Source organism: Arthrobacter endolithicus, from assembly GCF_026627425.1.
Classification (GTDB): Bacteria; Actinomycetota; Actinomycetes; order Actinomycetales; family Micrococcaceae; genus Arthrobacter_M.
On record NZ_JAPNLH010000016.1, the window covers coordinates 1 to 57,013 of the forward strand.

The 57,013-nt window shown below is 63.4% G+C and carries 53 protein-coding genes and 3 pseudogenes (1 of these 56 cut by a window edge); 22 read left to right on the top strand and 34 right to left on the bottom strand.

Going from position 1 to position 57,013, the window contains the following annotated elements; translation table 11 throughout:
* Positions 1 to 89 precede the first annotated feature (89 nt).
* The 6 genes from OS914_RS13585 to OS914_RS13610 form a co-directional block, all read right to left on the bottom strand.
* Complete coding sequence (locus OS914_RS13585) at positions 90 to 905, bottom strand: FUSC family protein (protein WP_267546600.1); 816 nt, start codon at positions 903 to 905, stop codon at positions 90 to 92.
* 464 nt (positions 906 to 1,369) lie between these two features.
* The gene (locus OS914_RS13590; RefSeq protein ID WP_267546601.1) at positions 1,370 to 3,250 is read right to left on the bottom strand and encodes a hybrid sensor histidine kinase/response regulator transcription factor; all 1,881 of its coding nucleotides are present in this window, start codon (positions 3,248 to 3,250) and stop codon (positions 1,370 to 1,372) included.
* 234 nt (positions 3,251 to 3,484) lie between these two features.
* Complete coding sequence (dhaK, locus tag OS914_RS13595) at positions 3,485 to 4,480, bottom strand: dihydroxyacetone kinase subunit DhaK (RefSeq protein ID WP_267546602.1); 996 nt, start codon at positions 4,478 to 4,480, stop codon at positions 3,485 to 3,487.
* Between the two features lie 54 nt (positions 4,481 to 4,534).
* Positions 4,535 to 5,173 (bottom strand): dihydroxyacetone kinase subunit DhaL, encoded by a 639-nt coding sequence (gene dhaL / locus OS914_RS13600; protein WP_267546603.1) that lies wholly within the window; start codon positions 5,171 to 5,173, stop codon positions 4,535 to 4,537.
* Entirely contained in the window at positions 5,170 to 6,006 is an 837-nt protein-coding gene (locus OS914_RS13605; protein ID WP_267546604.1) for an HAD-IA family hydrolase, read from the bottom strand. Before OS914_RS13605 ends, dhaL begins: the two co-directional genes overlap by 4 nt.
* A complete protein-coding gene (locus OS914_RS13610) occupies positions 6,006 to 6,869 on the bottom strand; it encodes a class II fructose-bisphosphate aldolase (RefSeq protein ID WP_267546605.1) in 864 nt (287 codons plus the stop codon). The genes OS914_RS13605 and OS914_RS13610 overlap by 1 nt, the downstream gene beginning before the upstream one ends.
* 172 nt (positions 6,870 to 7,041) lie before the next feature.
* On the opposite strand from OS914_RS13610, the gene OS914_RS13615 reads away from it, so the two are divergent.
* Positions 7,042 to 7,461 (top strand): GlcG/HbpS family heme-binding protein, encoded by a 420-nt coding sequence (locus OS914_RS13615; RefSeq protein WP_267546606.1) that lies wholly within the window; start codon positions 7,042 to 7,044, stop codon positions 7,459 to 7,461.
* Positions 7,462 to 7,517: 56 nt separating this feature from the next.
* Positions 7,518 to 8,684: a low temperature requirement protein A gene (locus tag OS914_RS13620; RefSeq protein ID WP_267546607.1), complete on the top strand. Its 1,167-nt coding sequence runs from the start codon at positions 7,518 to 7,520 to the stop codon at positions 8,682 to 8,684.
* Positions 8,685 to 8,719: 35 nt separating this feature from the next.
* Here OS914_RS13620 and OS914_RS13625 read toward each other — a convergent pair whose 3' ends face one another.
* The 10 genes from OS914_RS13625 to OS914_RS13670 form a co-directional block, all read right to left on the bottom strand.
* Positions 8,720 to 9,439, bottom strand: a complete 720-nt coding sequence (locus OS914_RS13625) for a 3-oxoacid CoA-transferase subunit B (RefSeq protein WP_267546608.1) — start codon at positions 9,437 to 9,439, stop codon at positions 8,720 to 8,722.
* Positions 9,436 to 10,134, bottom strand: a complete 699-nt coding sequence (locus OS914_RS13630) for a 3-oxoacid CoA-transferase subunit A (RefSeq protein ID WP_267546609.1) — start codon at positions 10,132 to 10,134, stop codon at positions 9,436 to 9,438. The genes OS914_RS13625 and OS914_RS13630 overlap by 4 nt, the downstream gene beginning before the upstream one ends.
* Before the next feature lie 9 nt (positions 10,135 to 10,143).
* On the bottom strand, positions 10,144 to 11,364 hold the full coding sequence (locus OS914_RS13635) for a thiolase family protein (protein WP_267546610.1): 1,221 nt from the start codon (positions 11,362 to 11,364) through the stop codon (positions 10,144 to 10,146).
* A complete protein-coding gene (gene pcaC, locus OS914_RS13640) occupies positions 11,361 to 11,825 on the bottom strand; it encodes a 4-carboxymuconolactone decarboxylase (protein ID WP_267546611.1) in 465 nt (154 codons plus the stop codon). Before pcaC ends, OS914_RS13635 begins: the two co-directional genes overlap by 4 nt.
* Positions 11,822 to 12,745: an alpha/beta fold hydrolase gene (locus tag OS914_RS13645; protein ID WP_267546612.1), complete on the bottom strand. Its 924-nt coding sequence runs from the start codon at positions 12,743 to 12,745 to the stop codon at positions 11,822 to 11,824. The genes pcaC and OS914_RS13645 overlap by 4 nt, the downstream gene beginning before the upstream one ends.
* The gene (locus OS914_RS13650) at positions 12,738 to 14,186 is read right to left on the bottom strand and encodes a lyase family protein (RefSeq protein WP_267546613.1); all 1,449 of its coding nucleotides are present in this window, start codon (positions 14,184 to 14,186) and stop codon (positions 12,738 to 12,740) included. The genes OS914_RS13645 and OS914_RS13650 overlap by 8 nt, the downstream gene beginning before the upstream one ends.
* Positions 14,187 to 14,191: 5 nt before the next feature.
* Positions 14,192 to 14,776 (bottom strand): protocatechuate 3,4-dioxygenase subunit alpha, encoded by a 585-nt coding sequence (gene pcaG / locus OS914_RS13655; protein WP_267546614.1) that lies wholly within the window; start codon positions 14,774 to 14,776, stop codon positions 14,192 to 14,194.
* Positions 14,769 to 15,611 carry a protocatechuate 3,4-dioxygenase subunit beta gene (pcaH, locus tag OS914_RS13660; RefSeq protein ID WP_267546615.1) on the bottom strand — a complete coding sequence of 281 codons (843 nt, stop codon included), beginning with the start codon at positions 15,609 to 15,611 and terminating at the stop codon, positions 14,769 to 14,771. The genes pcaG and pcaH overlap by 8 nt, the downstream gene beginning before the upstream one ends.
* A gap of 35 nt (positions 15,612 to 15,646) precedes the next feature.
* Positions 15,647 to 16,843 carry a 4-hydroxybenzoate 3-monooxygenase gene (locus OS914_RS13665; protein ID WP_267546616.1) on the bottom strand — a complete coding sequence of 399 codons (1,197 nt, stop codon included), beginning with the start codon at positions 16,841 to 16,843 and terminating at the stop codon, positions 15,647 to 15,649.
* A 113-nt stretch (positions 16,844 to 16,956) separates the two neighbouring features.
* The gene (locus tag OS914_RS13670) at positions 16,957 to 17,712 is read right to left on the bottom strand and encodes an IclR family transcriptional regulator (protein WP_267546617.1); all 756 of its coding nucleotides are present in this window, start codon (positions 17,710 to 17,712) and stop codon (positions 16,957 to 16,959) included.
* 235 nt (positions 17,713 to 17,947) lie between these two features.
* On the opposite strand from OS914_RS13670, the gene OS914_RS13675 reads away from it, so the two are divergent.
* On the top strand, positions 17,948 to 19,393 hold the full coding sequence (locus OS914_RS13675) for an MFS transporter (protein WP_267546618.1): 1,446 nt from the start codon (positions 17,948 to 17,950) through the stop codon (positions 19,391 to 19,393).
* Positions 19,394 to 19,547: 154 nt separating this feature from the next.
* Here OS914_RS13675 and OS914_RS13680 read toward each other — a convergent pair whose 3' ends face one another.
* Positions 19,548 to 20,621 carry a DNA polymerase IV gene (locus OS914_RS13680; protein ID WP_476375314.1) on the bottom strand — a complete coding sequence of 358 codons (1,074 nt, stop codon included), beginning with the start codon at positions 20,619 to 20,621 and terminating at the stop codon, positions 19,548 to 19,550.
* Positions 20,622 to 20,978: 357 nt separating this feature from the next.
* On the opposite strand from OS914_RS13680, the gene OS914_RS13685 reads away from it, so the two are divergent.
* Complete coding sequence (locus OS914_RS13685) at positions 20,979 to 22,412, top strand: flotillin family protein (protein WP_267546619.1); 1,434 nt, start codon at positions 20,979 to 20,981, stop codon at positions 22,410 to 22,412.
* 9 nt (positions 22,413 to 22,421) lie between these two features.
* A complete protein-coding gene (locus tag OS914_RS13690) occupies positions 22,422 to 22,670 on the top strand; it encodes a hypothetical protein (protein ID WP_267546620.1) in 249 nt (82 codons plus the stop codon).
* A 122-nt stretch (positions 22,671 to 22,792) separates the two neighbouring features.
* On the opposite strand, the gene OS914_RS13695 is transcribed toward OS914_RS13690, so the two are convergent.
* The 4 genes from OS914_RS13695 to OS914_RS13710 form a co-directional block, all read right to left on the bottom strand.
* On the bottom strand, positions 22,793 to 23,491 hold the full coding sequence (locus OS914_RS13695; RefSeq protein ID WP_267546621.1) for a response regulator: 699 nt from the start codon (positions 23,489 to 23,491) through the stop codon (positions 22,793 to 22,795).
* A complete protein-coding gene (locus OS914_RS13700; RefSeq protein ID WP_267546622.1) occupies positions 23,479 to 24,732 on the bottom strand; it encodes a sensor histidine kinase in 1,254 nt (417 codons plus the stop codon). The genes OS914_RS13695 and OS914_RS13700 overlap by 13 nt, the downstream gene beginning before the upstream one ends.
* Positions 24,733 to 24,847: 115 nt before the next feature.
* A complete protein-coding gene (locus OS914_RS13705) occupies positions 24,848 to 25,234 on the bottom strand; it encodes a hypothetical protein (protein ID WP_267546623.1) in 387 nt (128 codons plus the stop codon).
* A gap of 158 nt (positions 25,235 to 25,392) precedes the next feature.
* Entirely contained in the window at positions 25,393 to 26,751 is a 1,359-nt protein-coding gene (locus OS914_RS13710) for a DJ-1/PfpI family protein (protein ID WP_267546624.1), read from the bottom strand.
* A 318-nt stretch (positions 26,752 to 27,069) separates the two neighbouring features.
* On the opposite strand from OS914_RS13710, the gene OS914_RS13715 reads away from it, so the two are divergent.
* Complete coding sequence (locus OS914_RS13715; RefSeq protein ID WP_267546625.1) at positions 27,070 to 27,348, top strand: hypothetical protein; 279 nt, start codon at positions 27,070 to 27,072, stop codon at positions 27,346 to 27,348.
* Between the two features lie 223 nt (positions 27,349 to 27,571).
* Here the strand turns inward: OS914_RS13715 and hxlB are convergent, their stop codons facing one another.
* The 5 genes from hxlB to OS914_RS13740 all read right to left on the bottom strand — a co-directional run bounded on the left by hxlB (position 27,572) and on the right by OS914_RS13740 (position 31,884).
* Entirely contained in the window at positions 27,572 to 28,156 is a 585-nt protein-coding gene (hxlB, locus tag OS914_RS13720) for a 6-phospho-3-hexuloisomerase (RefSeq protein ID WP_267546626.1), read from the bottom strand.
* Positions 28,153 to 28,797, bottom strand: coding sequence for an orotidine 5'-phosphate decarboxylase / HUMPS family protein (locus OS914_RS13725; protein WP_267546627.1), 645 nt, complete (start codon positions 28,795 to 28,797; stop codon positions 28,153 to 28,155). The genes hxlB and OS914_RS13725 overlap by 4 nt, the downstream gene beginning before the upstream one ends.
* Before the next feature lie 86 nt (positions 28,798 to 28,883).
* Positions 28,884 to 29,858 carry a sugar kinase gene (locus OS914_RS13730; RefSeq protein ID WP_267546628.1) on the bottom strand — a complete coding sequence of 325 codons (975 nt, stop codon included), beginning with the start codon at positions 29,856 to 29,858 and terminating at the stop codon, positions 28,884 to 28,886.
* Complete coding sequence (locus OS914_RS13735) at positions 29,855 to 30,505, bottom strand: fumarylacetoacetate hydrolase family protein (RefSeq protein ID WP_267546629.1); 651 nt, start codon at positions 30,503 to 30,505, stop codon at positions 29,855 to 29,857. Before OS914_RS13735 ends, OS914_RS13730 begins: the two co-directional genes overlap by 4 nt.
* Positions 30,502 to 31,884 (bottom strand): MFS transporter, encoded by a 1,383-nt coding sequence (locus OS914_RS13740; protein WP_267546630.1) that lies wholly within the window; start codon positions 31,882 to 31,884, stop codon positions 30,502 to 30,504. Before OS914_RS13740 ends, OS914_RS13735 begins: the two co-directional genes overlap by 4 nt.
* 170 nt (positions 31,885 to 32,054) lie before the next feature.
* Between OS914_RS13740 and OS914_RS13745 the strand changes: the two genes are divergently transcribed.
* The 11 genes from OS914_RS13745 to OS914_RS13795 all read left to right on the top strand — a co-directional run bounded on the left by OS914_RS13745 (position 32,055) and on the right by OS914_RS13795 (position 41,128).
* Positions 32,055 to 32,858 (top strand): IclR family transcriptional regulator, encoded by an 804-nt coding sequence (locus OS914_RS13745; RefSeq protein WP_267546631.1) that lies wholly within the window; start codon positions 32,055 to 32,057, stop codon positions 32,856 to 32,858.
* Positions 32,859 to 33,321: 463 nt separating this feature from the next.
* Positions 33,322 to 33,828 carry a hypothetical protein gene (locus tag OS914_RS13750; protein WP_267546632.1) on the top strand — a complete coding sequence of 169 codons (507 nt, stop codon included), beginning with the start codon at positions 33,322 to 33,324 and terminating at the stop codon, positions 33,826 to 33,828.
* Between the two features lie 447 nt (positions 33,829 to 34,275).
* Positions 34,276 to 35,109, top strand: a complete 834-nt coding sequence (locus tag OS914_RS13755; RefSeq protein ID WP_267546633.1) for an alpha/beta fold hydrolase — start codon at positions 34,276 to 34,278, stop codon at positions 35,107 to 35,109.
* Entirely contained in the window at positions 35,106 to 35,837 is a 732-nt protein-coding gene (locus tag OS914_RS13760; protein WP_267546634.1) for a DsbA family protein, read from the top strand. The genes OS914_RS13755 and OS914_RS13760 overlap by 4 nt, the downstream gene beginning before the upstream one ends.
* 145 nt (positions 35,838 to 35,982) lie before the next feature.
* The gene (locus OS914_RS13765; RefSeq protein WP_267546635.1) at positions 35,983 to 36,300 is read left to right on the top strand and encodes an NIPSNAP family protein; all 318 of its coding nucleotides are present in this window, start codon (positions 35,983 to 35,985) and stop codon (positions 36,298 to 36,300) included.
* Between the two features lie 31 nt (positions 36,301 to 36,331).
* Positions 36,332 to 36,844 carry a hemerythrin domain-containing protein gene (locus OS914_RS13770; protein ID WP_267546636.1) on the top strand — a complete coding sequence of 171 codons (513 nt, stop codon included), beginning with the start codon at positions 36,332 to 36,334 and terminating at the stop codon, positions 36,842 to 36,844.
* Positions 36,845 to 37,222: 378 nt separating this feature from the next.
* Positions 37,223 to 38,356, top strand: a complete 1,134-nt coding sequence (fadE16, locus tag OS914_RS13775) for an Rv1679 family acyl-CoA dehydrogenase (protein WP_267546637.1) — start codon at positions 37,223 to 37,225, stop codon at positions 38,354 to 38,356.
* A gap of 7 nt (positions 38,357 to 38,363) precedes the next feature.
* A complete protein-coding gene (locus OS914_RS13780) occupies positions 38,364 to 39,188 on the top strand; it encodes an Rv1680 family SBP-like protein (protein WP_267546638.1) in 825 nt (274 codons plus the stop codon).
* A gap of 2 nt (positions 39,189 to 39,190) precedes the next feature.
* Positions 39,191 to 40,180 (top strand): Rv1681 family radical SAM protein, encoded by a 990-nt coding sequence (locus OS914_RS13785; protein ID WP_267546639.1) that lies wholly within the window; start codon positions 39,191 to 39,193, stop codon positions 40,178 to 40,180.
* Between the two features lie 16 nt (positions 40,181 to 40,196).
* Positions 40,197 to 40,745 carry a DoxX family protein gene (locus OS914_RS13790; protein WP_267546640.1) on the top strand — a complete coding sequence of 183 codons (549 nt, stop codon included), beginning with the start codon at positions 40,197 to 40,199 and terminating at the stop codon, positions 40,743 to 40,745.
* On the top strand, positions 40,742 to 41,128 hold the full coding sequence (locus tag OS914_RS13795) for an Rv1678 family membrane protein (protein ID WP_267546641.1): 387 nt from the start codon (positions 40,742 to 40,744) through the stop codon (positions 41,126 to 41,128). The genes OS914_RS13790 and OS914_RS13795 overlap by 4 nt, the downstream gene beginning before the upstream one ends.
* 376 nt (positions 41,129 to 41,504) lie before the next feature.
* Here the strand turns inward: OS914_RS13795 and OS914_RS13800 are convergent, their stop codons facing one another.
* A complete protein-coding gene (locus OS914_RS13800) occupies positions 41,505 to 42,122 on the bottom strand; it encodes a TetR/AcrR family transcriptional regulator (RefSeq protein WP_267546642.1) in 618 nt (205 codons plus the stop codon).
* 386 nt (positions 42,123 to 42,508) lie between these two features.
* Here OS914_RS13800 and OS914_RS13805 point away from each other — a divergent pair, with 386 nt between their 5' ends.
* Positions 42,509 to 43,072, top strand: a complete 564-nt coding sequence (locus OS914_RS13805; protein WP_267546643.1) for a carboxymuconolactone decarboxylase family protein — start codon at positions 42,509 to 42,511, stop codon at positions 43,070 to 43,072.
* Between the two features lie 53 nt (positions 43,073 to 43,125).
* On the opposite strand, the gene OS914_RS13810 is transcribed toward OS914_RS13805, so the two are convergent.
* From OS914_RS13810 to OS914_RS13825, 4 genes are all read right to left on the bottom strand, one after another.
* Complete coding sequence (locus OS914_RS13810) at positions 43,126 to 43,350, bottom strand: hypothetical protein (RefSeq protein WP_267546644.1); 225 nt, start codon at positions 43,348 to 43,350, stop codon at positions 43,126 to 43,128.
* 445 nt (positions 43,351 to 43,795) lie between these two features.
* On the bottom strand, positions 43,796 to 44,827 hold the full coding sequence (locus tag OS914_RS13815) for an NADPH:quinone reductase (protein ID WP_267546645.1): 1,032 nt from the start codon (positions 44,825 to 44,827) through the stop codon (positions 43,796 to 43,798).
* A 334-nt stretch (positions 44,828 to 45,161) separates the two neighbouring features.
* Entirely contained in the window at positions 45,162 to 46,370 is a 1,209-nt protein-coding gene (locus OS914_RS13820; RefSeq protein ID WP_267546646.1) for an MFS transporter, read from the bottom strand.
* Between the two features lies 1 nt (position 46,371).
* Entirely contained in the window at positions 46,372 to 48,570 is a 2,199-nt protein-coding gene (locus OS914_RS13825; RefSeq protein WP_267546647.1) for a malate synthase G, read from the bottom strand.
* Positions 48,571 to 48,957: 387 nt separating this feature from the next.
* On the opposite strand from OS914_RS13825, the gene OS914_RS13830 reads away from it, so the two are divergent.
* Positions 48,958 to 50,712, top strand: a complete 1,755-nt coding sequence (locus OS914_RS13830; RefSeq protein WP_267546648.1) for an L-lactate permease — start codon at positions 48,958 to 48,960, stop codon at positions 50,710 to 50,712.
* A gap of 53 nt (positions 50,713 to 50,765) precedes the next feature.
* Positions 50,766 to 52,148, top strand: a complete 1,383-nt coding sequence (locus OS914_RS13835) for an FAD-binding oxidoreductase (protein WP_267546649.1) — start codon at positions 50,766 to 50,768, stop codon at positions 52,146 to 52,148.
* 399 nt (positions 52,149 to 52,547) lie between these two features.
* Here the strand turns inward: OS914_RS13835 and OS914_RS13840 are convergent.
* Positions 52,548 to 52,724, bottom strand: a pseudogene (locus OS914_RS13840) (Tn3 family transposase); the annotation flags it as partial.
* A gap of 144 nt (positions 52,725 to 52,868) precedes the next feature.
* Here OS914_RS13840 and OS914_RS13845 point away from each other — a divergent pair.
* Positions 52,869 to 54,056 (top strand): annotated as a pseudogene (locus OS914_RS13845) (IS3 family transposase).
* Positions 54,057 to 54,523: 467 nt separating this feature from the next.
* A pseudogene (locus OS914_RS13850) lies at positions 54,524 to 54,673 on the top strand (helix-turn-helix domain-containing protein); the annotation flags it as partial.
* A gap of 400 nt (positions 54,674 to 55,073) precedes the next feature.
* On the opposite strand, the gene OS914_RS13855 reads toward OS914_RS13850, so the two are convergent.
* Complete coding sequence (locus OS914_RS13855; protein ID WP_267546650.1) at positions 55,074 to 55,949, bottom strand: NAD(P)-dependent oxidoreductase; 876 nt, start codon at positions 55,947 to 55,949, stop codon at positions 55,074 to 55,076.
* A 345-nt stretch (positions 55,950 to 56,294) separates the two neighbouring features.
* On the bottom strand, positions 56,295 to 57,013 hold the 3' portion of the coding sequence (locus OS914_RS13860) for an urease accessory protein UreD (RefSeq protein ID WP_267546651.1). The gene runs 166 nt beyond the window's last position; the window shows 719 of its 885 coding nt (coding positions 167-885); the start codon falls outside the window, past its right edge; it ends in the stop codon at positions 56,295 to 56,297.

Here is a 57,013-nt window from a genome sequence, read left to right on the forward strand (position 1 = left end):
GCCACCACCAAGGACCCCAAAATCCTGGCCCTGCCCGAAACGGTATGGATCAACAAGCCACCAGAAAAACCCGAGACAAAGAAAGCAGCCTAACTCCCACTGGCCTCATCCACCTTGACAAATTCCGGGTGGGCGAGCACCGTCATGATCAAAATCAGCGGAGTGAAGAAGACTAAGGCCAGACCATAGTGTCGGGCCATGAACAACTCCGTCGGGAACTGGAAGACTGCCACCAGGATTGACAGGGCTACCACGCCGGGGCGCCCGGAGAGAACTACAGCTGTTAGACCGAGACCGGCGAAGGTACCCAAGATACGGTGGATCCCCCGTCGGATGCGGCCGGCGAAGTCCGCCCCTGCCAGCGGTACAGCGGCCGCCGCCATGGCCCAATATGCATGTCCGTCCCCTGTAAGTTGACCCACGGACCCCGAAATACCGATCGCCAACGCGTATCGAAGAGCGTGCACCAACGAGGAGCGAAGCCGCGGGCCCCTTATAGATGCGGTCACCCGACGCGCGCCGACCTCCCACTTGCGGGCGCGGGCCCAGCCTGCAAAGCCGAGAAGAACCGAAAATGCTGCTGCCCCGGACACAACGGCAAAGATCAGCGGCAAAGGAGCAATCGAGGGTAGCGAAGCACAGGCTCCGAGGGCGAATATCCCGAAAAAAGGACCGGCGGGTTTCAGGTTGGCACGGTCCGCAACCAAGGACCCAACGGCTGCCAGAGACGCTTCAACTGTGACGAGCACCCAATGCGGGGCGTCCAACGCTGATAGCACAGCCCCTACCATGACACCGGTAAGCAGCAGCGAAGCCGCCACTGTTTGATGGTAGAGCCTGAGCTGATGGCGCTCCTCACGACCATACATCCCCGCAAAGGCGCCGAATACTGCATATATGGACAAGTCCGGGCGCCCTACAGCAAGCAAGACGAACACCGGGACCGCCACACTCAAGCCAACCCTTAGGGAGGACAATTGATCCCCGTAACCCGGTCCAACACTCAAAACACCGGTCAAAAGCCTTCTTACCTGCACCGTTTAATCCTTCCTCTGGGTGTGACCTGGATTGAGCTGCCGGTTTGGGGTCATCTCTCCGGGGAGAGGTCAAGCGGTCCTAAATATTCTCTCCAGCCTGCTAAAGTCCACGACCAGCTCCACGGCGCGGCGCACCACGGCTACGGTAGCCATCCGTTTCGCCGCCGCTCAAAACGCGGGCGCAACTGTCCTTTGTCTGCCTCGGTAAATACCCGTGGACGGACCCTTTCGTCGCTCAGTAGTTTCGCGAATATGGAAGAGATGACGGCTTGAGTTAGTCGCGCTTGACGGATCGATAACCAGGTGGCCGGTCCCCGGACTCAGACTTTCCGCTACCCCCAAGGGTGCGCCGGCGCGGATTCTCCCCCGGACATGGCGGCCAGCATAGTGCGGTTCCGTACGCCGGCCTTACGCAGGATCGAACCGACGTGTTTTTCGATGGTCTTTACGGAGATGCCGAGTTCACGGGCAATCTGCTTGTCCGCCATGCCGAGGACCACACTGTCATGGACCTCCTTTTCGCGGGCAGTGAACGCATTTGTCCCTGACCCGGACTCCGGGGACGGGGAGCCCATCAGTCGGTCGAAGACCTCGCCCTCCACGAGCGCCTGGCCCTGCCCGGCCGCGACGAGGACGCGGGCAATGGTCTCCCCGCTGGCCCGTCTGTTAACGAAGCCGCGCACGCCAGCGTGCCGTGCCGAGCGCACCTGCTCCGCGGTGGGGTTGTCCGTCAGCACCACGATTGCTACCCGGGGGTCCAGTTGGCGGATCCCCGTTAGCACTCCGGTGGCGTTCTGGTAAACCATATCCAGGTCCACCAGGAGAACGTCCGGACGGAGCAGTTCCAACGCGTCAAATAACTTCTCCGCGGACGATACCTCCGCGGTCACTTGAATCGCCGGCTCGGCGATGCTGAGCAGCCGGACCAGGCCGGCGGTGATGAGGGGGTGATCATTGGCGATCAGAATCTTCCAGTGCGTCTGCCCGGACGCCGCCGGCTCCGGTGCCCGGTCCGGCAGACTTGCGCGGACCTTCGTGCCCCAGCCGGGGGTGGTGTCGATGTGCAGATTTCCGCCGAGGTGGATGGCCCGTGAGCTCATTCCGTGCAGTCCCAGGCACCCCGCGGGCAGGGTTGCCTGGGCACCATGGGCGGCCGCGAGGTCAAAGCCCTGTCCGTTGTCCTCGACGACGACGGCGAGCGTTCCGGCGTCGTAGATCAACCCGGCCCGTACCGAGATCGCCCGCGCATGGGTCACCACATTATGGAGCGCTTCCTGGACGATCCTAAACGCATGATGTTCAATCTCCGGGGCGAGCGCTCGGGCCTCACCGATTACGGTCAGCTGCGTCGCGGTGCCGGACATGGACTCTACCCAAGCCAGTTCGCCGGCAATCGCGTCGACCAAGGTCCGGCCGGCGAGCGCCGCCGGTCCCATGCCCAGGACGGTCCGGCGCGTTTCAGTGAGGGCATCATGGGCGATGGTCCGGGCCTTTCCCAGGTGCGGGGTCACCGTCTGCTCGCCGCCGTCGAGCCGGCTGGCTTTTTCTGCCTCGTCGAGGCAGAGCAGCAACGCGGCCAAGGAGCGGCCCACCGTTTCGTGGACATCCCGCACGGCCCGCTCGCGTTCGGCGGCGACAGCCGCCTCGCGCTCCCGGATGGAAGCCTGAGCATGAAGATCGGAGTTGGCCAGCGCGATGGCGGCGTGGCTGGCAAAGAGTTCAGCCAGCCGGGCCTCTTCTGGGTTGAACTTACGGCCTTGGTCCGGGCTAAAGACGATGAAGGCCCCGATGATCTGTTCACCCCAGCGGATAGGCACTCCGATCACGGCGCAGTTCCAGCGCGGATCAGTCGCCGGGATATGTCCGCGTTCGATGCTGCTGTAAGCCTCCAGGATTAGGGTGGAGCGGCTGCGCACGATCTGCCCGGTAAAGCCTTCCTTCAACGAGAACGTCTGACCTTCCTGGCAACCGACGCCGATGTCTACTTTTTTGGTGTAGGTGCCGCTGGTTTCATTGACCAAGGCAATTGAGCCGGACTCGCAGCCCAGCAGACTGGTTGCGTGGCCCAGGATCCGGCCCAACAGCGGCTGCAGCTCGAACCGGCCGGCGAGGTCACGGGCCAGCGCAGGGACACAATCCAACTTGTGCCGGGCGCCTTCGACATCACACAGGCTACGGACCAGCATGTCGAATTCCGGCTCTGTTTGTGTCATTGTTTGTCCTCCTTGACGAAAGGCAGGCCGCAAATCAGGCTGGTCCGCTGAAGAAATCTATACCACCATAACCGGACGTTCGTACACCGTGTGCCGGGTTGTCCCCGGGTTGGCGGACGGCTAATTGCTCACTGGCGGCGGGCGCAGGACAAGAAACCAGTGGGGCCGGCCACCGAAAGGTGACCGGCCCCGCCGTCGTGCTTCGCTTCCGCACTCTGCCCCAGGGCAGAGTGTCTAGAACACCCGGATAGGAATCTCGGCCGGGTCCATGAGCAGCGACTCGATTTCGTCGTCGAGCTTAACCATGGTGATGGACGCACCGGCCATATCCAAAGAGGTGCAGTACTCGCCGACGTAGCTGCGTCCGACGCTGATGCCCTGTTCGGCGAGACGCCGGTGGGCCTTGCCGTAGAGCAGGTACAACTCGCTGATCGGGGTGCCGCCAAGGCCGTTGACCATCAGCGCCACCCGATCCCCGTCACTGAACGGCAGGTCCTGAACGATCGGGGTGAGCATCTCGTCGACGATCTCATTGGCCGTCATCATCTTGGCGCGACGGCGCCCCGGCTCGCCGTGAATGCCAACGCCAATCTCGATCTCATCATCACCGAGTTCAAACAGCGGGCTGCCCTTGGCCGGCGGGGTGCAGGCGGTAAGCGCCACGCCCATGCTGCGGGTCACGGAGTTGACCTTCTCACCGATCCGGATGACTTCCTTTAGGTCCGCTCCGCGCTCGGCTGCGGCACCGACGGCCTTGATGACAAAGAAGTTCCCTGCCACGCCCCGGCGGCCGATCGTGTAGGTGGAGTCTTCCACAGAGACGTCGTCGTTAATGAAGAGCGTCTGAACCTGAATGCCTTCGGCGGAAGACATCTCTTGGGCCATGTCGAAGACCATTTTGTCTCCGGTGTAGTTGTTCACCAGCAGCAGTACGCCCTTGGGCGAGGCCATCATCTTGGTGGTCTCGTAGACGTAGTCAAACGGCGGAGCGGCGAAGACGTCGCCGGGGCAGGCGGCGTCGAGCATGCCCTTGCCCACGATCATGACGTGCGCGGGTTCGTGACCGGATCCGGAGCCCTGCACGATCGAGACCTTGTTCTGGTCCGGGCCGTCGGCACGCATGATGAGGTTGTATTCAGGGACGTACTTGAGCGTGTCGGGGTTGGCGAGCGCCAGGCCTTCGAGCATCTCGGAGACGAACTGTTGAGGGTCATTGAGAAACTTTTTCATGAGATCTCCACGTCGTTGTGCTGGTCGGTTTAGTACGGTAAAGACGGATAGGGGCTATCGCTTGTCCCAGCCCCCGGTGATGTTTTCGATGATGATCGCGATCGCGACGGCGCCCGCGTCCGGGGAGCCGATGCTGCGTTCCCCGCTATAGCTGGCCCGGCCGCGCCTGGCCTGGAGCGTGCTGGTACCGTCCGCACATTCGCGGACGGTTTTGGCGAACGCGGCGCGGCATTCGGCCGGCGGCGCGCCGGCGGCGAGCTGCTTGTCCAGTTCGTCGGTTGCCGGGACCAGCGCGTCGAGCAAAGTCTTGTCCCCCATGCTCGCGCCGCCCCGGGCCATGATGCCCTCGGCGGCGGCACGCAGCATGGCGACGGTGGCGGCGCCGTCTATTGTGTCAACTGTCTTGGCGGCGGCGGATGCGCGCAGAAACGCCGTCCCCCACAGCGGGCCGGAAGTGCCGCCGATCCGGGAGGAGATGGCCAAGGCGATCTGCTGCAGGAACGTGGCGACGTCGTCGCGCTTAAACGTATCCCAGTCGTGCAGGACTTTCTCGAAGCCACGGGCCAAGGAGTAGCCGAGGTCACCGTCGCCCACCACTGCGTCCAGGTCGCCAAACTCCTTTTCCTTGTCGACGGCGGTCTGCGCCAAACTATGGACGACGTATTCAACGTCGGCGAGGTCTGTGGCAGTCATGGGGTCTCCGTCGGATTTGTAGGGGCGGTGGGGCTGCCGGCGGCGGCCCTGAATCCGGCGTCGTTCCGGGGCTGGGCCAGAATCGCTTCAAGCGTCGCCAGGTTCACGGTACCCGGGATTTCTACACCCGCGGGGTTAGCCAGCACTTCGGCCCGCTGGCCTGCGTCGCCCAACGAGCCGACTACGAGGGAGGCGCCGGTAAAGTCCTCCTCACGGGTAAAGCCGCTGACGGTGACGAGAGCGCGAAGTCCCGCGCCGAGCGCCGCGCGCAGGCCGTTAGCGCTGTCCTCGACGACGATCGTCTCATCCGGGTCCAGATCCAGCTCCTTGAGCGCGAACAGGTAGATGTCCGGGGCGGGCTTCTTCTGCGGGACAATGTCCCCGGCAAATACTGCGAAGTGCTGCGCTAATGACTCGCCAACAGCGTGCGTGAGGACGGCGCGGACGGCGGGTTCCGCGGAGGTGGAGGCCACCGCGAGGGTCCAGCCGGCGTCATGCGCTTCCCGGACGATCCTTGCGATTCCCGGCCGTGCGGGCAGCACACCGGATTCCACGAGCTTCTTATAGACGGCGGTCTTGCGCTGGTGCCAGGCCAGAAGGGTCCCGTCGATGGCTGCGTCGTCTTTCAGGTTCAGGCTCCGGGCGAGGTCGGGGGTGAGGATGCTGCGCATCCGTTCCTTGCCTCCGCCGATTTTGACCTTCTGCGCGTACTCCGCCACGCTCCAGCGCACGGGGACGTTGAAGTCGGCAAAGGTCTGGTTGAAGGCCGGCAGGTGGCCGTGCTGTTCAGTATCGGCGAGGACTCCGTCGCAGTCGAAGATGAGCGCCGGCATCAGCGGCCGCCCTTGCCGGCGCTGCCGAACTGTTGTGTGAGTTCGTCGACCATGGTGATGATGTCAGCGCGGGTGTGCTTGAACAGAGACGGCGGGTCCCATTTGTTGTTCTGCTCGGCCTGCTTGAGGAAGTCCAAGGAGGACTGCATGTAGGTTTCCTTGAGCGCCGTGGAGATGTTGACCTTCGCGCAGCCTCGGGCAATCAGGTCCGAGAACTGCTCCGGACTCAGCCCGGAGCCACCGTGCAATGCGATGGGCATATTGCGGGCCTTCACGATTTCGCTGACGCGGCCCACGTCCAGCACCGGTGCGGCCTTGTAGGAACCGTGCGCGTTGCCGATCGAAGGGGCAAAGACGTCAATTCCGGTTGCGTCAATGAAGTTCAGTGCGGTGTCCAGGCTTTGCTGCGGAGCAATGTTGTCGGAGCCGTGGTCATCCTCAACGCCGGTGATCGCCTCGATCTCACCTTCCACCTGGGCGTCGTAGTGCCGTGCCTCGGCTACCACTTCGATGGTCTGGCGCTGGTTTTCCTCCACCGGAAGGTTGGAGGCGTCAAAGAGCACGGAATTCCAGCCAGCCTTCAGGCACTCGGTGATTACCTCCCGGTCCGGGCAGTGGTCCAGATGTAAGGCGACGGGGACGTGGATACCCCTGGTGAGGGACTGCCACATGTCGAACAGCTGGCGGGAGCCGATACTGCGGACCGTCTTGACTGAGGTCTGCAGGATGACCGGGGAGTTCGCCTCCTCGGCGGCCGCGAGGACGGCCTCCATAGTCAGGTCGTTGAAAATGTTGATGGCTGGCACGCCGTAGCGGGCTTCAAAGGCGGGACGGATTATGTCCTTCAGGGGCACGACACCCATGGGAAACCTCCTAGGTTGGCTACTGTCCACCATAGGGCAGCTTGTCTGCCTCCGGTACGGGGGGAAACCCGCATGCGGGCTTGGGGGTCATCCCCACCTATCGTGTGGCCCAGGTCGCGTGCTCTAGTGGGAGGGCACGCCCTCCCCCCAACTAACGGATTGGATCACAGCCATGGCCGACGGAAGCGTCCTTGAAACCATCACCCTCGAAGAAGCGCAACGCGTCATCAAAGCAGCCGCTGAGAAAGCCACCCAAATAGGCCAGCCGATGGACATTGCCGTGGTTGATGCCGGCGGGAATCTTAAGGCACACGCCCGGATGGACGGCGCAAATATCGGCTCCATCACCATCGCGATCAACAAGGCGTACACGTCGATTGCTTTCCAGTGCCCGACCCGGGACCTGCAGGAAGCCACCCGCCCGAACGGCCCGATCTACGGACTGAGCGAAGCCCACGGCGGACGACTGGCAGTATTCCCCGGCGGTATTCCCCTGGTCCGCGACGGGAAGATTATGGGCGCGATCGGTGTCTCCACCGGGTCCATAGAGCAGGACCAGGAAGTTGCTGAGGCCGGCGCGGCGGCATACTGAGGCACTCCGTCGCACTCCTACGGAGTCGCCCTCTGAGGGAGCACTAGCATAAGCCCATGAACCGCAATCCCCCCGCAGCGCAGGGGTCAGGACACGAGGCTGCCCGCGAACCCGGCCGCGTCCACTGGATGGAATTATTCTTCGACCTTGTTTTTGTCGCTTTCGTGGGCCAGTTGGCCCACGGCATCCACGGGGACCCCGGTTGGACTGCGTTCGGCACCTTCATTCTGCTGTTTTTCCCCGCGTGGTGGGCCTGGGCCAATATTGTGTCGGTGGTGAACCTCCTCCCTGGACTGTCCGCACGGACTCTTGGTGTGGCCATGCTGGCAGCCATGGCCGCCGCCGGGATCATGGCCGCGGCCGCTCCGGGGGCCTTCGGGGACAGGGCCTGGGCTTTTTCGCTCGGCAACGCTGCCATGCGCGCCATCTTGCTGGTTCTATGGCTATACCAGCACCGCCAGCAGTCGGACCAAACACCGTGGCGCATCTGGATCTACAACGGCAGCACCGCCGTGCTGTGGCTGTTCGCCTCGCTCCTGCCGCTTCACGTCGCTGTCATCTTCTGGGCCGTTTCCATCGCCGTCGAAGTGAGTATGGTAACCGTTGGCGGGCATTTGTGGGCGGCCCTGGCAGCCGCCAACGTCAATATTGACCATGCCTCGGAGCGGCTGGGACTTTTCGTCATCATCGTCCTTGGCGAGTCGGTCTTCACCATCGTCAGTGAAGTTTCCAGCCACTGGGACCCCCGCGCAGGACTTGCCGGGGCCCTGGGCTTCCTTGTGGCGGCTCTCCTGGGTTGGGCATTTTTCCAGTACGGCACGGGCATCGTGACGGCGGGGCTTGAGCGCCTAAAATCGCGGGCGGATTTTGCCGGAATCCTGCAGACCACTTTATTCCTGCCGTTTCTGCTGGTCTTGGGAGTGGCCTCCGTTGCGGCCGGAATTGCCACGGCTATCCCGGCTCCTGACCAAAGGCTGCCCCTGGGCGCGGGGATCTCCCTAGGAGGCGGATTGGCCCTGTTCTATGCCGCCAACGCGCTCGTGTCGCTGCGCTACGGTCAACCGTGGCGCTCAGTGGCGCCCTGGGCCGTTCCGTCCGTGGTGGCAGCGGTCCTGCTGATTGCGTTGGGCACCGTTGCTCCCGCCGTCGTGGTACTGGCGTTGGCCGCGGCGCTCCTACTGGCCCTGACCGCCCGGTCGGAGATTCAGCACCGCAAGCTATAGCGGCATGAGTATTTTTTCCTTACCGTCGGGACGGTCTAATTCGCCGTCCGCGCGACTTTCCGCAGTGCCAGCGGCGGCAAGAGTTCTACCTTGACCCTCCCCTGCAGCCCAGCCAGGGTGATGCCGAAGGTTTCCCGTACCCGTATGCCGTCCTCAGTGAGGAGGAAGACGGCTTCTGGTGTGTAGATGCGGGTGACGCAGCCGACGCCGGTGAGCGGGTAAGTGCAGGTCGGCACCAGTTTAGCGGTGCCGTCCTTGGCAAACAGGTTCATCATGACGTAGACGTCCTTGGCTCCGGTGGCAAGGTCCATGGCACCGCCGACGGCGGGGATCGCGTCGGGTGCGCCCGTGTGCCAGTTGGCGAGGTCGCCGGTGGCGGAGACCTGAAAGGCGCCGAGCACGCAGACGTCCAAGTGGCCGCCGCGCATCATGGCGAAGGAGTCTGCGTGGTGGAAATACGAGGCTCCAGGCAGTTCGGTGACCGGGACTTTGCCGGCGTTAATGAGGTCCTCGTCAATGTCGGCGCCGTGTGCTTCCGGGCCCATGCCGAGCATCCCGTTTTCGGTGTGCAAGGTGACGGCCTGCTCAGGCCGGAGGTAGTTCGAGACGAGCGTGGGTTGACCAATGCCGAGGTTGACATAGGAGCCGGACTTGATGTCCGCGGCCACCAGCCGGGCCAGGTCCTCTCGGTTCAGCCGTGCCTCGGGACCGGGCCGCGCGCCAGGCTCGGGACTGGTGCTGGGAAGCCTGTTCATTGGTTTACCTCGTATTCTGCCAAAGTCGGTGTGGGCGCTGGGACGCGGACGATCGTGTTGACGTAAATACAGGGGGTCACAATGACTTCCGGATCAAGGTCCCCCGTCGCCACGATGTTGCTGACCTGGACGATGGTGATGCTGGCGGCGGTGGCCATGATCGGGCCAAAGTTCCGGGCTGTCTTGCGGTAGATCAGGTTCCCGGCCCGGTCCGCGGTGTGCGCCTTGATGAGGGCGTAGTCGGCGTGAATGGGGGTCTCGTAGACGTGCCCGCGCCCGTCGATGACCCTGGTTTCTTTCCCTTCGGACAGCAGGGTCCCGTACCCGGTGGGAGTGAAGAACCCGCCAATCCCCGCCCCTGCCGCCCGGATGCGTTCGGCAAGGGTGCCCTGCGGGACCAGTTCCAGTTCGATCTCCCCGGCCCGGTAGGCTGCGTCAAAATGCCAGGAATCAGACTGCCGCGGAAACGAGCAGATGATCTTCGCCACCCGGCGTTCCTTGATCAGCAGTGCCAGGCCGGCGTCGCCTTGGCCGGCGTTGTTGTTCACCACCGTCAGCCCCGTGGCACCGCCTCCGAGCAGGGCGTCGATGAGTTCCATGGGCTGGCCGGCGTTGCCGAAACCGCCAATCATCACGGTGGAATTGTCTCTGATGCCGGCCACGGCCTCGGCCACGGTGGATGCAATGATGGGCATGGTCTTCCCTTAGTCCTTCGCGGCGTTGTTGGCGCAGACGTTCTCCAGCACGATGGCCAGACCTTGGCCCACGCCGATGCAGATGGCGGCAACGCCCCACCGCTCTCCCGTCGCCTGCAGACTCCGTGCCAGTGTGCCCAGCAGCCGGGTTCCCGAGGCGCCCAGCGGGTGGCCCATAGCGATAGCGCCACCGTGCCGGTTCACGATCCCGGGATCAATGTCCCAAGCATCCATGCAGGCCAGCGACTGGGCGGCAAATGCTTCGTTGAGTTCGACGGCGACCACCTGGTCCCAGCCGATCCCGGCTTTTGCCAGCGCCCGGTTTGCCGCTTCGACGGGCCCGTAGCCGAAGAATTGCGGGTCCACCCCGGCTGCGCCCCGGCCGGCGATCCGGGCCAGCGGGTCCAGGCCAAGGATCCCGGCCGCGGCTTCAGACCCCAGCCACGCCGCCGACGCCCCGTCAGAGAGCGGCGAGGCATTCCCGGCCGTGACCGTGCCGCCGTCGGCCCCGTCAGTCTCCGGGCGGAACACCGTTTTCAACACCGACAGCTTTCCGGCCGTCGAACCGGGGCGGATGCTCTCATCCCGCAGCAACCCGGTGCCTGGCACCACCGTGGTCAGATTGTCGTAAAACCCAGCGTTCCAGGCCGCGTCGGCCAGCCGATGGGAGTTCGCCGCGAATTCGTCCTGACGCTCACGGCTAATCCCGTATTTTTCGCGCAGCTGCTCGGTCGCTTCGCCCAGGGATACCGTCCACTCCTGGGGCATGACCGGGTTGACCAACCGCCAACCGAGCGTGCTCGAGGACAGGGCCATGTCCCCGGCAGGATAGGGGCGCTCCGTCTTGGGCAGCACCCAGGGGGCTCTGCTCATGGATTCGGCCCCTCCGACCAGGAGCAGGTCCGCGTCGCCTACCTCGATCTGTCGCGAGGCAATCATGGCCGCGTCCAGGGAAGAGCCGCATAAGCGGTTAACCGTGGTGCCGGGAATGGAGGTGGGCAGTCCAGCCAACAACGTGGCCATTCGGGCGACGTTCCGGTTCTCTTCCCCGGCCCCATTGGCGTTGCCAAAGATGACCTCGTCGATCCGGTCCGGTTCAAGCTGCGGGGCCCGGGCCACTGACTCGCGCACCACATGGGCAGCCAGATCGTCCGGGCGGATTCCGGCCAGGCCGGAACCGAACTTGCCAAAGGGTGTGCGGACAGCGTCATACAGGAACGCCTGGTTCATGGGAATTCCTCCTTCTTGGTGGGGGCGGCTGCCTCGGATTCGGCGTCCAATTGGGCAAACATCTGCTGGGCGGTCTTGAAAGCCGTGTTGGCTGAGGGCACGCCGCAGTAGATGGCCGTTTGGAGCAGGATTTCCTTAATCTCTGACCGGGACAGGCCGTTGCCCAGGGCCGCCCTGATGTGCATGGCCAGTTCCTCCCAGTGGCCGTGGGCCACCATGGCAGTGATGGTCACGGCTGAGCGCATTGGGCGGCTCAGACCGGGCCGCGTCCAGATGCCACCCCACGCGATCCGGGTGATCATTTCCTGGAAGTCGGCGGTGAAGTCGTCGGCCGCCGCAGTGGCCCGGTCCACATGGGCATCCCCAAGCACTTCGCGGCGGACCACCATTCCGGCGTCGTAGACCTCCTGCTGGGTTGCCTCCGAGCCTACGGTGCCGGATGGATGGTGTTCCTGTGTCATGGTTGGCTCCTTGTGATGAGTTCCAGCAGCAGTTCTGCAACTTCGGCAGGCGCCTCGGCAGGTGCCAGATGGGCAACGTGAGGGAGGGCCACCGCATATGCCCCATGTCCTGACGGGGCGTTTGTCCGGGATACGGAGGAATTAATGGCTTCCACATAGTGGCGAGCCATTTCCGGCGGCGCCACCTCATCCTCCTCGCCGGCGACGGCGAGCACTGGAACCGAGATCACACCCAGCTCTTCACGGACGTCAAACGCCGCCAGCGCCTCGCAGCAGAAGGCGTAACTAAAACGGTCCGCGTCGCGCAGCGCGTGCAGCAGGCGGCTGGCCAGGGCAGGGTCACGGTCCATGGAGCCCTGCGCAAACCATCGTTGCGCCGAGCCCTGGATAAGGACGGGCGTGCCTAGGCCCCGCACAGTCTCCGCCCTCTCGGCCCAGGCCTCGGGTGTGCCGATCTTGGCGCCCGAGCATTGCACCGAGAGGCTGTGCAGCCGCTCGCCGTGCTCGATGCCCAGCTGCAGACCCACCGCACCGCCCAAGGAAACACCGGCGTAGTGGAACATGGAGCCGGGGGCAATGGTATCCACCAGGGCGACGACGGCGTCCGCCAGCCCGGCCACGGTGAACGGTGCCTGCGCAACCGGAGAAACCCCGTGTCCGGGCAGGTCCCAGGCCACCACATCCACATCCCCACCGAGCAGCGTGCCAACTTTTTCCCACAGCACCGAGGATGTCCCCAGCGAACAGCCCACCACCAGCAACGGCCTGCTCCCCAACGGGCGCTGCGGGGACAACAGCACGGCCCTGACCTCAGGACGCTGGGCTTGAAGGGTCTGGGCTTGAAGGGTCCGGGCTTGAAGGGTTCGGGCTTGAAGGGCCCCCGCATGTAGGGTCTGGGGTTCGCTGGCGGTTTCACTCATGGCCGGCTCCTTTCGGGGCGGTTTGCTGCATCCCGTGCGGCGTCGGCTCCTGGGCCCATTGCGGGTGGGCTGCAAGGATCCGCTCAATGATGGCCGCGCTCTCCCCCAGGTACCCGGCTGGATCCAGCAGTGCGGCGAGTTCTGCGTCGGACATGAGTTCCCGGGGGATCTCCTGTCTCAGCAGCCGGGCAAACTCCGCGCCCTGTTCCCCCGGCCGGCCCTGGAGCGACTGGTCCACAACGGCCTGGAACCGGGCCTTCCCGCCGGTGGCCAAGCCGGTGTCGAACAAGGGCACGACGGCGGCACCCACCGCTTCGCTGAGCAGCAGCGGGCCGCTGAGCTCCAGGTTCCGGTGCATCGCGTCCGGAAAAACCCGCAGCCCTTCGGCCAATTCACGCACAGCCGCAGCGGCACCCCCGCACAAATCCAGCAGGGTGCGCAGCGCACTCCATTCGGTGTGCCACGCGCCGTCGGGCCGCTCATCAACGGCCAGGGCCGCAGCAACGTGGAGCTGCGCGCCCTGCAGCGGAGCGGCCACCGCAGCGCTGCGTATCAGGACCGAAAGAACGGGATTCTGCTTTTGTGGCATGGCGGAGGACACGCCGCGGCCTGCGGCGAGCGGCTCGGCCAGTTCGCCAAATTCCGGCCGGCACAGCAACAGCACGTCGTTGGCGATTTTGCCTGCCGCATCCGTCACGGCCACCAAGGCGTCGCCCAGGGCCGTCACGGCCGTCCGGTTGGTGTGCCACGGGGCCGTGGCCCCCGCCAATCCCAACTCCGCAGCCCAGGAGTCGGCCAGGGCGAAGGGGTCAGTTCCTGCCTTCCGGGCCAGCACTTTGCCGGCGGCCAGAGTGCCCGCAGCGCCGCCGAACTGGATGGGAAACGCCATCGCGTCCAGGCGGGAGGCTGCCGCGGCCAGGCCATGGAACCATTGGCCCGCCTTCAGTCCGAAGGTCGAAGGAAGGGAATGCTGGGTCAGGGTCCGTGCGGCCTGGAGCGTGTCCGCGTGGGTACGGGCCAGCCCGGCCAGCGCTGCGGCGGCCCCGGCCAGCTCCTCTCGCAGCATAGCTACGGCGTTGCGGCAGACCCACATGAGAGCGGTGTCCAGAACATCCTGACTGGTCAACGACGCATGCACGGAACCGGCAGCGGCCGGATCATGCCGTGCCACCAGGGTGCGAAGTTGCGCCACGATGGGGATCACCGGGTTCCCCGCGCCCTGGGACTCGGCCGCCAGCACGGCGGGGTCGAAGTCACCCTTTTGCGCCGCCTCGCGGACCGCGGCAGCGGTGCCCTCCGGCGCCAACCCGGCATCCTCCAGGACGCGCGTCCAGGCCATTTCAGCCGTCAGCATTGCCTGGACGACGGCGCCGTCGCCAGTCACCTCCCGCCACCGGAGCCCGGCCGTGACGGGTGCCAGCAGGCCAAAGTTGCCGGGCACGGCATTCACCGCGCGTCCGGCGAAACGGTAGCGCCGCCGTCGAACTCCAGGAACACAGTTTCGTCCTCACCCTGCATGCGTACGTCCCAGCGGAGGCCGCCATCAAGGTCACGTTCGGCCAGCAGCGTGGCACGCCGGTTTGCTGGCAGAGACGAAAGCAGGGGGTCGTTGGTCAGGGCCTCGGCATCCTCGGGAAGATACACCCGGGTGAAAAGACGGTTCATCAGCCCGCGGGCAAAGACGACGACGGCGATAAAAGGCGCGGAACCCGGCGTGGTTGCCCCAGGGTTGACGGTGGTGAACGTGTATTTGCCGGTGTTGCCGGTGGACGTGCGGCCCCAGCCAGTAAACGTGTACCCGTCACGTACCAGGGACCCGGTCTCGGCGACGATCGAGCCGTCGGCGGCGGGCTGCCAGATCTCCAGAACAGCGTCCGGGACCGGCTCCCCGGCCCCGTCCGTGACGGTGCCGTGCAGGCGGATGCTGCCGGCGCTGCCCGGGGCAAGGAGCTCATTGTCCTTCCCAAACGGCAGCGCGTAACCGAAGAACGGGCCCACGGTCTGTCCGGGGGTGGGGATGTGCTTACTCATGGTCGTCTCCCTCCACGCCAAGGGCCTCGTTTTCGGTCCAGGTCCGCTTGGAACCGGTCAGGACAATGTCCCAGTTGTAGCCCAACGCCCATTCGGGTGACGTCAGCTCGTGGTTGTAGGTGGCCACGAGCCGGTCCCGGGCATGCTGGTCCACGATGGACTGATAGATGGGGTCAAGGGGGAACAGCTGGTCTCCGGGGAAGTACATCTGCGTGACGATGCGCTGGGTGAATTCACTGCCGAACAGGGAAAAGTGGATGTGCGCCGGCCGCCACGCATTCAAGTGGTTCTTCCAGGGGTAGGCTCCCGGTTTGATGGTGGTAAAGGAATACGAGCCGTCGGCACCGGTGATGCACCGGCCCACGCCGGTGAAGTTCGGGTCGATCGGGGCCGGGTGCTGGTCCCGTTTGTGGATGTAGCGGCCCGCAGCGTTGGCCTGCCAGATTTCCACCAGCTGCCCGGCCACCGGCCGGCCGTCACCGTCAAGGACCTTGCCGGCAACCACGATCCGCTCCCCCTGCGGTTCGCCAGCGTGGACAATTGTCAGGTCCGATTCCAAGGGGTTGACGTCCTGGTGGCCAAACGCCGGGGAGAACAGCTCAATGGTTTCGGGATCGGCGTGGTGCAGGCTCTTCGTTGGGTGCCGCAGGATGCTGCTGCGGTACGGCGGATAGTCCAGGCGCGGCTGCGTCAACACGGCACCGCCGGCGTTCACGGACTTCCCGTACCCGGCCGAGATCGCCTGGATCTCCGCGCTCATCTCCCGTTGCGTGTTCTGCCGGGCATCGGGTTTTTCCAGTACGTGGCTATTACTAAAATCTTCGGTCTCTCCCATGGAGGGTTCTCCTTCGTCGGTCCGAAACGTGATGGTCAACTGTGCGGCCAGCCAGTGTAGGCCTCGGCCAGGTACTGCTGCCCGTAGCGGGAGGAGGCCACCCCTGCCAGTTCGCCCAGGATGCGCTTGCGCTCGAAAGAGCTCTGGTCCTCGCGGGAGTGCAGCATGGTGGTCATCCAGTAGGAGAAATTCTGCGCCTTCCAGACCCGTTCCAGGGCCGTGTCGCTATAGCCGTCCAGGAGTTCAGGGGAACCTGTTGCATAAAACGACTCGAAGGCCTCGAAAAGCACTTTGACGTCGGCCAGGGCCAGGTTCAGTCCCTTGGCACCGGTGGGCGGGACCGTGTGGCCGGCATCGCCTGCCAGGAACAGGTTGCCGTAGCGCAGGGGTTCGCACACATAGGAGCGGAACGGCAGCACCGTTTTCTCGAAGATGGGGCCCCGTTCGAGGGTGAACCCGTCGGGCCCGTCAACCCGTTTTTGCAGCTCGCCCCAAATTTGTTCGTCGGTCCAGGCGCCGGCGTCCTCGTTGGGGTCGCACTGGAAGTACATGCGCTGGACGTGCGCGTTGCGCTGGCTGATCAAGGCAAAACCATGCTCAGAGTTTGCATAGATCAGTTCCGGTGCGCTCGGCGGAGCCTCGGTCAGGATTCCGAACCAGGCAAACGGGTAAGCGATGAAATGGTCACTGCGCAGCTCCGCTGGAATAGCTTTTTTGCAGATTCCCTGCGATCCGTCCGCACCAACGATTAAGTCGGCATGCACTTCAAACCGCTGCCCGTCGGCCTCGGTGAAGCGCATTTTCGGAATGTCTGTTTCCAGGTCAAGGACGGCGGTGTCCGTAACGGAAAACCGGACGTCGCCGCCGTCGCGCCGGCGGGCAGCGGCCAGATCCACGAAGACCTCATTTTGCGCGTAGAGCCAGACAGAGTTCCCCACGAGGTCCTGGAAGTCCAGGCGATGACTGACCCCGTTGAAGCGCAGGTCTATCCCGTCGTGGCGGTGACCCGCGGTCAGGACCCGCCCATCGACGCCGGACTCGGTCAGCATCTTCACCGACCCTGCTTCCAGGATCCCAGCCCGGTGGGTGTTCCGGATGGTTTCGTGGTCACGCTTCTCAATGACAATGTTCCCCACACCGGCGTTGGCGAGCAGGTGGGAGAGCATGAGCCCGGCCGGCCCGCCGCCAACGATGCCGACTTGGGTCTTGATGATCTGGCGGGCAGTGTCCATGCGGGTCTCCTTTTGTCAACGTGGTGCAGGTCTCCCTCAACTGTGACACCAGCAACACCGCCCCTCACTGCCCTTCTCAATGAATGAGAAATGTGTGCCGATGGGGCATTGGTTCACTCCGGCCGCTCGCCCAAGGCGCGGGCTATTCCCCTGGCCCCCGTCAAGAGCGCCGGCAAAACGGATTGGATACTTCCGTCCCGCTGGGCAACCACCACGCCCAAGGCTGCGACGGCCACTTTCCCACGCCCCAACACCGGCACTGCGATCCCGGTGGTATGCTCGTCCACCAGCCCGTCAAAAGCGGCATACCCCTGCTGCCTGACAGCGGCGAGGACCCGCCTAAAGCCGCCTGGGCCAAATTCTCCGGGCAGGCCGGCGTTCGGATGTCGGTGCAGGTAGGCGTCCTGGACATGCGATGGGGAAAAGGCCAGCAGCACCACCCCCGCGGACGTCTTATGCACCGGAAGGCGGCCTGCGACGCGGGCCTGGTTGATCACGGACTCCCTGCCAGAAAGCCGCTCGATGAAGAGCACCTCGTCGTTTTGAAGCACGCCCAACTGCGTATGCTGGCCCACCACGGCCTGGATGTCCTCCATGAACGGCATGGCTGCCTCCCGAAGGGTCAGCGCCGATGAGCTGCGGCTGGCCAGTTCCCACAAGCCGAGCCCCAATCGCAGGCCCCCGGAGGAATCCCTGCGCAGGAATTCGTGGCCAATGAGCTGGTCCACCAACCGGTAGGCGGTGGCCAGCGGCACATCGGCCCGCACGGCCAGGACCCCCACCGTCATGGACGGGACATCAGCGTCAAAGGCGCCCAATATCCGCACCAGCCGATCCAGCGACGAGTCCCCGGACTTCGAATTTGCCATGTAACACATGCTCCCACGGCTGACCGCATGGGCTACTTCCGTCCAGCCGAATAGTGCCGTGACGGTACCGGTTCCCGCGGACCCAGCGTGCACACGCTACGGCAGTACCAGCAGGTGTCCACATTCTTGCTTCCACCCAGCGGAAATCCTTGCCGATGCCCCGGGGCTGCGGTGTATCCTTTCGCTTAAAAGCTAGTGCGGTACCGTTCAGTTTCAGCACGGGAGCATAAGGACAGTGGCAACTCAAAGTGGGCAGGTTTCAGCGTCGGCGGGGCAACTGATCATTGCGAGGCTGGAGCGCCTCCAAGTGTGGTCGCTGTCCTGGGTATTCATCGGAATCATCGGTTTAGGTTTCCTGTTCACGTTCTATGACATTTTCGACATCAATGTCTCCTTCATCCAGACCTGTGTAGCGCTCAAGCCCGGCTGTACGCCCGTCAACGCGCTAGATGCGCTGCCGCTGCCGGTACTGCTGAACTTGGCGGGCTACGTGGTGGGCACCTTGGTCCTCAGCCCGGTGGCGGACAAGATCGGCCGCCGCAACATGCTGCTGATCACCATGCTGATCACAGGTCTGGGTTCGTTGTACAACGCGTTTTCCACGGACTACCTCACCTTTAACCTGGCGCGGATCATCACCGGGATCGGCATCGGAGCCGACCTCGCCATCGTCAACACGTACATCAGTGAGGTCGCCCCGCGCCGTGCCCGGGCAAAATTCACCACGATCATCTTCATCATGTCCGCGCTGGGTGCGCTGGCCGGCATCTGGCTGGGCCTGATCCTGACCACGCCGGCCACGCCATGGCCCGGCGGCCTGCCGTTCGCCGTGGCTTCGCCAGGTTTCGAGACCGGCTGGCGCTGGATGTACGGGGTGGGGGCGCTGCTGGCGGCCGTCGCCATCATCCTGCGATTCGAACTGCCCGAGTCTCCGCGCTGGCTGGTCGGACAGGGCAGGGACAAAGAGGCCGACAGCGTTGTGTCAGCCATGGAGGCGCGGGCGCTGCGGCACGGCCCGCTCACCGAACCGGTCCTTGAGGCCGCCGCGGCGCAGATCCTCCCGCCGTCGAAGGTGCCGTACCGCGACCTGTTTTCCAGCCCGCTGTACCGTCGGCGGATCCTGCTGCTGTTCATTATGTGGTTCATCGGTTACATCACCGTTTATTCCTACGCCTCAGGGTTCACCAGCGTGCTGACGTCCTTGCACTATTCGCCGCCCGAGGCCGGTGTGATCGCCGCTGTGGGGACTTTTGGGTTCGTTGCTGAGGCTGTGATCATGTCGTTCATTGTGGAAAAGCTGGAACGCCGCTATTGGCTGCCTATCGCCGCCGTCGTGACGCTGGTCGGGGCGTTCCTCGTGGCCCTTGCCGGCACCAACATCGCGCTCGCATTCGCCGGCTCCATCCTGATCTTCGCCGGTTTCAATTTGTGGGTTTCACCCACCTACGCGCTGACCGCCGAAAGTTTCCCCACGCGGGCGCGCACAACGGGGTTCGCCCTGGTGGACGGCGTGGGCCACATCGGCGGCGGCATCGGGGTTTTGGTCATCGCCCCGATTCTGCCTAACATGTCCATCCTGGGCGCGCTGTTGCTGATTTCCTCGTTCCTTATCGTGGCGGCTGTGCTGGTCCAGTTCACGTCGCACACCCGCAACCGGCCGCTGGATGAGGTTTCGCCGTAGCCTTCCATCGCACCAGCCGGCGAGGTCCACATTGTCGTCGCGGACCTCGCCGTCCAAGCGGATGTGAGCCGCGCCGCCGCGGAAGTGGCTACCCACTGCCAGGGTGTGTACCTGCTCGTCCTTGACGCCGGAGAGCATTACTGCAGTGGCGCCATCACCAACCGCCGCGCGTTGGCGTATGTCCCTTTCGGGCATCGTCCGGCATTGTCATTTCGGCCCGCAGGCCGAGGAGTCGGATCGGACGGCCCGCTTCGATTCCGGCTGCGAGGTCCAAGACCCGCGCCAGGATGTCCTCCCGGTCGAAGGTCTCGGGAATCTTGCTCGCGTGGGTCTTGGTGAAGAATGGCGCGTACCGAATCTTCAGGGTCAGCCCAACCACGGGCCGTCCTTCGGCCAGAACATCCTCAAAGACCCGCGTCGTGAGCTCCCTCACGGCGTCGTCCACCTGGGCAGGCTCGGTCAGGTCCCGCTGGAAGGTGGTCTCCCGGATATGCCCGCGGGCAACCCATGGGGTGTCGTCCACCACGCTGGCGCCGTCCCCGCGTCCGAGCTCCGCGTACCAAGGACCCATCTTGGGGCCGAACTCAGGGACCAGATCCTGAGGGTTGGCTGCGGCGAGCTCGGCGACTGTGCTGATGCCGAGTTTGGCCAATCGGCCCGACACCTTGGTTCCGACGCCCCACAGGTCCTTGGTGGGCCGGCTACCCATGACATCCTGCCAGTTCCCGGAGGTGAGACGGAAGACGCCGGCCGGCTTACCGAAACCGGTGGCGACCTTAGCTCGGACCAGGGTGTCTCCGATGCCCACACTGCACTGCAGCCGCGTTCGCTCCAGGACAGCGGCCTGTACCTGCCGGGCGTAGGCTTCCGGATTCTCTGTCTCGGTGCCTATAAAGGCTTCATCCCAACCCAGCACCTGCACGGTAGCGCCTGGCTGCGCGCGCAGGGTAGCCATCACAGTTTCCGACGCCGCGAGGTATGCGTCCTGATCGACGGGCAGGATCACAGCGTCGGGCACTCTGCGGGCCGCAATGCGTAAGGGCATTCCGGAACCCACACCGAACGCCCTGGCTTCGTAGGATGCGGTCGACACCACAGCTCGTTCCGTGGGGTCGCCCCGACCACCGACAATTATCGGCTTGCCCGCAAGCTCCGGCCGCCGGAGCACTTCGACCGCCGCGATGAACTGGTCGAGATCGACATGCAGCACCCACCGGATTCCGTTCACGCCACCAGTCTGCCTTAAACATCCCGGGCAGGCATCGGCTCTCCACCGAGTCTGGCCGCTGAGTCTGCCATCTTCGCGCCAGCGTTGACGTCTCTTCCAAACTGCGTTCCACCGGCGGCCGAGCCCGTCCAAAGGCCGCCCGACGACGAAGACCAGTTCCGTCGTCGGCTTCCAGTTCCGTTGCGGCAGGCAAATATCAGGCAGGCTATGGACTCTTGAGCGGGGCCCAATCAGACTGTCTACAACAGCTGTCCCGGCCTGACTGACTTACCGTATTTCGACCGGTCAGGAATCGACAACTGTATTTATTGGGGTTTTGCCGTGATGCCCGTTCCACACCCTTGAAAGGATCAGGTCATGCCGGACTTCTCAGCATTCTTCCCGCTTCTTGCCACCATCTTGGCGGTGCTTTTTGCCGTTGGTTTTATTTGGGGGGCAACAAAACTGATGTGGAAGGTGGCTGAGCCCAACGAGGCCCTCATCATCTCCGGGCTGACCCGTGGAACCATTGAATCCAGGGCCGGGATGGATTTCAAAATCGTTACCGGCAAGGGTGCACTGGTCCTTCCCGGCCTCCAGACGGTGCGGACCTTGTCGCTCACATTGAATGAAACAGAGCTCAAAGTTTCCTGTGTCACTTCGCAGGGCATCCAGGTAATCGTGGAGGGAGTGGTCATTTACAAGATCGGCGACGCCCCGCCCTTCATTGCCAATGCGGCACGGCGCTTTCTGGGCCAGCAACCCAAAATGGAAAGCCAGGTGTACAACGTCTTTGAGGGCCACCTGCGGTCCATCATCGGCAGCATGACCATGGAGGAGATCATCCGCGAGCGGGACAAGCTCGGCTCGCAGGTCCGCAGCGCCAGCGGCGTGGAGATGGAAAAACTCGGGCTCGTGGTGGATTCCCTGCAGATCAAAGACCTGCAGGACCCCACGGGGTACATCCAGAACATCGCGAAGCCGCACATCGCGCAGGTGAAGATGGAGGCCCGAATCGCCGAGACCACCCGCAACCGTGAAGCAGCCGAGAAGGAAGCCGAGGCCGCGGCGCTGATCGCAGACGCGCAGAGCCTTTCAGCCATCAGGCAGTCGGTGGCGCAGGCTAACGCCGAGCGCGCCAAGGCCAACGCAGCCCAGGCCGGCCCACTGGCCGAGGCCACGGCGCGGCAGCAGGTGGTGGTCCAGGAAACCGAAGTCGCCAAGCTCGAGGCGGACCGGGAAGAGCAGAAGCTCCAGACCACTGTCCGGAAACCCGCAGACGCCAGGGCCTACGCCAAGCGCACCGACGCGGAAGGCCAGAAAGCAGCTGACATCAGCGCAGCCGAGGCACTCGCACGCCGCACCGAGCTTGAAGCCCAAGCCAACGCCCGCCGGACGGAACTGCAGGCCCATGCGAATGCCACCGCAGCAGCTGCCGCTGCCGGAGCCACCAAGGTCACCGGCGAGGCCGAGGCCGCGGCCACCAAGGCCAAGGGTGATGCGGCGGCCTCCGCGATCAAGGCTAAAGCGCTGGCCGAGGCAGACGGCATCAAGGCGCGGGCCGAGGCCTTGGGGACCAACCAGGACGCGGTGATATCGCAGCAGCTCGCCGAAAACATGCCCGCCATCATCGCCGCAGCGGCCGAGCCGTTCTCACACGTGGGCCAGATGACCGTCCTGAACGGCGGCAACGGCGTTAACAAGATGCTCGGCGGAATCCTCGCCCAGGTGGGCGACTACCTTCCCGCCCTCGCGTCCGCCCTCAGGAACGGCCAAGAATCCAAGCGCCCGCCCAAGGCTCCCGGCGCTTAGGGACACCGTATGCACAAGGACGTTGACCGGAGCCTGACAGGCACGATCGGGCGGGTGACCGGGCGCATCGGACCGGGCACCATCGGCGAAGTTATGCTTCCCTACCGTGGCGGCACCATGGCCTTCCACGCTCACCCGTTCAACAAGACGAGCGGCTTCGCCGTGGATGAGGAGGTGCTGGTGATCTACCTCGAGCCGCCACAAACGGTTTACGTGGACGAACTTCCGGACGTGTTGAGGCACGGTGCTGACCTTTAACCGGGCGGTTGATTCGGACGCCACCGTTCCCTCCGCTGCACCCACGGCCAAAGGGTGCCTCGACTCGCGCGCGGCGTTCGGCCGATGGTCGGTTGGAGTCACAACGTCACGGACCACGACAATCAGCCCTGCCGGCGGTGGCCGATCAAGCCGTGTTCGTAAGCGAAGATGACGGCGTGCACGCGGTCCCGCAGCCCAAGTTTCATCAGGACGCGGCCCACATGGGTTTTAACCGTTGATTCGGACACGAACATCCGTTGGGCGATCTCCGTATTGGTCAGCCCTCCGGCGATGGCTGAGAGAACTTCCGACTCTCTGGGCGTCAGGGCTGCGACGGCGTCGTCAGCGGCCTCGGGGTGGCCGGAAGGAAGCCTTTGGCTGAAGAGGTCCAGCATCCGGCGACCGATCCTTGAGGAAATGGCGGCGTCTCCTTCGGCGACCGCTCTAATGGAGGCGAGCAGCTCAGCGGGTCCGACATCCTTGAGCAGAAAGCCGCTGGCACCGGCCCGGAGCGCCGCGAAGGCATACTCATCGAGATCGAAGGTCGTCAGGACAATGACGCGTGACCGCGGGCACTCTTCCGTGATTAGCGCGGTCGCGGCGATGCCGTCAATGCCCGGCATACGCACATCCATCAGCACCACGTCCGGTGCCACGGATCGACACATGTCGATGCCACTCTTGCCATCAGCGGCTTCGCCAACCACTTCGACCCCATCCTGGGCATCGAGCACCATGCGGAATCCCATGCGGACAAGGGTCTGGTCATCAACGAGCAGTACTCGGATCGGACCCGTGGCCGAGGGACCTACCGTGGCCATGAGGCTCCTTCCTGCGGCTGGAACCGGGCGGTCACGGACCATCCGCTGCTGGTGGTACGAGGCCCTGCGTTCAATGTGCCGCCATACAGTGCAACGCGCTCCCGCATTCCTGCCACACCCCGCCCGGCACTGCCGAAAGAAACGGTCTCTTGTTGCCCGTCGTCTGTCACCGAGACCATGATCTCCTCCGCGCTGAACCGCACACGGACCATGACCGCCGTTGCTGCTCTCGCGTACTTGAGCGCATTCGTGAGCCCTTCCTGGATGACCCGGTAAATCGCGAGCTGGATCCCGGGGTCTTCCGGAGAAACACCGGCAGCTTGCACGACCACGGGGAGGCCAGTAGAACGAAATAGCTCCACCAGCGCCGGGACGTCCGCCATTCCTGGCGCAGGTGCTACCGCACCGGTCAAACCTCCGGTGCCGTCTTCGTTCAGAACTCCGAGCATCCGGCGCATGTCCGCCACCGCAACGCGGCCGGTCTCGGCGACCTGGCGCATGGCATCGACAGCGCGGGCAGGATCAATCGCGGCGATCTCCGCCGAGCCATGGGCCAGGGAGATCATCACTGCCAGTCCGTGCGAGACAATGTCGTGCATCTCCCGGGCGATCGCGTTCCGTTCAGCGGCAGCTGCAATGCTGGCCAGGTGTTCCCGTTCACGCACCAGCCTGTCGGCACGGTCCACTAGGGTGGCCAGATAAACTCGGTGCGAGCGAACGTTCAGTCCGATCAGCGCCGCAATGACTAGTACGACAATCGCCTGGCCAGCTTGGCCAAGGTCGACTATCGATCCCGGTAGGAGGATCGCGGCGAGAAGGAGGATTCCGCCGGTCCCCAGCAGGCCAAGGACCGTACGCCGCGCTGAACTGTAGACGGCGACGGCGTAAAGTGCCATGGCTGTCGCCACCGCTGCGAAGCTGGCTGGAGCCGAGAACGTGACGACCATGATGCCGGCTGTGGCAGCCAGCGAGATCATCGGTGCTCGACGCCGGAATAACAGAGCAGTGCCGGAAACAACCACAGCGAGCAATTGGAGAACGAACACCGGCCCTCCGGTCCCGCGAAAAATAGCGGCTGCCGCCACCGCCGACCCTGTGTAAGAGGCGGCGGCCAGGACGTCTGTGATTCGCGGATTAGAGCGCCATCCGCTTCTCCGCAACGATTCACCCGACGAAACCGGTGCAGCCACGGCCACTTCCGAGAACGCTGTCCGGCCCTTAGCGTCCCCCTTCCAGTTCATGCTTCGGACTCTACCCGTCGAGGAGTGCATACACTCCCTTTTGTCTGCTGTTATGAGGGCGGCTGGTACCGCTGGGCTGAAGCACAGGGCTGGTCCTGCAGCCACTTGTTCAAGGTCAGTGGAGTGCAAGGACCAAGTAGAGGGCTGCGAGGGCTAGCGTGGTGGGAGTCATGACGAGGCGTTCGGGTTTGCTGCGGGAGATCCCATTCATGATGACGCCGAGCACGAAGTAGGCCGCCATTACCCATACGGTGATCGCAGTAAAGGATGCGCTGACCAGCGGCGGGAGAAGGCCGGCCTTGGCCAGCGCTGCATAGCCGAAGAGGGCATACACGGCGATGGATACCGCGCTCCCGATTCTGAGGTTGGCTGGGAGGACGCGGTGTTGTCCGCCCCACGCCCTTCTCCCGAGGGGAGCTCCGGCGATGAGCGCGCCCTGGAAGACGGCCAGGCCGGCCAGAAGCGCGCAGGCAAGTATTGCGGACAACTGTTCCAACGGCATTACAAAACCACTTTCTTGTCCGGTGCCCGGCCGTCATGGTTCCCAGAAGGTAGGGACCAATGGTGAGGGCTGCAGGGAGAAGCATCGCTGCCGACATTTCTCCGATGGCGCGCCCCCGGAATCGGCTGAGTACGGGAGCAATTCCATCATGTACGGGGTCATATCATCTGCCGCTGTGCCCGGCGGCGGACAAGGGTCCGTATGATCGCCGGCAGGGAGCCGACCAGAATCGCGATCCGCAGACCGAGCACGACCAGAATAGGAACGCGCACAGATGTCCGGCCAGCGGGAAGGTTCAGATGCGCCGTGGGGTAGTCGATCATCTTAGCTGCCGATAAAGCGGTGGCGCGGTCGGTATGCTGCGCCAGATACTCTATGGCGCCGTCGAATCCGGGCTCCCCGCCGGCTATGGTTTCGACAGGCGTGTTGCGGGACGCGGCCCAAGCACTCACTTGCGGATCAATGTCCTGGACCCTGGCGGCGCCCGGGACGATGACCCTGTCCATTGGAGGTGCCTGGCGTTCCGGGACCGTCAGGAGTATCAGCCCGTGTTTAGTGGTGACTGTGTTCGTTGCGGCAACCGCCACCGTCCGGGCCGCGAAGGACACGTTATAGACCTCAAATGCGCTGGCGACGTCGATTTCTCCCACTCCGTTAAAGAGCCCGACGCCGATGGTTGGCCGAAGCCACGGGGCGAGGGCATTGAGCGCGATGGGAATGTCAGAGGTAGCGAAGGACTCGGCGGGTATCGACAGCGATGCCGCGACCGACCAGCCCGGGTAGTTCATCAACCGGCCGACCCGTTCGGCTTCGGCGGCCCCTGCCAGGTCTTCCATAACTTTCAGGGCGCCCGGGATGCCGGACGTTACTCCGGCTGTGGTGATGACCCTGCCGTCCTGGACGAATCGCAGACCGCCCGTCCATTGGACCTCGGGATGGCTCTGCTTCAGCGCGCCCAAGCGGGACCAGTGGCTTGTCGCCTTGTGTCCGTCGAGGAGACCGGCCCCGGCCAAGACCATTGACCCGCTACAGACGCCCAGGATCCGGGCACCTCGACTGGATTGTTCCACGATCCAGTCCCGCATTGGCGCTTCCTCCGTACCCTCCGGGGCGCCGACGGCCGGGACGACGACAACGTCCGGCTGCCGGGCCATGCCGGATCGGACGTCCTCGAACGTGTATGTGGGCACTATCGCGGGACCTCCGTCAACGGCGGCGGGAACGGCCTGTGCTGCGACGGTGTAGACGGAGAAATCCGGAGAGCTGGCAAACACTTCGTAGGGCGCCAACACGTCACTCCCCACGGTGCCTGACGAACCCAGAACAACGGCGACAACTATAGGGCCGGAGGAGGAAGGCCGATTTGTGGGCAGCTCCTTCAGCTTTTCAGCGGAGGGGCGGACGTGACTTTCCGCATCCGCCATCCAAGGGCCGGCGAAAGCCAGCGCCGCAACGGTGAGGAGGGACAATACAACCGCGAGAGCGGCGTGGACAAAACGTCTGGAGCGGGCAGCCATGAGTAGGTCTCGATTCCTTATGGAGTAGCGGGGCCATCACCTTTTAGGGCCCTGCGTTGCTCTTTCACGCTACGGATTGCCGCCTGCCCATACATCAGCCATCGGGACATACCGGAGCAGGTACAACCGGTACCCTGGTACGACGCAGTCGCCCACTGGCCGGCACCTGTATGCCAGCGGCAGACACAGTCGTGCCGAGGCGTTTCCGCTTCCCGTCCGCTCTGCCTATGGTCGAATTGCTACTCGCAACGGCGGGCTGCGCTCCGGGCCGGCCGCCAGGACGGCTGCAGTTGGACCGGCGGCCCATCATGTACCGACGTGATAATCGGTTTGGTGCTGGTGGCCACAGCGGTCATGGCAATGTCGGTGGGCCCGAGCATTTTCTCGAGCCTATGGGGCTGGAAATGGCGTAGGACAGCCATTATCGTCGGGACCGGCATCGTTCTGTTTCACAGTGTTTGGAGCATCCTCGAGGTGGTTCTCGTGGAACTTCGCGTCGCCACCCTCGCCGCGGTGCTCACCCTCAAACTACTCAACACCGGTGCATCCGCCCTCTCCACCCGGTTCGGACCGTCTGAGCCCGCGACGGGAAGCTGACGCCACGGAGTCACCGCGATCGAAATCCTCGCCGCCGCTCAGACAGCCAGCCGAAGGCGCTGACTTAGACCGTCAAGAACTGGAAAGCGGGCACGCGAGCAGGCGGTACCAAGTTGCCGATAGTCAGTCTTGCAACCATCCCGATATGACGCGCCCGGTGGGGCGTTTCCACGCCCCTTCTGCTTCAGCGCATGGATGATGCCGCAGGCTATCCCGATCGGTCTTACTCAGTGTTCGCGTGGGCGGCAGCCGCCGCCGCGTTATCGACCTGCAGTCGCGTTGCCAAGAGCAGGCAGACGACGTCGAGAGCCACGTGCGTGGCCTGGTCAAAGAGGCTGGAGAGCGGTTGAACCGTCATGGCCTCGCCCGGGCGGCGGTATTTCGTGGCTGCGGGCAGCACCAGCACCGTCGCGGCCTGGGCGGCGAGCGGCGAGTCAGGGTCAGTTGTGACGGCGTGCACCATCGCGCCGACCGTGGCAGCCTGCTGCGCCACCCTGACCGTGCCCGCCGTCGTGCCCGATCCCGAGATCGCCACGAGCACGTCGCCGCGTTGTACTGACGGTGTAGTGCTTTCCCCGATGACGTGCACGGACAGGCCGAGGTGCATTAGGCGCATCGCAAATGCCTTTGCCATCAGGCCACTGCGGCCCTCGCCGGCGGCGAAAATTCGCGGGGCGCCGGCCAACACGTCAGCCAGGCGCTGGATATCCTCCCGCTTGACGCCCTGCACCACGGTGGTGATCTCGGACAGGACGACGTCCAACAAGTCCGATTGCGGCTGCTCGGGGGCCGCATTGGTTTCAGTCATCGCGGTGCCACCTCCCGCTCGGCGGCGTCAGCGGCGGCGCGGACCGTCCGTGCGGCGGCGGCAGGATCCTCGGCGCCGGTAATTGCGGAACCAACGATAGCGCGGAGGTTCTGGACTCCGCCAAGCGCAGCCAGTTGGTGCGGTCCGAGGCCCCCGGCAACGGCCACCGGGCGTCCGGAAGCCCACGGTCCCAGAAGGTGGACCGGCTTTGCTCTGGATTGCTGCGCGTCCTTGCCGATGTGCGCGGCCAGTACAACATGGGAGGCCAACCGGGCCGCGAGCCCGGAGCGCCTCGTTTCCGGCACAACCATCAGGTCGACGACGGCTTCCAAACCCCGTTCAGCGGCCACCCGGACTGCTGTGTCGACGGTAACGTCCTCCGCAAGGGCCAGTACCGTTGCCGATGATGCACCGGCGTCGTAGGCCAGGCCGAATTCGAACGCAGCGTCATCCACGGTCTTCAGGTCGGCCAAGACCGGCTTACCACCGGCTGCCTGGACAAGCTGGGCCACCGCGTCCATACCGTAGTGCTTGACGAGTGAGGTGCCCACCTCTATCCAGTCGGCGTAGGGGGCGACGGCTCGGGTGATGTCGATTGCCCGCTGTAGTGGCATCCGATCGAGTGCGATCTGCAGCTGCACTGCTTACTTCCGTTCTGTTGGGTGAAGCTTTCATGGTTCGATTGAAGTGCTGGTCCTCAGCCGAGTCCGCTCAAGGCAGGCTCCCCTCAACTCAGGGCGGCCGTCAAGTGCTGTTCCGCCAGGAACGCCGCAAGCGCTGGCCGGTCAGGAAGGCCATCCTTGTCGCCGCTGCTGGTGGTGGCAAGCGCGCCGATCGCCGCCGCCCTCTCGAGCGCGGCCTCGACCGACAGCCCGTCCAAGTGCGCGCTGATCAGGCCTGCGGCGAACCCGTCCCCCGCGCCGACGGTGTCGACCACCTCCACGGGGAAGATCCGGCGGCCCCATCGGCCGGCAGCCGTGTGCAGCGAAGCGCCCTGTACGGCGGCCTTCACGACGACGCGCTGCGCCCCGCGGTCCAAGTAGAAGCGGGCCACCTGGTCCGCGTCTGCACCGGTCAGACCAGACAACAGCCGTCCCTCGGCCAGACCGGGCAGAACCCAATCCGCGGTGGCGGCAACATCGTTTGTCACTTGGATCATTTCTTCCGGCGACGCCCAGAGGCCTGGCCGGAGATTGGGGTCAAAAGAGACCGTCATTCCTGATTCCCGGGCTATTGTGATGGCCCGGAAGGTGAAGGCACGCGTGCTAGGTGATAGCGCGAGCGGGATTCCGGTCACGTGGAGATGGCGTCCCGAGGAGATATAGGCATCCGTGGCGGGCGACGGCGACAGGCGGCTGCCGGCCGAGTCCCTCCGGAAGTAAGCGACCTCAGGGTCTCCGCCGTCCGCACGGCTCTTGAGCTGGAATCCCGTGGCGGCCTCTGGGTCGAAGGAAACCGCAGCGGTGTCGACACCATTGTTGGCCAGTTCCGCGAGCGCAAAGCGGCCAAAATGGTCCTGCCCCACGCGGCCTACCCAGCCGACGTGATGGCCCAGCCTGGCGAGACCGATGGCGACGTTCGTTTCCGCTCCGGCCAAGGCACGGCTGAAATTCACTGCACTCTCCAGTGGCCCCGACTCGGTAGCGACGAACATCGCCATCACCTCCCCGAAGGTGACGACGTCCAACACCGGGCCGTTCACGACGCTGCTCCGGCGTCCGCAAGGACGGGTTCCGCAGCCACGGTACTCTCCAAACGGCCGAGAAACGGCGAGCTGACCAAGACCCGGTCCCCGGGCCGAATCCTGCCGACCGCACCCGGTGCCCCGGTGAGCACGACGTCCCCGGGGCCCAACGTCATGAAGGAGGGGATGTACACCAGCACCTCCACGACGCTGCGCGCGAGTTCCGCGGTGCTTCCGGATTCGGCCGGCACCGCGTTAATACTCAACGTCAGCCGCATATCCGAGAGATCAAGCGCGGTTTCGAGCCAGGGTCCCAGCGGGGTCCAGCCGTCGAAGCCTTTGGCTGTTGTCCAGAGCGGATCGCCCGCCTGAAGGCCGCGGGCAGTGACATCGTTCGAGAGCGTGAAACCGAGCACGTGCCGGAGGGCGTCTAGCGGCGTCAGGTGCCGCGCCGGCAGTTTCCGATCTGCGGTCCCGGTGTTGCGCGACATGCCCACCACGTTCATCGGTGTGGCCGGCGCCAGCAGCCGCGCGCCCTTCAGCGGCACCCTCTCACCGGTGGCCACCGCCACGCCCGGCCACGGGTCCCGGATCAGTCCCAGAATGGAACCGTCGACGACGGCCCACCGGGGGCCGCCGTCGTGCTCTACACGGACGAGCCTCATGCACGTCCTCTTCGGCTCTCGCTGGAGAGTGGCAACTGCGCCCCGGGGAGGGTTCGTGAGGCTGCGGCGGGACGCACCCACAGCATGATTGCGGCCGCCGCGGCAAGGGACGCGGCCATCAGTAGGAAAGATGCTGAGGAAGATCCGGTGAGGGAATCGAGCCAGCCGACCAGGTAACTGCCGATGAACCCGCCGATGGCACCGAAGGAGTTCACCACGGCAATGGCCGGCGCGGCGATAGCCTTCGGCAGGAACTCGGAGATGTTTGCAAAGTACGGCCCGTAGGGGGCGTACATTGCGGCGCCGGCGACAATCAGCAGCGGGAAGGAGAGCCAAAAGCGGTCCGGTCCCAGAAGATATGAGCCGTAGAAGGCAACAGCCCCCAGAGCCAGCCACGGCCAAACGTACCGGTTACGGTTCCCCGAGCGGTCAGAGGCGCGACTGTTAAACACCATGACGAGGATGGCCAGCGCATACGGGGCGCCGGAGAGCAGGCCTGTCAGTCCGATGCCCTGGCCCGATCCGGCCTTGACGATGGTCGGGAGCCAGAAGACGAACCCGTAGACACCCAGGCTCCAAAGGAGGTACTGGATGGAGAGCAGGACGACGTTGCGGGAGCGAAGTGCGGCGGCCAAGCCGCCCTCGACAGGGGCGATCGACTTTTGTTCGGCTTCCAGGGCATTGATGACCTGGTCGCGCTCCGTGGTGTTGAGCCACTTCGCGTCATCCGGGCGGTCGGCCACCAGCTTGCGGAAGACGAAGGCCCAGATGATTGCCGGGATGCCCTCGAGGATGAACATCCAGCGCCACGAGGTCGCCTCGATCAGGAATCCCGACACCACCGTCAGCCAGAGGACTGTCACGGGATTGCCGAGGATCAGGAAGGTGTTCGCCCGGCCCCGCTCGGCTTTGGTGAACCAGTGAGCCAGAAAGATGACCATGGCCGGGAGCACGGCGGCTTCGACGGCGCCGATGAGGAACCGGTCGACGATCAGAAGGGTCACATTTTGGATCACACCCTGGGCTGCCGCGAGGACGCCCCAGAGAATCAGGCTCCAGAAGATCAGCGTGCGAACGCTGCGCTTTTCCGCGTACTGCGCTCCTGGAACCTGGAAGAGGAAGTAGCCGATGAAGAATGACGCGCCAATCAACGCGGAAACACCGCCGGTGATCCCGAGATCGTGCTTCATCCCTCCGGCGACGGCGATCGAATAGTTCGATCGGTCCAGGTACGCAAGGCTGTACGTGACGAAGGCTATCGGCAGCAGCCGGGCCCAACGCTGGTGGCCCAGAACGTCTCCCACGGTGGTACCCGGGTTGGGCGAGCGGCCAGCTTTGCTAGATCCCTGGGACTGATGCGCCCCTGATTGCGTGTCCATATTGGCTCCCTTGCCGTGGTTGGAGGATTAGCACCACTCCCATCTGATGGGAGTGACTCTCATCAGATAGAAATAGCATGACTTCCTCTGCAGGCGCTTGTCAAGGAAATATTCCATCCTCCGGGCGTTATTCCCGTATGGTGGGAGTAGTGACGGATACGGAGGCGGAGATGAGCGAAACTTTTACCGAGGTCGATGACCCGGCAGATGCACGGAGAAGCAGCGGGCGGGACATGGTAGCCAAGGCTCTCGGTTTGCTGAATCGACTCGGCGAACACCCCCACGGCGCCGCAGCCGCCGAGCTGGCCCGTGAGTGCCAGCTTCCGCTGAGTACCGCGCACCGGCTGCTGGGGTCACTTGTCCGGGACGGCTTTCTGGAGTTCGAGTCAAAATCGCGTCGCTACACCCTGGGCCTACAGGTTTTCGTGCTCGGGCAGTCCGTGGCCCAGGCCCGCGGGCTGACGGGGATGGCGCGCCCGATCCTGGAGGAAGTCTCAGCGCTCACAGGCGAAGCAACGCTGATGGCGGTCCGGGAGGGGGATCAACAACTGTACGTCCACTCGGTCCAGGGCCCCCAAGGCGTCAGCGTTATCGGCAGGCCGGGTACCCACGGTCCGCTGCACTGCACCGCCCAGGGCAAAGTCTTGGTCTCCATGGCGCCCCAGGCCGTCCGCGAAGACCTGTTGAGCAGGCTCGAGCTGACTGCCAAAGGTCCCAACTGCATCACCGACCGCCAGCATTTTCGCGCGGCCATCGACGAAGTGCGGACCCGCGGTTGGGCTCTGGCTGACCAAGAACACGAGGTCGGCATCCGCGCCGTGGCAGTCCCCGTTCTCGGCCCGGATGGCGTGGCACTGGCCGCGATCTCGACCGCCGCGCCGGCTTACCGGACCAGCATCGAGCAGCTCATCGAATACGTGCCGGTGCTCACTGCGGCCGCACGCCGGATCGCTGTTCGGATGCCGTCCCGCTGATCCCCTGCTCGAGCGCCCGTGCTCCCAGCATCTCCCGCGTTCTCGAGCGTGCGGCCACTGCGCGCACCGCGGAAGTCCTGGCGGGTCTCGAAACCATCCAGCGCGGGCTGACCAAGGAGTCGTTTCCGCTTTCCGTCCGCTCTGCCTATGGTCGAATTGCTACACGCAACGCCGTGGAGTGCTCCCGGCCGGCCGCCAGGACGGCTGCAGTCAATGACACATCGAAAGGACCATGGGATGATCCGGATGCCAACCGCCTGCCCCTCCGCTTACAGTCTCAGCCGCAGCCGTCCTGGCTGTTGGTGCTTACGGCGAGAACCGTCGTCGGGCCTGCTGCGTCGATCCCGGCGGCCGGCGCGGTGACTGCACGGGCTCCCACCCAGTCACCGGCCAACCTTGGCAGCCTGGGGGCGGAACGGTGTCGTTAGCGGGCAGTTGGACCGGCGGCCCATCATTTACCGACGTGAAAATCGGGTTGGTGCTGGTGGCCACAGCGGTCATGGCAATCTCGGTGGGCCCGAGCATTTTCTCGAGCCTGTGGGGCCGGAAATGGCGTAGGACAGCCATTATCGCCGGGACCGGCATCGTTCTCTTCTACAGTGTTTGGATCATCTACCTGGCCCGAACACTGCCTGCCGTAACCGTCGCGAACAATTGGAACATTGCGTGGGCTGCCTTGGACAGCTTCGAAGGACTTGCAGCGCTATGCAGCGCCATACTCCTGCACAGACGCAGTAAGTACGCAGTGTTGGCCACGACAGCGTTCTCCACGAGCCTCTGCATTGATGCACTCTTTGCCATCACCACAGCCCCACCGGGGACGCCCCTGACCGTCGCTATCCTCGAGGCGGTTCTCGTTGAACTTCCCGTTGCCACCCTCGCCGCAGTGCTCGCCCTCAAGCTACTCAACACCGGTGCATCCGCCCCCTCCGCCGGGCCCGGACCGTCTGGTCCCGCGACGGGAAGCTGACGCCATGGGAATGCCGTAGGAATTCTGACAATTCCGACCGGGATATTACTCTCTCGGTCGTCGCTGATGAACGACGACGGCGGCACCGACGTGGCGGATCGGTCCGGTGCAGTCGTGGCCGGATTCCGACGGCGACTGTACTGCGGCGGATCTTGCGCCTTTGTCGCTCGTGAAGCTGCAAGTGCGGTCATTTCGTTGCCGTCCACACAGACGGCGCCTGCCGCCTTACCTGACGGGATACTTGCCGGCAGGGCTTCGGACAGGGGTATCCTGATACCTGTTGTGCAGGTCACACTGGTCCTGGAACCGGGGCCAGCCGCTGCCTGGGTGACATCATCGCCGGAGCACGCTGCGTTTAACAGTCGGACGACCGGGAGCTGGGGACGCCTAAGCCACGCGGCGAGCCCCGTTCTTCCGCAGCTATGCAAGGCATCAGAAAGGATCGCGATGGGTGAGCAGGACGGGCCGGTCCGCCGGGAACAGGTGAGCGTGAACGGGACGGAGCTGTCCTATCTTGCCGCCGGGGATAAAGGAGCTCCCCCGCTGCTTCTGCTGCACGGAACGTTTTGGAGCCGGGTCTGGCAGCCGGTGCTGCCCGCGCTGGGCACGGTCAGGCGGTGTATAGCGCTTGACCTGCCCGGATTCGGCCGCAGCAGCGGTGAGCTCGACGTTGGCCGTGCCACCGTCCCCGCACTCGCCGCGACCGTCCTCGATGCAGCCGACGAGCTCGGAATCACGGATTTCGACCTGGCTGCACACGATATCGGGGGCGGGATCGCCCAGCACATCGCTGCGACCAGCGGCCGGGTGCGGAGCCTTGTCTTGATGAATTCGGTGATGTTTGATTCCTGGCCCGTGCCCGCCGTCGAGAAATTCCGGGATCCGGACGTTCGTGCGGCCACCAGCGGCGCAGACCTGCTCAGCGCGCGGGAAATCTCAACCCGCGGCGCCGTCGCCCGGCCGCTGCGCCAGGAAGAAGTCGACGACTATCTCTCACCGTGGCTTGAGCCTGCCAGGCAGCGGTCATGGATGGCAATGGCCGCCGCCGCCGATCAGCGCTACACCATGGAGGTCGTCCCAGCCCTGCAACGGGCCGCCATCCCTACACTGTTGGTGTGGGGCCGGGACGACAACTTCCAGAAGGTCTCCTTCGCACGCCGGTACGTCGAAGAAATCCCCAATGCCGAGCTGACTGAAGTTCCCGGAAAGCACATCCCGACCGAGGATTCGCCCGAGCAGGTAGTCGCGGCGATCCTGCACCATTTGGAGGCCCACCAATGAAAAACCCTGACATCCGGTTCTACTTCGATCCGGTGTGCCCGTTTGCCTGGATGACCAGCAAATGGGTACGCATGGTCGCCCGACAGCGTGATTATCGGGTGGAGTGGCGGTTCATCTCGCTCCGGCTTATCAATGCCGAGGTTGATTACGACGCCCGTTTCCCGGAAGGGTACGATGCCGGCCACACCGCGGGCCTGCGGCTGCTTCGTGTGGCAGCTGCCGTCCGCGCCGACCACGGCCCGGAGTCTGTCGGCGCCCTCTACGAACGGCTGGGAGCACAAGTCTTCGATTCCGACCCCGACACTAGTTTGGACACACCCGAGCTTGACCACCGTGGGACCTCGGACTTCGTCGGGCCCGCATTGGCCGCCACCAATCTGGACATCTCGTACGCCTCGGCGCTGGAGGACTCGTCGTGGGACGCCGTGATCCGGGCGGAGGGCGAGGAGGCGCTGGCACTTACCGGCAAGGACGTCGGCACGCCGATTCTTCATTTTGAGCCTCCCGCCGGGATCGCTTTTTTTGGACCCGTGATCAGTCGGCTTCCCCGCGAAGAAGACGCCGCGGCCTTATGGGATCATGTGGTTGGCCTGGCGCGCTTCCCCGGGTTTGCTGAAATGAAGCGCAGCCTGCGGGAGCAGCCCCAGCTTCGCAGCTTCGGGGTGCGCGACGACGAGGTCGGCCTTCAGGAGGACTGGCACGGTGGAAGCCGGCGCACCCATACGTAGGGACTTCCGGTTAATGGACCGCATGATCCGGAATGCTCCAGACAAAGCAGTTGCGTAGCTTCGGATCAACGCTTCAGCACTTAGCTACACAACCAGCCCACCCGGCGCCGACGTCAGCCGGGAGCACAACGAAAGAGGCCATTACATGACATTTGAACTGCGCACCTACACCGCGGCCGAGGGCAAAATGGAGGATCTTCTGCAGCGTTTCCGCGATCACACGGTCGGACTCCTGGAGCGGCACGGGATGAGCAGCATCGGGTACTGGGTTCGCGACCCAGATGCCGGTACCCTCGTTTATCTGCTCCGACATCGGGGGGCGCCGAAGGAAAACTGGGCAGCGTTCGCAGCCGACCCGGAGTGGATCAGCGCCCGCGCGGCCTCTGTCCTAGAGGGCGAGCTCACGACGCATATCGAGTCGGTATTCCTTGAAGCGGTTGATTTCTCTCCGCTTCAAGGCTGATTTAGCACATCAACAGTTAGAAGGCGCTCTTATGGATATCACCGAAATCATCCTCAATGACCACCATGAACAGCGGCGCATGTTCGCCCTGCTGGACGAAATGCACGCCGCAGAACCAGGCCAGGCAACCGCAGTATGGGAGCGGCTCCGGATACTACTGGAAGTCCATGCCAAAGCCGAAGAATTGCTTTTCTACCCGGTCTTGCTGACCCTGGGGAAGAACGCCGGCGCCAACGGGAGCCCCGGTGAGGAAACCAAAGACGCCATCCACGACCACAACGAGATCCGCGACGCCATCCACGATGTTGCCGCCCACGATGCCGGATCAGACTCCTGGTGGTCAGCAATCGCGAACGTTAACAAAGTCAACGGCGACCACATGGCCGAAGAAGAACGGGAAGGACTAACCGATTTTCGCCGACACGTCAGTCTGGACGAGCGCCATACTATCGCGGTGGCCTTCTGCGCGTTCGAAGCAGCCCACGCCGCCGGCATTGAACCCCATGATATTGATCCGGAGGACTACGTCAAGGACCGGCAGTGACGGTTTAAAGTTAGCTACTGTATGGGGTTCCCCTGGCTTCATAGGGCTGTCAGGGCAGCGTCGGTGTAACGGGTGTTGCACCCGGCGGACAACGCCGCTCAGACGTCGTCGCACCAATTGGCTGGCCAGTCACTGTGAAGAAATTTCCCACGCCAAAATCTTGCAGCGCCCTGCTGGCCTGTACTTGCGGGCGCTTGGTCGCGGGTACGCAGGCACGCGGCCAGATGAAGTCGCTGGCTCGGCTTAAATTCTCGGACCGGTGCATTGTGTGCGACGGGCCCCATCTGTGGGCGTAGACGTCTCGATGGTGCATACTTAGTCAACACCTCTCCGCGAGGGCGGTGTTCACGTACCTGATCAACGAAGACAGGACACCGGATGACCATGACGCAGACGACGCTAAACGAGGCGGTCGCGGAGGTTACGGCAGTGGCCGCTGCTCACGCCGAACAGGTCGATACCGACGGCGTCTTTCCCGTAGATTCGGTCGCGGCGCTCCGCGCAAGTGGCCTGCTCGGTCTGGTGATCAGCGAGGACGCCGGGGGCATAGGCGCCGGCCCGGCCGAGTTCATCGAGGTGATCGGTTCCATCGCTGCCGCCTGTGGTTCGACCGCGATGATCTATTTGATGCATCTCGCTGCTGCGGTGACCGTGGCAGCCGCCCCGCCGGCCGCGATGCCGGACCTCCTCTCGCGGATGGCGTCGGGCGAGGTTCTGGGCACACTCGCCTTCAGTGAAAAGGGGTCGCGCTCGCACTTCTGGGCTCCCGTGTCGGAATCCTTCGCCGACGGGGACGACCTGCGCTTCACGGCCGACAAAAGTTGGGTGACCTCGGCCGGCTACGCCGATGTGTATGTGATGTCGTCGAAGAGCGCGGTCGACCCTGAGACAGTCGACCTGTACGCGATCCCGTCCACCACCCCGGGTCTGGAGATCGCCGGTCCATGGAGCGGGCTGGGGCTGCGCGGCAACGCGTCGAGCCCGATGTCGGTGTCGGTGACGATTCCGTCCAGCTATCGCCTCGGCGAGGCGGGCAGCGGATTCGGCACCATGATGGCCACCGTGCTGCCATGGTTTAACTTGGGCAACTCGGCTGTCTCGCTCGGACTCTCTCGGACGGCGGTGGATGCGGCGACGACCCACGTGGCCGGTGCCCGCTTGCAGCATCTGGATCAGGCGTTGTCCGCGCTGCCGACGATCCGCGCCCAAGTGGCGAGAATGAGCATCGCACTCGCCGCGCAGAGCTCTTACCTTGCGCAGGCGGCGGCACGGGTCGCGACCCCCGCCGATGACACCACACTGTTCGTGCTCGGGGTGAAAGCCTCGGCCAACGACGCCGCGCTGACAATTACCGAATCGGCGATGCGGGTCTGCGGAGGGGCGGCGTTCTCGAAGCATCTGCCGATCGAGCGGGCGTTCCGGGACGCACGCGCCGGCTCGGTCATGGCGCCGACCGCCGACGTGCTCTACGACTTCTACGGCAAGGCCCTCACCGGCCTTCCGCTGTTCTGAGTGCCAGATGTCGCAGCTAATCGGAGCCCCTCTGCTCGTCGGAGCAGTCGCCTACACGCCGAACGTCGTTCCCATCTGGGAAGGTATTCGCGACTACTTTGACGAGCCCGCATCGGCCATGGATTTCGTGCTGTTCTCCAACTACGGCCGCCTGGTCGACGCATTACAAGCCGGGATGATCGACATTGCCTGGAATACCAACCTGGCTTACGCGCGTGCCGTGCTGCAGACCGATGGGCATGTGCGGGCCCTCGCCATGCGCGACACGGACGCCGCTTTTTCGACGGTGTTCGTGGCGGCCGCAGGAAGCGGCTGGTCCGGCCCCGGCGACATCGCGACCCGGCGCCTGGCACTCGGGTCGGCGGACTCAGCTCACGCCGCAATCCTGCCCCTGCACTACCTGCGCACGGCCGGGGTGGACGTCGACCAAATGCAGCTGCGACGCTTTGACAGCGACATCGGCAAGCACGGTGACACTGGGCGCAGCGAGCTGGACGCGATCGACGCGGTACTTGCCGGTGATGCTGATGTCGCCGCCGTCGGCATCACGGTCTGGGAGAACCTCGGCCGCGGCGATCTGATGCCCGGAATGCTCGAGCAGGTCTGGCAGACCGAAACCTACTCGCACTGCATGTTCACCGCCCTCGACACCCTGCCCGAGTCGGTGTACGCGCCGTGGGTGGCGAAGCTGCTCGCCATGGACTGGGAGGTTCCTGCACACCGGCGCATCCTCGAACTGGAGGGGCTGACTGAATGGGTCGAGCCGCACCTCGAGGGCTATACGGGTCTATTCGAGGCCATCGAGGAGCAGGGGGTGGACGCACGATGGTAGTCATGGCGCTGATGCGGACCGTTGAACAGCTCGCCGAGGGTGACACCGCCGAGTTCGCGGTGGCGTCAGCAAGCGACCTGGAACTCGTGCGCCGCTGGTGCGAGAAGACCGGTAACACCCTCGTCAGCACCCTGATGGTCGAGCAGGACTCTGGCCACGTCACGGTTGGTCGGGGCCGGCCGCGCAACCCGGCCTCGATGATCCCCGCCGACCGGATGCCCGGGGCCCGGCTGTGGCTGTACACCAACTTCCACTGCAACCTGGCCTGCGACTACTGCTGCGTCGCGTCCTCACCGAAGACCGACCCGCGACTGCTCGGGATCGACGCCATCCAGACGCTCGTGGCCGAAGCCGCGGCGTGGGGCGTGCGCGAGCTGTATCTCACCGGCGGCGAGCCGTTCCTGCTGCCCAACATCGACATGATTGTGCGGGCGTGCGCCGACCGGCTGCCGACCACGCTGCTGACCAACGGGATGCTGTTCCGTGGCCAAGGGCTACGCAAACTGCGGGCGATGCCGCGCGAGGGATTAACGCTGCAGATCAGCGTGGACTCACCCACGGCCGACGTTCACGACTCGCACCGCGGCGCCGGCAGTTGGAAGCGGGCGCTTGACGGCATTCGAGTTGCACTCGCAGAGGGCTTCATTGTGCGGGTCGCCGCGACGATCTCGGCGCACGACGACCCGGCCCTAGACGAGCTGCACGCCCTCTTTGACGGGCTCGGGATCCCGCGGGCAGATCAGGTGATCCGACCCATCGCGCACCAGGGCGTCGCCGAAGAGGGGGTCGCGTTCTCGAGCAAATCGCTCATCCCCGAGGTGACTGTCACGGCGGAAGGCGTTTACTGGCATCCGGTTGCCGCGCTCGACGAGGACGCGCTCGTGAGTCGACAGATTCTGCCGCTCGCTCCCTCGCTCGACCGGGTGAGCGAACTCTTCATCCAACAGTGGTCGTCGGTGACGGCCGCCACTTCGATGTTCGCCTGTGCCTGAACGGAACGAGAACGCCATGACTAGTACGACCCGGACCACCGAAGCGTCGGGCATCAACCGTCTCGAGACCGGTCGGCCCGCGCGCGCTGTGCTAGCGGCCGTCCGGATCGCCGTGGGGCTCATGTGGCTTCAGAACGTAGATTGGAAGCGTCCGCCCGACTTCGGGCAGGCCTCTCAGAGTGGTCTGTACCAGTTCACCTCCGATGCGGTGAAGCATCCGGTGCTCGAGCCCTTCAGTTGGCTGGTGCAGAACGTTATCTTTCCAAACTTCGCGCTCTTCGGCTGGGGGGTGCTGATCGCAGAGTTCTTTCTCGGGGCGTTCCTGCTCGTGGGTTTCCTGACGCGCTTCTGGGCGGCCATCGGCATCCTGCAGACCGTGGCCATCACCCTCTCGGTGCTGAACACGCCCGGGGAGTGGCAGTGGAGTTACTACCTGATGTTCGCCGCGCAATTCGTAATCCTGGCTACCGCGGCCGGTCGTATCACCGGCGTCGACGGGCTGCTGAGACCGCGGTGGTCGTCCTTGGCGGGTCGTCCGGCTCGGATCGCGATGGTGCTCTCATGAGCAGCGCGAGCGGCACCGCGGACACCCGTTCTGCCCGCACGCCGAGGGATTGGCGTATCCGCGGGCTGATAGTTGCCGGCTTCACCGCCTTGAGCTCCCTGTTCGCGCTGGTGAACTATACGCCGCTGCAGTTCGTCTCGGTCAACCTGGTGCAGGCACTTGCGTTCGTCGTTTTGGGCGCCCTCGCCGCCCTGGGCTGCGTGCTGCGGATACCTGTGCTCCTGTTCTTGGCCGGCACGATCCTGATCGTCATCGGGCTGGTGCGCCTCGTCACGTACGGTCAGACGATCGGAATCATCTCGGGCTCGGTCAACGCCGCAGCTTTGATGGTCGGCTTTGGCGCTGCGTTCCTCGCGATATGGCTCACCTCGAGGCCGGCATAAGAGAAAAGATGACTGGGCTTGTCAGAGTATTCATTGGCAGCGACGGCAAGCTCACGACTCATAACCGTTGTGTCGCTGGTCCAAGTTTCAAAACCGGTCGGGCCAAGTCGAAGGCCACGGCTGACAGACCACTCCCCGTGGGCGTCCCGAATTGAACCCACCGCGGATCAACTAACGGGAAACCAGGAACTCGCCAACACGTTCACCGTCACGACATCGAGTTCAACCGAGCCCGTCAGTCAGCATCGCGGTAATCACCCGAGTCAGCGAGCAGCAGCAAGCCACGCGCCCAGAGGCATCAAAAGTGAGCACGGACTCAACGCCGATAAACCGACACCGGCCGGAAACTGTAGTTCAGGGCCGGGTTAGGTGGGTGCTACGCGCAACGGGCTTTACCACGTGTCGACGGTGACATGCATAGCGTTGAGGTATTGGTGGATCTGGGGTCTGCGCCCGAACGCATGATGACCTGCAACCCCAACAGGTAAGTGGTGAGGAGGTCCGTTCGCGCTTGGGCAATCGCTGAATCGGCCTCCCCTTCGGGGAGGGCCCGAACGATGAGGGTGCGGATCTGCTCGCGCATCTGTCGTCGGTAAATCTTCGAGAAGTCATAGCCCGGCAGGGTGCCACGCAGCTCGTTAGAGGCCATCACCATCAGGCACCCATCGCGGCCCCGCTCGGAGATCGCGTCTACTTCGAACAGCTCCACGAACCTGTGGACGCCCTCGACCCCGGGCCCGGCCTGTTCGATCAGTGCAGCGAACATTGCAATCCGCTCGGCGAGATAGCGGCGCAGCACCGTGGCGAAGAGTTGTTCCTTGGTGCCGAAGGTGCGATAAAGACTCGGCTTGTGGACCCCGCTTATCCTCACGATCTCCGTCATCGAGGTCTGGCCGTACCCCTGGCGCCAGAACAAATCGGTCAGCTTGGCGAGAACAGCTTCCTCATCGAAGAGTCTCGGGCGACCGATCGCGGCATCCACGCTAATGCTCATTAGCTCAGTCTACGTCGCCTGGACGACTTTGGTACCTCTCGGTAACAAAGACCCCAATAATAGGGTACCGTTTGGTACAGAAAGAGAGTTCACCCCCCGGGTCCTGTCTGTGGTCCGCGACCTCAACCCGGAAGCTCAATCGTGGATTTGCTGGTCAATAACGCCGGCAACGTCCGGGCCGGCCTGCTGGAGCAGTCCGAGGTATGCAGCAGCTTTACGTGACCGACCCGCACGCGGTCGATGCCGCGATTGCTCCGAAGCTGCGCGAGCTGGAAGGCGCAGTCAAGGACCACAAGAGCATCTGAGGGGCAACTAACCAGAATCTCTTTGAAGATTCCTCAACCACTGGCTTGCGATGGCCGACCGAGACTGAAACGGAGAAACCCATGATCGATTTCCAACGGCACGACGAAGACACAGCACCCGAAGCGAGCAAGGCTCTGCTCGCCAAATCGAAGAAACAGAACGGGAGGATCCCGGGATTGCACGCGACCATGGCCGAGGCGCCCGGCCTGCTCGAGGGCTATCAGCTGGTGCATCAGCTGTTCCTTGACTCGAGCTTTGACAAGGACGAGCTGACTGTCGTTTGGCAGACGGTTAACGTCGAACACGCCTGCACCTACTGTGTTCCGGCCCACACCGGTATTGCAAAATCCATGAAGGTGGACGATGCAATCACCGAAGCGCTGCGCAATGAAACGCCTTTGCCCAGCCCCCGTCTGGAGGCCCTGCGCACCTTCACTTTGGGTATGGTGCGTGAGCGAGGAAACGTGGACGACGACGCCGTGCGGGCCTTTCTGGATGCTGGCTTCACCAAGCGCCAGGTCCTCGAAGTAGTCCTTGGAGTCTCGCAAAAAGTAATGTCGAACTACACCAACCACCTGGCTCAAACGCCGGTGGACGTGCCTTTCCAGAAGTTCGCTTGGCGCGAAGCGGCCGCAACGGCCTGACGTCGGGGCAACGCCTCCCGAGAGATGCCGTCCACAACAAACCATCCTTTCCGTTACCGGAGGTGTCCGGCCAACGGGACCTCGTTGGCAATGAAGGAAAAGTCTTCAGTGCCAGCTTCCGGGTGCGACAGCTCGGCGTAGCGGTCTTCACCCAACGGATCGGTTATCACTTCCTGGACCAGGGAGTAAGTGTCTTCATTATTGACCAGTACCGGATACAACAGGGTGTATTTTATGTCGGCCTGCAGCCCGTGGGCGGCAGCAACCCCCTCGACCACCTGTACCGCGCGTTGGCATATTTTCGTCCGCGATTCTGCGCTGAATCTACGGATCGTGGCTTCGAAAGCGGCTTCTCGGAAGATGATATTGTCCCTGGTTCAGCCGGATATTTTCCCGACCGTCAGGACAGCCGGATCAAAGACGTCGAAGGTGCAAATGACCATGGTCTGCAGCGCTGGCAGCGCCTACGCGCCTTTAATGGAGGCCGAGGTTGGTGCGGGACAGCGTGGCGCGGACGGAGACGAGCGCTTCCACGCGGCGATCGCCGTTGCGGGTCACTCAGAATTGCTGGCCGGTTCATGGCCGAGATCTCCGACCTGGTTCGTGATACGCGGTTGGAGTCATGGAGCCACGCGACTGCTCATCAAGGCTGAGCCCGCCATCAGGACGCCTCCATTACCCGACCGGAAGCGATAGGCTCCCTGCCTGGCGCCGCGGGCACGCCTAGGCGGGGGCTACATCAATGAGCACCTTGCCAACCATGCCCTCTTCAACCGCAGCATGGGCCGCAGCCGTGTCCGCCAGGTCAAAACGATGCAGCGGCAGGCCTGCCTGCTCCCCCACAGCCAAAGCGCCGTCGGCAACTGCTGCATTGATGTCCTCGGCTGCGGCGTGCACAGCCTCCGTCCCCAGCGTGTACAGCAACACAAACTGGTAGCGGACATTGAGACTGAAATGTCTGCGCACGTCTAAATGAACGTGATCACCACCATTATTGGCGTAGACAGCGACACAGCCGTTGTTACGGACGACTGCCAAGTCCAGTTCGGAGTTCTGCGCGGGCGCCACCTCGACGACGAGATCGACGCCCTCCGGAGCGATATAGCGGATCTGCGCTGCGGTGTCGGCTTCCGTGTAATTGATGACATGGTCGGCTCCCGCGTTGCGGGCCAGCACTGCCTTTGCCGGACTGCTGATGGTAGTAATAACGACGGCGCCGGCCCACTTAGCGAGCTGGATCGCGGCATGACCGACAGCACCTGCCCCTCCCGCAACGAGCACCACCTTGCCACTGAGTGAGCCTGGGCTCAGCCTGCGTGGACCATCCTCAGCAACAGTTAAGGCCCGATGCGCGGTGATGGCTGGAACGCCCAGGCTCGCACCGAGATCAAACCCCGCATGCTCCGGAAGCGCAAAAACACGCTCGAGGGGTAAAACCGCAAATTCCTGGGCGGTCCCACCGTGTGCCCGCTGATACGCGGCCAACGCCAGCCAGACGTGATCTCCGACCCGGAACCGGTCGACGCCGGCACCAAGGGCATCCACTATGCCCGCGCCATCCTGGTTGGGCACGACCTCTGCAAAAGGCAGCGGTTCACCCGGTTGAGCGCCTCGGCGCGACTTCCAATCCGTGGGATTTACCCCAGAGACCCTGATCCGGACACGGACCTCTCCGGGCCCCGGGTAGCTCACCACACGGTCGACAAGCTCGAGAACAGATGGGTCGCCGGTAGCCCGGTACACAATAGCTTTCATACTCCAACCTAACGCGATCCCCCACGGTAAATTCCCGCCTGCTATGGAATTCCCCGTAGACGACTTCCGCCTTGGCTACGGGGTTAACAACAAAAAATTCGGCCCGGACCCAACAAGACTTCGAGATCGTGGCGTCCAGTATTCTTCGACGAGCCCGAGCGAATCCGCGATACGCACTGTGTCCATAATCAGCGGCACCCGAGCCTAGACCGAGCGGCGTGTCTCCGCTGTTCAAGTGATCAGGACAAACGTCTGACCAGCAGCGCCAGCTGCGACCCGCCCATCCGGTGGGAGGGGAGGATACGGTAGCGGGGGTCCGGGCAGGGGCGGCAGATCAGGAGTTATTGGTTTCTGTTCCCGCCCGGCAGCGGGAGCGACCTGCCAGGAATACGGCGGTCAACGTCAAAATAACGGCGACCGAGGTGAAGATCAACGCCTCGGGGTAGCCCGTGTCCGGGGCCAGAAGAGCGAGCAGGTAAGGCACGGCCAGTCCGGAGTACGCCAGGCTGTAGAACAGAGCGATGACAGCCCCCAGCTCTCCGGGCGCGGCGATGTCCTCGACCTCCCGCAGACCCACGATGAGGCATATTCCGTAGCCCGCACCGAGGAGCAGTGCGGCCACCGCTGCAGCAGGCATCCCGGGCCACGCTGTCGCAAAGGCAGCCGCCAGGCAACCGGCGGCAACAATGCCCAGGCCCGTCATCGCTGCGGCGGTCCCTCCGTGGACCGCCCCTGACTCATATAGCCGCCTACCCAAAGGCTGGGAGATCACACCCGCGACGAGGGCACCGGCGGCAAGCAGCCCAGGGAAAGCCACACCGAGAACGCCGGTCGATCCGGTTGCGTGTCCCGGGAGCGTTGTGAACGCCAAGGTTACGCTCCCGAACACCCACGGACCCAACGGAACGACCACGCGCCGGAAGCGGTCCGAGAAAACCGCCGCGGGCAAAAGCGGCTCCCGGGGCCGCAGGCGCCGGCCGGGCGGCAGCGTTTCGTCTGCGCGCGGTAAAACTACCAGGGTGGTACCGGCCAGAACCAGATGCATCACGTAGGGCAGCACCACAGGTGCGGGCCCCCATTGGGCCAGCGGACCGGCGACGAGCGGGCCGACACCGAATCCTGCCGTTAGCGCCAGCGCAGCCCGCCTCGGGCCGGCAGCGCCGTCACCGGAAAGCTCCTTCACCCAGGCGGTGCCAGCTGTAAAGACGGTGCCGGAGACCACTCCGGTGAGCAACCTGCCGGCGTACAGGCCAGTCACACCCCACTGACCAGTGATCAAAACTGCTGTCGCCAGCAGCGAAACCCCGGTGAAGGCCAGCATTACCGGTCGACGTCCCTTAGCATCGCTGACCCTTCCACCCAGGATCAGACCCGGAATCAGGCCCACGGCGTAGATACCGAACACGGCCGTCGCTTCCGCATCCGAAAGCCCGAGCGTGTGGCGATAAAGTGCCAGAAGGGGAACAAACTGGTTTGCCCCGTAGCCGGCGGAAAACATTGCCAGCGCGGGCCAGCGCCATTGGCCATTCATGGAGAGGTTCATTTCACACAGGGGTTACCTGCTGTGATCCCGACGGATTCCCGGTGTGCTTGTGCGCGCTGCGGTAACGGTGGAGCACGGGTTCGGTATATCCAGACGGCTGAGCGGCGCCGTCGAGAACGAGTTCGCGGGCTGCGAGGAATGCGTCGGTGTCGAACGACGGCGACATGGGCAGGTAGGCAGGGTCCGCCGCGTTCTGCTCGTCGACAATCGCAGCCATACGCCGCAGTGATGCTTCCACCTGTTCGTGGGTTACGACTCCGTGCAGGAGCCAGTTGGCAATGTGCTGTGAACTGATGCGGCAGGTAGCGCGGTCCTCCATCAGTGCGGTGCCGTGGATATCGGGCACCTTGGAGCACCCCACCCCGTCATTGACCCAGCGAACTATGTATCCCAGGGTGCTCTGAATGTTATTGTCCAGTTCGTTGCTCCTGGCATCGGCCGCCCAACTGCTGGGTTCACCAACGGGGACCGTGAGCAGTTGCCGCAGGGACGAACGGCGCTTCCCGGCGAGTTCGGCCTGCCGGGCATCCACGTCGACTTGGTGGTAATGGATGGCGTGCAGGGTCGCGGCAGTCGGTGAGGGGACCCATGCGCAGTCAGCACCGGCGAGCGGGTGGGAAACCTTGTCGGCAAGCATGTCAGCCATATTGTCCGGCGCTGCCCACATGCCCTTTCCGATCTGAGCCCGACCGCTGAACCCGCACTCCAGTCCAATATCCACATTGGCGTCCTCGTAGGCTGCGATCCAGCTTGACTGACGCATGTCCGCTTTGCGGACCATGGGACCGGCGAGCATTGAGGTGTGGATCTCGTCGCCGGTACGGTCCAGGAATCCGGTATTGATGAATGCCACGCGGTCACGCGCCTGCCAGATGCATGCCTTCAGGTTGGCGGAGGTGCGACGCTCCTCGTCCATGATTCCGATCTTCAAAGTGAGCGGGTCAAGGCCCAGCATTGCCTCGGTGCGGGCAAACAGGGCGCAGGCCACAGCAATCTCACGAGGTCCGTGCATTTTCGGCTTCACGACGTATACCGATCCAGTCCGCGAGTTATGGCCGGCATGCTGCCCGCGGATGTCGTGAACGGAGCCAAGACCGGTGAACAGTGCGTCGAGGATACCCTCAGGCACTGGTTTCCCGGACGCGTCGAGCACCGCGTCGCTGGTCATCAGGTGGCCCACCTGACGGATCAGCAGCAACGAGCGGCCGGCCAGGGTAAGCTCCGAGCCGTCGGGGGCCGTGTATACACGATCCGGGTTGAGCCGCCGGTTGAATGTGCGACCGTCCTTGGCCATATCTGCAGTCAGCGTCCCCTGCATCAATTGCAGCCAGTTGCGATAGCCCGTTACTTTGTCCTCGGCGTCTACGGCCGCAACCGAGTCTTCCAGATCCATAATCGTCGTAATGGCGGACTCAAGTACGATGTCTTTTACACCGGCCGGGTCAGCCGAGCCGATGGGGTGGCCGCGATCGATCTGGATCTCCACGTGAAGCCCGTTATGAACGAAAAGGAGGGCTTCAGGGTCAGCACCGGTTCCCTGATAGCCCGCGAGCTGACTCGGTTTGGCCAGTTCCGTCGTACCGTCATTGGTCTCGGCAACGAGGGCGCCGTCTGCGATTCGATAGGCCACCACAGCGGCGTGCGATCCGTCCGCCAGGGTCAAGTGTTCATCCAAGAACTTTTGCCCGCGGGCCACGACGGCGGCGCCACGGAGTGGATTGTAACCAGCCGTTTGCCCACATCCCTGAGCTTGATCGATGACGTCGGTGCCGTACAACGCATCATAAAGGGAACCCCAACGGGCGTTGGCCGCATTGGTCGCAAACCTGGCATTCAGCAGCGGTACGACAAGCTGCGGTCCGGAAATAGTCGCGATCTCCGGGTCAACTTTGCCGGTCGTGATGGCGAAATCACCGGGCACCTCTACCAGGTAGCCGATCGAGCGAAGGAAATCCTCGTAGGCGTCCGGATCCACAGGCGCCCCGCCGAGTGAACGGTAATACTCGTCAATCTGCTGCTGCAGCAGGTCACGGATATCCAGGAGCTCACTGACCAGAGGCGAGAAGTGCCCAATGACTTCTGCGGCCTGGGCCCAGAACGCGTTCTCGGCCATTCCGATGCCCGGCAGCGCCTCGTCACGGACGAAAGCATAGAGTTCCTCTGCCACGCTGAGTCCGCTGGCATTCACATAGTTGGGCATACTCCAACCTTCCAAAAGTTTTGTCTTGCAAAAAATAAAAGCCTGCCGAGCAAAAGTCAGCCCTGCCTGAGTTCGACCCTCGCCACCGAATCGCCTTTGAGCTTCTTAGGCCCGCCCCCGGAAACGGGGGGTGGCTCGCCTTCGGGCCTTGCCCGCCATTCTCCTCGGGAAAACCCACAAAGTGGCATACCAACCCATAATGCGGGTTCAATCTGACTGTGTCAACGTTCATTGCGCTGACGGGCAGAGGCATTGACTGTGACCGGAAACACGCTTATTGTCGTCTCCACCCAGCAACAATACGATTCCGCTCTGTGAAATCCAGTGCGGCTGTCCTTGAATCAACGCCGATTCTTCCCCCTTCCTGAAAGCCCGGGAGCATTCATTGTGACTTCGTTCCAACAGATTCTTGCGCCGCTCGGCGGCTCCTTGCTCGTCTCGGCACTGTGCGCCGCGGTGCCGCTGATCATTCTCTTCGTTCTCCTTGGCGTGTTCCGCGTCAAGGCCGCCAAAGCTGCTCTGGCCAGTCTTTTATCGTCAATTCTGATGGCCATTCTTATCTGGCAAATGCCTGTCGGCCAGGCCCTCAGCGCCACAGCGGCGGGCGCAGTCTACGGAGTCTTTCCGATTCTCTGGATTCTTATCAATGCGCTATGGATCTATAAGCTCACCGTGGCGACCCGCTGGTTCGAGGCGCTGGGCAACACGATCCGCTCGATCTCCAACGATCAGCGGATCGTGACGATCCTGATCGCCTTTTGTTTCGGTGCGTTGCTTGAGGCCCTCGCGGGATTTGGGGCTCCCGTCGCTGTTTCCGCAGCCATGCTCATGGCCACGGGAATGAAACCGCTGAAGGCTGCGATGGTATCCCTGCTGGCGAACACCGCACCCGTAGCATTCGGCGCCATGGCATCACCGCTCATTGCACTCAATGGCGTCACGGGTCTGCCATTGCGTGATCTTTCCTCCATGGTCGGTCGTCAGACACCCTTTTTGGCCGTGCTTGTTCCGCTGATGCTGGTCTTCATCGTCGATGGGCGCCGCGGAGTGAAGCAGACATGGCCGGTGGCTCTGGTCGCGGGCGCAGTGTTCGGACTGTTCCAGTTCCTCACCTCCAATTTCCTCGCGGTGGAGCTGACGGATGTTGTAGCATCCGTGGCTGCCATTGGGGCAGTCTTGCTCATGCTGCGGTTTTGGCAGCCCTCGCAGATTCTTACTTCTTCCGGAGAAACGGACGCCGGGCATGTCGGCGGGGCCTCTGTTATATCCGCAGCTGCAAGCGGGAGGCCTTCAGCCGGTCACGGGAACATGGCCCGGGGACCGGCTGCAGCCTCCGTCACCGAGTCCGTATCAGCATCTGCCGTGATCAATCCCCTGTCCGTGACTCACAAACGGCCAACGGCGCGCTCTGTCTGGATGGCTGTCGCACCGTATCTGGTCATCGTTGTCATCTTCTCGATTTCACAACTACCAGCGGTCAAGACATGGCTCGGGCACGTCGGCACCGTCACCTTCCGCTGGCCCGGCCTGGACGTTGTCGACGCCGTCGGTAAGCCGGTGGCCAACGAAACCTTCCATCTGGACCATCTGAAAGCGACCGGGACCCTGCTCCTCTTCGCAGGCCTGGTGACCACTGCAATTTACCGGATCCCGTTCCGGCAGGCAGTGCGCATCTATGGTGAGACCCTGGTCCAACTTCGCTGGACCATCGTCACCGTCAGTTCCGTGCTGGCCCTGTCCTTTGTTATGACGCTATCCGGGGAAACGGCCACCCTCGGCGTCGCCCTTGCCTCAGCCGGGGGCTTCTTCACCTTGCTGTCTCCGCTCATCGGATGGCTCGGGGTGACGCTGACGGGATCAGATACGTCCTCTAATTCACTGTTCGGTCCGCTGCAGATTGCGGCCGCCAAACAAATCGGCCTCTCACCCCTCCTCATGGCGGCGGCCAACTCCTCCGGAGGTGTCTTGGGCAAAATGCTCTCACCACAGAACCTCGCGGTGGCGGCAGCTGCCATCGGAATGGAAGGCTCCGAAGGCACGCTGCTGCGAAAGCTTGCGGGCTGGAGCGTGGTTCTCCTGCTGCTGATCACGGTCCTCGTCTTCCTTCAGTCAACCCCGATTCTGGGCTGGATGGTGCCCTAGCGGCGCCCCCGATCCGGCATCAATCCAGACTCCGAGTAAAACGAGGCAAAAACATGTCCACCAACACCGTTGTTCCGTCAGAGCTGAATTCATCAACCGCCCTGCTCAAGGGCCTAAGGAATACTTCCAACTCCGAAGCAGCGCGCTCGGCTGCCAATACCGACCGCTCCGGCTACACTCCCCCGACGCTGCCGGATGGCGTCGTTTACGCCGAATCCATCCAGGACGTTGTCGAGGCCATGAAGCTCGCATCGGAGCTCCGGGTGCCTATCGTTCCTCGCGGCGCAGGTACCGGTTTGGCTGCCGGCGCCTCTGCCCAGGCAGGTGAGGTAGTTGTCGACGTTTCGCGGATGAACCGCATCTTGTCGATAGACCCGGTCGAGCAACTTGCCGTCGTCCAGCCCGGAGTGCTCAACGCAGAGGTCAACGCAGCGGTCGCTGACTACGGATTGTTTTACGCCCCTGACCCCGCCAGCACGGCCATCTGCTCGATCGGAGGGAATATAGCCACCAACGCCGGCGGAATGTGGTGCGCAAAATACGGCGTGACCAGAGAATCGATCCTCGCCCTGAAAGTAGTACTTCCTGACGGAACCCTCCTGCAGACAGGGCGCAACACGATCAAGGGTGTATCCGGCTACGATCTCAACGCGTTGATCATCGGATCTGAAGGAACATTGGGGATCGTGGTGGAAGCCACCCTCCGCCTTCGCCCCCGGCCCTTCCAAACCGCTACTGTCACAGCCTTCTTCCCCGACGTGGAGCATGCTGCCCAAGCTGCTTCCGCCATCATCGCAGCACGCCTGCAGCCTTCTGTCCTTGAGCTGATGGACAGCCAGACGGTCGAAGCGGTAGACGCCATGCTGGGAACAAACCACCGGGCCCGGGGTGGAGCTTTTCTCTTAGCCCAAACAGACGGCTATGGCGCCTATCTTGAACAGGATGTACTGCTCGAGGCCATCAAGCCCTACGCCACATCCCATGAGCGCGCAACCGACGATGCCCACGCGACTGAGCTCGTAACCCTCCGCCGACAGGCGATTCCCGCCTTGGAACGGCTAGGGACCGTTTCGATTGGAGACGTTGGCGTCCCCCGCAACAAGCTGGCAGAAGTAGTTGCCGGGCTTGAGGAGATCTCGGCCCGGACTAACGTTCCGATTTACACTGTGGCCCATGCAGCAGACGGAAACCTGCACCCCATGATAGTGATGAAACACGGCGAGTCGATTACCTCTGGCCCAGCCAAGAAAGCGCTGGGCGACATGTTCTATCTAGCGAAGGGACTCGGCGGAACGCTCACCGGAGAGCACGGCATCGGACTGCTCAAACGCGACTGGCTCAAAGATGAACTCGGTCAGACGTCGATCGATCTGCAGCACAGGATCCGTAACGTTTTCGATCCGCAAGGCATTCTCAATCCTGGCAAAGCCATCTAGAAACCTGTTCACCGAATTATCACCGGCAGCTTTTCCCGGCACAGCCCCGGTGACACACGTGGCAACCGCCATGGATGGGTCCCTCGCCTACCTCCCATCCGGTCACCCGCGCGAACAGCAGACCGTGAGTGTCGCCGTCGCGCGTTACTGACGTCTCGACGTCGAGCTCCAGATCAGCAGCGGCGATTCGGCCCCTCGAGAGCACAGCTTCGGCCGGCAGGCCGGTCCGAGGACCTAGCCGTGGGCGGCCACGGCAAGGGGCTGCCATTCTTTCCAGGTCTTCAGGGGTGATTCGTAGTCGGCAGTGGCGGTGGCCAGGGGCGCTTGCCCGAAAAAGACCCGAAGAGGAGGTGTACCGGAGTACACGGGGTGGCTTGTGAAAAAGTGAAATATCCGATGCTAAGGTTTTGCCGGTCGTCGTAGGGGCCTGTATTTGCCGGGTTTGATGTGGCTGGCGCGCGGCCAGGTGTAGTCGCCGGTGAGGTTGATGTGTTCCCAGCCCAGCGGTGAGAGGAACCGCAGGAGGTCCGGGTCGATGTCACCGCCGTTGCTGGTCAGGGTGGCGACGGTGCGGTCATGGGTTGAAACCCGTCCGTATCCGATACGCATCCCCAAAATGTATCAGTAACCCGGCTGGACGTTACAAAGAAAGGGGTTTGACCAAGCTTTAGTTGACATCTAACTTGTGAGTTTTGGCTTGCAGGTGAAAGGATGTTTAACATGCCTAAAGCTTTTCCTGAAGAGTTCCGCCGTGACGTGGTCGCGGTGGCCCGTAAGGACGAATCCACTATTGTCCAGATCGCGAAGGACTTCGGTATTTCCCCGGCGGCCTTGCATCGGTGGTTGAAGATCGCCGACGTCCAAGACGGGGTCGTTCCCGGGGTAACGAAGGAAGAATCAACCGAGCTTCGAGAAGCGAAAAAACGCATCCGTCTCCTCGAGCAGGAGGCGGAGGTGATGCGCCGGGCAGTGGCTTACCTTTCCCGGGATATCAACCCAAAATGATGTACCCGCTGGTCCTTGAACTAGCCGCCCCGGATGCTCCTTTGCGGGTGCCGGTCGCGGTGACCTGCCGGGTCTTGGGATTCTCCCGCCAAGCCTTCTACCAGTGGTGTGCCAGCCCTGTCAGTGACCGGGACTGGGAGGAAGCCCACCTGGTTAACGCCGCCCTGGACATTCATGCCGAGGAGCCGACGTTCGGGTACCGGCTGATCCATGACGAACTCGTCCACGAACAAGGCCTCGTGGCTTCCGAGACCCGGGTGGGGCGGCTGTGCAGCGAGAACAGGATTCTCTCGGTCATTCACCGCCGCCGCGGGACCGGAAAGAAAGCCGGCCCGCCCGTTCATGACGATCACGTCCAGCGTGACTTCACAGCCACAGCCGCCAATAAATTGTGGCTGACGGACATTACCGAGCACCACACCAGTGAGGGCAAGCTGTATCTGTGTGCGGTCAAGGATGTCTACTCCAACAGGATCGTGGGGTACTCCATCGATTCCCGAATGAAAGCGGCTCTGGCCGTTGACGCGCTCAAAGCGGCGATCAGTCAACGAGACCCGCAAGGAACGCTGATACATAGCGACAGGGGCTCTCAATTCCGGTCCAAGAAGTACGTCCGCCTGATCAACTCCGCCGGCCTGCGAGGGTCCATGGGCCGGGTCGGGGCATGTGCAGATAACGCCGCGATGGAGAGTTTCTTCTCGCTGCTGCAAAAGAACGTATTGAACCAAAAACGGTGGGAAACCCGCGAAGAGCTACGCCTGGCCATCGTGGTCTGGATCGAGAAAACCTACCACCGCCGACGCCGCCAAACGACGCCTCGGCAAACTAACACCAATAGAGTTTGAGACAATAAACAAGATCACTCAACCGGTCACCGAAATATCAACCCAAACTGTCAACTAAAGCTTGGGCAGACCCTTCCCCCAACAAGAGACCCAGCGAAGAGCTGATGAACGTGACGGTATACCAAAAACCATCCATTGCCCAGAGCAAAAAGCTTCACATATCAAAAGCAACTACTCAGATAGTTGCTCCCACGGCTACCCCTTCCGCTGGCCCGGGAAGCCATGTATTATCCCGTGCAATATGCCCTTCCATTGGAGGAGCCCGAAACGGGAAGACCATTAAGGGGTTCTTGACTGCTCACATCGATTTACTCTCAAATGAGTAAAAACTCATTTGGGAATGAAGGCGCGATACCAGGCGACAGTTGAGAAAAGTCGAGGATTCACCATGCCTGAAGCCGCTAGCTTCATTGGGCTTGAGGTGTTCCCCGGGGGCGTGGTATTAGCTGCCTATAAAGGGTCGAACGCACCCAAGCAGGCCTACAGGCTGCCCGCGAACAGGGCACGGTCGGCGGCCGCAAACGTGTAATGACGGACTCCAAAATCCGCTGCGCACGAAGGCTCCTCAGCCAAGGCACACCGCCCAAGGAAGTCGCCGCCAGGCTCGGGGTTTCGGTGCCCACGCTGTACCGCTGGGTCCCGACCAGGGACCCCGAAGCAGTTGCAGTCCCATAACTCGGCCTTGGTGCAGACGACTGTTGAAGAAATGTGGGACCGGCTTTGTGATCTTGCGCAGGTGGTGACCCTGGGCAAGATCACAGCCCAGCCCTCGAAGCAGGATCATTTGGACGGCCGGCAAATACAGGCCACTACGACGATCCACAAAACCTTAGCGTCGGATATTTCACTTTTTCACAAGCCACCCCTACACCAGGGTGAGTACAGCTTCCCGTGTTGCTGCCGGGTTCCCTGGCGTGCCACAGCGGCTGGGCCTGTTAGCCGCCAATAGAGGAAACCCTGCAGAATATGGCCGCTGCCCTGGGCGCGCGGGAAAGGCAGCGCGGCCTGTTCGCCTACGACAACAAGGAGGCCCCCCGCGAAGGCTTGTCCTACCACTCCCTGTCGGAACCCAATCTCATAAAGTACTGGCGAAGTAAGCGGCAGCCATGTCCTGTTGGGAGCGGCCCTGAGAGGCAACTCGTTCGAGTCGGGCGGCGGATGCCTCAGCACCGTCGAGCCGGATACCGTGTTCGCGGGCGGCGTCAAGGATGAGATGAGCATCCTTCAGGGAGGTGTCGACGGCGAAGGACGCCGGTTCCAGACAATCTTCGACAATAAGGCCGGCCTTGTTTCGCAGGAACGGCAGATCGAGGCCACCGCCGTTGACCAAACTAAAGAACTGTTCGGGGTCTACCCCTAGCGCCTGGGCAAGGGCAAGGATTTCACCGGCGGCATTCGAGGCCGCGATGACCCAGCTGTTCACAACGAGCTTGAGCCGAGCCGCTGAGCCTGCGGCCGGATCCTGACCGGTCCAGATCGTGCGTGCGCCAATTGCGTCGAAGATCGGCGCCACGCGCCAACGCAGAGCCTCTGGCCCGGCAGCAATTACAGTGAGCTGTCCGGCCTCAGCAGGCTCGCGGGTGCCGGAAACAGGCGCTTCAACCAAGTCGAGACCAAGCTCGTCTGCCAGGGATGCAAGGCCCTCTATGTCGCGCAGACCGACGGTCGTTGACTGTACCCAAGCGACGCCCGGGCGAACGCCCGGGCGAGCCTGTCGAATCACGTCAATCACGGCGGCGGCGTCATAGAGCATAGTCACGACGACGTCCGCGCCGGCGACGGCTTCGGCCGGGGACACCGCAACTATCGCCCCGGCGTCGGTAAGCGGGGCCGTCTTGGCCCGGTCGCGGTTCCATACGTGGACCTCATGTCCGGCCCGCAGCAGGCTGCGGGCCATTGCGGCACCCATGATGCCGGTGCCCAGCACCGCCACCCGGCGTTGTGCGTTCATACTGTTGTCCCCTCGATCGTCGTGCTTCCCGGATGCTGGCACCCGATCGGACGCATCACAGCGTTCGAGCGGCACATCGACGGCGTCAGGTGTCCTTCCCTGCGTGAGGAAACCGACTCTAGCACTTTCGCCGCGAGACTTTACGACTGTCGGATGATCATTTCCGGAGCACTCCGCGCCGGTCAGGCGCCCGATTCAGAAGGTGAAATGTGGCGCTGAGCTATGGTGAATCTTCAGGCGGTCCGGCTGGCCGCTGTCGCCGTGTGGTTCTCTTTGAACCCTGAACCGGACGGTTCAGGGTTCCCTTAGGTTCAGAGTTCCCTGAGGTTTAGTGTTTCCTTAGGTTCAGTGTTTCCTTAAGTTCAGCGGTGCCTGACCAAACCAGCGTTCCCGCAGGAGTGATGTGAGTGCGGACATCATGATATTGAGGCCAGAAGTGCTGCCGGATAGTGCCCGAACCACGAAGCCGGGCCCGTTTAGCTGTGAGATGCCGGTGAGAGCGTCTTGTTCATGGTCACCCAACAAGATGCGCAGTTCAGTGACGAGGGCGGCATCGACCCGCGGATCCACCACGAGCAGGGACCCCAGATGGCTGAAGCCCTCCATAAAGCCCAGCCCGGTGATGTCCGCTACGGGTTGGCCGGAGATGTCAGCGGTGCCGGCTGAAGGTGGTGTGAGCAATACATTGTCAATGGCCAGCAGCCGGCCGCCATACCGGATCTCGTTGCGCAACCTCAGCTGCTCATACTTGAATGGCTGCCCGTCCGGAGACCAGCCGGGAGTGATTACCTCGGACATAATCAGGGAGGAGCTTTCATCCATGTTTATCAGCGTTCCCTGCCGGTAGGCGGCCCCGCGGTAGGCGATGAGCTGGTCTGGGACGTATTCGAGGGTGCTGTCCGGCCCTAGGCTGACCGTCAGGCGCTGCTCGGCGAAGGCCTTCGGTGTCCGGTAGATCTTGGTGGCTGACTGCGTAGTCAGCAATAGTCGGGCACCTTCAGCCACGGTAATGTCCATGGTGAACAGGTCCCCGCCCAGATAGGCCCCACCTTGGTTGACTGTTA

Coding starts and splice junctions, on each gene's coding strand:
- hxlB (WP_267546626.1), bottom strand. CDS start 28,156: ATGACTGAAACCAATGCGGCCCCCGAGCAGCCGCAATCGGACTTGTTG.
- OS914_RS13800 (WP_267546642.1), bottom strand. CDS start 42,122: ATGAGCATTAGCGTGGATGCCGCGATCGGTCGCCCGAGACTCTTCGAT.
- OS914_RS13695 (WP_267546621.1), bottom strand. CDS start 23,491: ATGGCCACGGTAGGTCCCTCGGCCACGGGTCCGATCCGAGTACTGCTC.
- dhaL (WP_267546603.1), bottom strand. CDS start 5,173: ATGACTGCCACAGACCTCGCCGACGTTGAATACGTCGTCCATAGTTTG.
- OS914_RS13625 (WP_267546608.1), bottom strand. CDS start 9,439: ATGAACAGGCTTCCCAGCACCAGTCCCGAGCCTGGCGCGCGGCCCGGT.
- OS914_RS13615 (WP_267546606.1), top strand. CDS start 7,042: ATGGCCGACGGAAGCGTCCTTGAAACCATCACCCTCGAAGAAGCGCAA.
- pcaH (WP_267546615.1), bottom strand. CDS start 15,611: ATGGGAGAGACCGAAGATTTTAGTAATAGCCACGTACTGGAAAAACCC.
- dhaK (WP_267546602.1), bottom strand. CDS start 4,480: ATGAAAAAGTTTCTCAATGACCCTCAACAGTTCGTCTCCGAGATGCTC.
- OS914_RS13665 (WP_267546616.1), bottom strand. CDS start 16,843: ATGGACACTGCCCGCCAGATCATCAAGACCCAAGTCGGCATCGTTGGC.
- OS914_RS13700 (WP_267546622.1), bottom strand. CDS start 24,732: ATGAACTGGAAGGGGGACGCTAAGGGCCGGACAGCGTTCTCGGAAGTG.
- OS914_RS13590 (WP_267546601.1), bottom strand. CDS start 3,250: ATGACACAAACAGAGCCGGAATTCGACATGCTGGTCCGTAGCCTGTGT.
- OS914_RS13780 (WP_267546638.1), top strand. CDS start 38,364: ATGTCGCAGCTAATCGGAGCCCCTCTGCTCGTCGGAGCAGTCGCCTAC.
- OS914_RS13605 (WP_267546604.1), bottom strand. CDS start 6,006: ATGCCGGCGCTCATCTTCGACTGCGACGGAGTCCTCGCCGATACTGAA.
- OS914_RS13795 (WP_267546641.1), top strand. CDS start 40,742: ATGAGCAGCGCGAGCGGCACCGCGGACACCCGTTCTGCCCGCACGCCG.
- OS914_RS13685 (WP_267546619.1), top strand. CDS start 20,979: ATGCCGGACTTCTCAGCATTCTTCCCGCTTCTTGCCACCATCTTGGCG.
- fadE16 (WP_267546637.1), top strand. CDS start 37,223: ATGACCATGACGCAGACGACGCTAAACGAGGCGGTCGCGGAGGTTACG.
- OS914_RS13855 (WP_267546650.1), bottom strand. CDS start 55,949: ATGAACGCACAACGCCGGGTGGCGGTGCTGGGCACCGGCATCATGGGT.
- OS914_RS13705 (WP_267546623.1), bottom strand. CDS start 25,234: ATGCCGTTGGAACAGTTGTCCGCAATACTTGCCTGCGCGCTTCTGGCC.
- pcaC (WP_267546611.1), bottom strand. CDS start 11,825: ATGACACAGGAACACCATCCATCCGGCACCGTAGGCTCGGAGGCAACC.
- OS914_RS13735 (WP_267546629.1), bottom strand. CDS start 30,505: ATGAGGCTCGTCCGTGTAGAGCACGACGGCGGCCCCCGGTGGGCCGTC.
- OS914_RS13620 (WP_267546607.1), top strand. CDS start 7,518: ATGAACCGCAATCCCCCCGCAGCGCAGGGGTCAGGACACGAGGCTGCC.
- pcaG (WP_267546614.1), bottom strand. CDS start 14,776: ATGAGTAAGCACATCCCCACCCCCGGACAGACCGTGGGCCCGTTCTTC.
- OS914_RS13835 (WP_267546649.1), top strand. CDS start 50,766: ATGTCCACCAACACCGTTGTTCCGTCAGAGCTGAATTCATCAACCGCC.
- OS914_RS13825 (WP_267546647.1), bottom strand. CDS start 48,570: ATGCCCAACTATGTGAATGCCAGCGGACTCAGCGTGGCAGAGGAACTC.
- OS914_RS13635 (WP_267546610.1), bottom strand. CDS start 11,364: ATGAACCAGGCGTTCCTGTATGACGCTGTCCGCACACCCTTTGGCAAG.
- OS914_RS13815 (WP_267546645.1), bottom strand. CDS start 44,827: ATGAAAGCTATTGTGTACCGGGCTACCGGCGACCCATCTGTTCTCGAG.
- OS914_RS13765 (WP_267546635.1), top strand. CDS start 35,983: ATGACATTTGAACTGCGCACCTACACCGCGGCCGAGGGCAAAATGGAG.
- OS914_RS13670 (WP_267546617.1), bottom strand. CDS start 17,712: ATGGCAAATTCGAAGTCCGGGGACTCGTCGCTGGATCGGCTGGTGCGG.
- OS914_RS13745 (WP_267546631.1), top strand. CDS start 32,055: ATGAGCGAAACTTTTACCGAGGTCGATGACCCGGCAGATGCACGGAGA.
- OS914_RS13790 (WP_267546640.1), top strand. CDS start 40,197: ATGACTAGTACGACCCGGACCACCGAAGCGTCGGGCATCAACCGTCTC.
- OS914_RS13630 (WP_267546609.1), bottom strand. CDS start 10,134: ATGCCCATCATTGCATCCACCGTGGCCGAGGCCGTGGCCGGCATCAGA.
- OS914_RS13760 (WP_267546634.1), top strand. CDS start 35,106: ATGAAAAACCCTGACATCCGGTTCTACTTCGATCCGGTGTGCCCGTTT.
- OS914_RS13690 (WP_267546620.1), top strand. CDS start 22,422: ATGCACAAGGACGTTGACCGGAGCCTGACAGGCACGATCGGGCGGGTG.
- OS914_RS13740 (WP_267546630.1), bottom strand. CDS start 31,884: ATGGACACGCAATCAGGGGCGCATCAGTCCCAGGGATCTAGCAAAGCT.
- OS914_RS13805 (WP_267546643.1), top strand. CDS start 42,509: ATGATCGATTTCCAACGGCACGACGAAGACACAGCACCCGAAGCGAGC.
- OS914_RS13770 (WP_267546636.1), top strand. CDS start 36,332: ATGGATATCACCGAAATCATCCTCAATGACCACCATGAACAGCGGCGC.
- OS914_RS13785 (WP_267546639.1), top strand. CDS start 39,191: ATGGCGCTGATGCGGACCGTTGAACAGCTCGCCGAGGGTGACACCGCC.
- OS914_RS13755 (WP_267546633.1), top strand. CDS start 34,276: ATGGGTGAGCAGGACGGGCCGGTCCGCCGGGAACAGGTGAGCGTGAAC.
- OS914_RS13645 (WP_267546612.1), bottom strand. CDS start 12,745: ATGAGTGAAACCGCCAGCGAACCCCAGACCCTACATGCGGGGGCCCTT.
- OS914_RS13610 (WP_267546605.1), bottom strand. CDS start 6,869: ATGGGTGTCGTGCCCCTGAAGGACATAATCCGTCCCGCCTTTGAAGCC.
- OS914_RS13710 (WP_267546624.1), bottom strand. CDS start 26,751: ATGGCTGCCCGCTCCAGACGTTTTGTCCACGCCGCTCTCGCGGTTGTA.
- OS914_RS13820 (WP_267546646.1), bottom strand. CDS start 46,370: ATGAACCTCTCCATGAATGGCCAATGGCGCTGGCCCGCGCTGGCAATG.